The 47,510-nt window shown below is 55.7% G+C and carries 42 protein-coding genes and 1 riboswitch (1 of these 43 running past the window's edge); of the genes, 21 read left to right on the plus strand and 21 right to left on the minus strand.

Features of this window, described 5'->3' with window-relative positions; all coding sequences use genetic code 11:
- From cpxP to AAIR21_RS19830, 6 genes are all read left to right on the plus strand, one after another.
- Positions 1-294: the 3' portion of a cell-envelope stress modulator CpxP gene (gene cpxP, locus AAIR21_RS19805; protein WP_020883960.1), read on the plus strand. 213 nt of this gene lie to the left of the window's left edge; 294 of the gene's 507 nt are visible here — the last part of the coding sequence; its start codon lies beyond the left edge, outside the window; it ends in the stop codon at positions 292-294.
- A gap of 153 nt (positions 295-447) precedes the next feature.
- Positions 448-1,341 carry a CDF family cation-efflux transporter FieF gene (gene fieF, locus AAIR21_RS19810; RefSeq protein ID WP_020883958.1) on the plus strand — a complete coding sequence of 298 codons (894 nt, stop codon included), beginning with the start codon at positions 448-450 and terminating at the stop codon, positions 1,339-1,341.
- A gap of 173 nt (positions 1,342-1,514) precedes the next feature.
- Complete coding sequence (gene pfkA / locus AAIR21_RS19815) at positions 1,515-2,477, plus strand: 6-phosphofructokinase (RefSeq protein WP_014172210.1); 963 nt, start codon at positions 1,515-1,517, stop codon at positions 2,475-2,477.
- 209 nt (positions 2,478-2,686) lie between these two features.
- Complete coding sequence (locus AAIR21_RS19820; protein ID WP_032680073.1) at positions 2,687-3,676, plus strand: sulfate ABC transporter substrate-binding protein; 990 nt, start codon at positions 2,687-2,689, stop codon at positions 3,674-3,676.
- A 109-nt stretch (positions 3,677-3,785) separates the two neighbouring features.
- Positions 3,786-4,529 (plus strand): CDP-diacylglycerol diphosphatase, encoded by a 744-nt coding sequence (locus AAIR21_RS19825; protein ID WP_040018288.1) that lies wholly within the window; start codon positions 3,786-3,788, stop codon positions 4,527-4,529.
- 73 nt (positions 4,530-4,602) lie between these two features.
- Positions 4,603-5,907, plus strand: coding sequence for an SLC13 family permease (locus AAIR21_RS19830; protein ID WP_183516921.1), 1,305 nt, complete (start codon positions 4,603-4,605; stop codon positions 5,905-5,907).
- A 33-nt stretch (positions 5,908-5,940) separates the two neighbouring features.
- Here AAIR21_RS19830 and tpiA read toward each other — a convergent pair whose 3' ends face one another.
- Both tpiA and AAIR21_RS19840 read right to left on the minus strand, forming a co-directional pair.
- Positions 5,941-6,708: a triose-phosphate isomerase gene (tpiA, locus tag AAIR21_RS19835; protein ID WP_014172206.1), complete on the minus strand. Its 768-nt coding sequence runs from the start codon at positions 6,706-6,708 to the stop codon at positions 5,941-5,943.
- Positions 6,709-6,819: 111 nt separating this feature from the next.
- Positions 6,820-7,416 carry a DUF1454 family protein gene (locus AAIR21_RS19840; RefSeq protein ID WP_032680074.1) on the minus strand — a complete coding sequence of 199 codons (597 nt, stop codon included), beginning with the start codon at positions 7,414-7,416 and terminating at the stop codon, positions 6,820-6,822.
- A 112-nt stretch (positions 7,417-7,528) separates the two neighbouring features.
- On the opposite strand from AAIR21_RS19840, the gene AAIR21_RS19845 reads away from it, so the two are divergent.
- Entirely contained in the window at positions 7,529-7,948 is a 420-nt protein-coding gene (locus tag AAIR21_RS19845) for a DUF805 domain-containing protein (protein ID WP_025202755.1), read from the plus strand.
- On the opposite strand, the gene fpr is transcribed toward AAIR21_RS19845, so the two are convergent.
- From fpr to AAIR21_RS19865, 4 genes are all read right to left on the minus strand, one after another.
- Positions 7,949-8,695 carry a ferredoxin--NADP(+) reductase gene (fpr, locus tag AAIR21_RS19850; protein WP_014172203.1) on the minus strand — a complete coding sequence of 249 codons (747 nt, stop codon included), beginning with the start codon at positions 8,693-8,695 and terminating at the stop codon, positions 7,949-7,951.
- Between the two features lie 96 nt (positions 8,696-8,791).
- Entirely contained in the window at positions 8,792-9,802 is a 1,011-nt protein-coding gene (glpX, locus tag AAIR21_RS19855; protein ID WP_020883952.1) for a class II fructose-bisphosphatase, read from the minus strand.
- A 102-nt stretch (positions 9,803-9,904) separates the two neighbouring features.
- A complete protein-coding gene (glpK, locus tag AAIR21_RS19860; protein WP_014172201.1) occupies positions 9,905-11,413 on the minus strand; it encodes a glycerol kinase GlpK in 1,509 nt (502 codons plus the stop codon).
- A 21-nt stretch (positions 11,414-11,434) separates the two neighbouring features.
- Positions 11,435-12,280, minus strand: a complete 846-nt coding sequence (locus AAIR21_RS19865; protein WP_014885705.1) for an MIP/aquaporin family protein — start codon at positions 12,278-12,280, stop codon at positions 11,435-11,437.
- 398 nt (positions 12,281-12,678) lie between these two features.
- Between AAIR21_RS19865 and zapB the strand changes: the two genes are divergently transcribed.
- On the plus strand, positions 12,679-12,918 hold the full coding sequence (gene zapB / locus AAIR21_RS19870) for a septal ring assembly protein ZapB (protein WP_008501806.1): 240 nt from the start codon (positions 12,679-12,681) through the stop codon (positions 12,916-12,918).
- Between the two features lie 59 nt (positions 12,919-12,977).
- Here the strand turns inward: zapB and rraA are convergent, their stop codons facing one another.
- From rraA to priA, 7 genes are all read right to left on the minus strand, one after another.
- The gene (gene rraA / locus AAIR21_RS19875; RefSeq protein ID WP_014172197.1) at positions 12,978-13,463 is read right to left on the minus strand and encodes a ribonuclease E activity regulator RraA; all 486 of its coding nucleotides are present in this window, start codon (positions 13,461-13,463) and stop codon (positions 12,978-12,980) included.
- Positions 13,464-13,555: 92 nt separating this feature from the next.
- On the minus strand, positions 13,556-14,476 hold the full coding sequence (gene menA, locus AAIR21_RS19880; protein ID WP_014172196.1) for a 1,4-dihydroxy-2-naphthoate polyprenyltransferase: 921 nt from the start codon (positions 14,474-14,476) through the stop codon (positions 13,556-13,558).
- Between the two features lie 68 nt (positions 14,477-14,544).
- On the minus strand, positions 14,545-15,876 hold the full coding sequence (gene hslU, locus AAIR21_RS19885; protein ID WP_014172195.1) for an HslU--HslV peptidase ATPase subunit: 1,332 nt from the start codon (positions 15,874-15,876) through the stop codon (positions 14,545-14,547).
- 9 nt (positions 15,877-15,885) lie between these two features.
- Complete coding sequence (hslV, locus tag AAIR21_RS19890; protein WP_014172194.1) at positions 15,886-16,416, minus strand: ATP-dependent protease subunit HslV; 531 nt, start codon at positions 16,414-16,416, stop codon at positions 15,886-15,888.
- 94 nt (positions 16,417-16,510) lie between these two features.
- Positions 16,511-17,512, minus strand: a complete 1,002-nt coding sequence (gene ftsN / locus AAIR21_RS19895) for a cell division protein FtsN (RefSeq protein ID WP_014172193.1) — start codon at positions 17,510-17,512, stop codon at positions 16,511-16,513.
- A gap of 93 nt (positions 17,513-17,605) precedes the next feature.
- Positions 17,606-18,631 carry a DNA-binding transcriptional regulator CytR gene (gene cytR / locus AAIR21_RS19900; RefSeq protein WP_020883949.1) on the minus strand — a complete coding sequence of 342 codons (1,026 nt, stop codon included), beginning with the start codon at positions 18,629-18,631 and terminating at the stop codon, positions 17,606-17,608.
- 119 nt (positions 18,632-18,750) lie between these two features.
- Positions 18,751-20,946 (minus strand): primosomal protein N', encoded by a 2,196-nt coding sequence (gene priA / locus AAIR21_RS19905; RefSeq protein WP_106503576.1) that lies wholly within the window; start codon positions 20,944-20,946, stop codon positions 18,751-18,753.
- 200 nt (positions 20,947-21,146) lie between these two features.
- On the opposite strand from priA, the gene rpmE reads away from it, so the two are divergent.
- A complete protein-coding gene (gene rpmE / locus AAIR21_RS19910; RefSeq protein ID WP_003862040.1) occupies positions 21,147-21,359 on the plus strand; it encodes a 50S ribosomal protein L31 in 213 nt (70 codons plus the stop codon).
- Between the two features lie 48 nt (positions 21,360-21,407).
- Here rpmE and metJ read toward each other — a convergent pair whose 3' ends face one another.
- Positions 21,408-21,725 (minus strand): met regulon transcriptional regulator MetJ, encoded by a 318-nt coding sequence (gene metJ / locus AAIR21_RS19915; protein WP_007369220.1) that lies wholly within the window; start codon positions 21,723-21,725, stop codon positions 21,408-21,410.
- Positions 21,726-22,001: 276 nt separating this feature from the next.
- Here metJ and metB point away from each other — a divergent pair, with 276 nt between their 5' ends.
- The 4 genes from metB to katG all read left to right on the plus strand — a co-directional run bounded on the left by metB (position 22,002) and on the right by katG (position 29,104).
- Positions 22,002-23,162: a cystathionine gamma-synthase gene (metB, locus tag AAIR21_RS19920; RefSeq protein WP_149377050.1), complete on the plus strand. Its 1,161-nt coding sequence runs from the start codon at positions 22,002-22,004 to the stop codon at positions 23,160-23,162.
- Between the two features lie 2 nt (positions 23,163-23,164).
- Entirely contained in the window at positions 23,165-25,597 is a 2,433-nt protein-coding gene (locus tag AAIR21_RS19925; protein WP_014172188.1) for a bifunctional aspartate kinase/homoserine dehydrogenase II, read from the plus strand.
- A gap of 226 nt (positions 25,598-25,823) precedes the next feature.
- A complete protein-coding gene (metF, locus tag AAIR21_RS19930) occupies positions 25,824-26,714 on the plus strand; it encodes a methylenetetrahydrofolate reductase (protein ID WP_014172187.1) in 891 nt (296 codons plus the stop codon).
- Between the two features lie 209 nt (positions 26,715-26,923).
- On the plus strand, positions 26,924-29,104 hold the full coding sequence (gene katG, locus AAIR21_RS19935) for a catalase/peroxidase HPI (RefSeq protein ID WP_025202761.1): 2,181 nt from the start codon (positions 26,924-26,926) through the stop codon (positions 29,102-29,104).
- A 49-nt stretch (positions 29,105-29,153) separates the two neighbouring features.
- Here the strand turns inward: katG and gldA are convergent, their stop codons facing one another.
- The 5 genes from gldA to argE form a co-directional block, all read right to left on the minus strand.
- A complete protein-coding gene (gene gldA / locus AAIR21_RS19940; RefSeq protein ID WP_032679239.1) occupies positions 29,154-30,257 on the minus strand; it encodes a bifunctional L-1,2-propanediol dehydrogenase/glycerol dehydrogenase in 1,104 nt (367 codons plus the stop codon).
- Positions 30,258-30,269: 12 nt separating this feature from the next.
- Positions 30,270-30,932, minus strand: a complete 663-nt coding sequence (gene fsa, locus AAIR21_RS19945; RefSeq protein WP_032679238.1) for a fructose-6-phosphate aldolase — start codon at positions 30,930-30,932, stop codon at positions 30,270-30,272.
- A gap of 128 nt (positions 30,933-31,060) precedes the next feature.
- Complete coding sequence (locus AAIR21_RS19950; RefSeq protein WP_113657029.1) at positions 31,061-31,825, minus strand: helix-turn-helix transcriptional regulator; 765 nt, start codon at positions 31,823-31,825, stop codon at positions 31,061-31,063.
- A 63-nt stretch (positions 31,826-31,888) separates the two neighbouring features.
- On the minus strand, positions 31,889-34,540 hold the full coding sequence (gene ppc, locus AAIR21_RS19955; RefSeq protein ID WP_014172182.1) for a phosphoenolpyruvate carboxylase: 2,652 nt from the start codon (positions 34,538-34,540) through the stop codon (positions 31,889-31,891).
- Between the two features lie 270 nt (positions 34,541-34,810).
- Complete coding sequence (gene argE / locus AAIR21_RS19960; RefSeq protein WP_020883942.1) at positions 34,811-35,962, minus strand: acetylornithine deacetylase; 1,152 nt, start codon at positions 35,960-35,962, stop codon at positions 34,811-34,813.
- Between the two features lie 88 nt (positions 35,963-36,050).
- Between argE and argC the strand changes: the two genes are divergently transcribed.
- From argC to oxyR, 4 genes are all read left to right on the plus strand, one after another.
- A complete protein-coding gene (gene argC, locus AAIR21_RS19965) occupies positions 36,051-37,055 on the plus strand; it encodes an N-acetyl-gamma-glutamyl-phosphate reductase (protein WP_047356146.1) in 1,005 nt (334 codons plus the stop codon).
- Positions 37,056-37,061: 6 nt separating this feature from the next.
- Positions 37,062-37,838, plus strand: a complete 777-nt coding sequence (gene argB / locus AAIR21_RS19970) for an acetylglutamate kinase (RefSeq protein ID WP_086462987.1) — start codon at positions 37,062-37,064, stop codon at positions 37,836-37,838.
- Between the two features lie 78 nt (positions 37,839-37,916).
- The gene (gene argH / locus AAIR21_RS19975; protein WP_183516922.1) at positions 37,917-39,290 is read left to right on the plus strand and encodes an argininosuccinate lyase; all 1,374 of its coding nucleotides are present in this window, start codon (positions 37,917-37,919) and stop codon (positions 39,288-39,290) included.
- A 324-nt stretch (positions 39,291-39,614) separates the two neighbouring features.
- Positions 39,615-40,532, plus strand: a complete 918-nt coding sequence (gene oxyR, locus AAIR21_RS19980; protein ID WP_014172176.1) for a DNA-binding transcriptional regulator OxyR — start codon at positions 39,615-39,617, stop codon at positions 40,530-40,532.
- On the opposite strand, the gene sthA is transcribed toward oxyR, so the two are convergent.
- Positions 40,515-41,915, minus strand: coding sequence for a Si-specific NAD(P)(+) transhydrogenase (sthA, locus tag AAIR21_RS19985; protein WP_014172175.1), 1,401 nt, complete (start codon positions 41,913-41,915; stop codon positions 40,515-40,517). The genes oxyR and sthA overlap by 18 nt on opposite strands.
- A 196-nt stretch (positions 41,916-42,111) precedes the next feature.
- On the opposite strand from sthA, the gene fabR reads away from it, so the two are divergent.
- Both fabR and AAIR21_RS19995 read left to right on the plus strand, forming a co-directional pair.
- On the plus strand, positions 42,112-42,750 hold the full coding sequence (gene fabR / locus AAIR21_RS19990; RefSeq protein WP_008501784.1) for an HTH-type transcriptional repressor FabR: 639 nt from the start codon (positions 42,112-42,114) through the stop codon (positions 42,748-42,750).
- Positions 42,751-42,759: 9 nt separating this feature from the next.
- Positions 42,760-43,119, plus strand: coding sequence for a YijD family membrane protein (locus AAIR21_RS19995; protein ID WP_020883939.1), 360 nt, complete (start codon positions 42,760-42,762; stop codon positions 43,117-43,119).
- A gap of 41 nt (positions 43,120-43,160) precedes the next feature.
- Here AAIR21_RS19995 and trmA read toward each other — a convergent pair whose 3' ends face one another.
- Positions 43,161-44,261 carry a tRNA (uridine(54)-C5)-methyltransferase TrmA gene (gene trmA / locus AAIR21_RS20000; protein ID WP_020883938.1) on the minus strand — a complete coding sequence of 367 codons (1,101 nt, stop codon included), beginning with the start codon at positions 44,259-44,261 and terminating at the stop codon, positions 43,161-43,163.
- Between the two features lie 104 nt (positions 44,262-44,365).
- Positions 44,366-44,541, plus strand: a riboswitch (cobalamin riboswitch).
- Positions 44,542-44,607: 66 nt separating this feature from the next.
- Here trmA and btuB point away from each other — a divergent pair.
- Together btuB and murI are read left to right on the plus strand one after the other, a co-directional pair.
- Positions 44,608-46,455 carry a TonB-dependent vitamin B12 receptor BtuB gene (btuB, locus tag AAIR21_RS20005; protein WP_047356144.1) on the plus strand — a complete coding sequence of 616 codons (1,848 nt, stop codon included), beginning with the start codon at positions 44,608-44,610 and terminating at the stop codon, positions 46,453-46,455.
- Positions 46,400-47,251, plus strand: coding sequence for a glutamate racemase (gene murI, locus AAIR21_RS20010; RefSeq protein WP_020883936.1), 852 nt, complete (start codon positions 46,400-46,402; stop codon positions 47,249-47,251). Before btuB ends, murI begins: the two co-directional genes overlap by 56 nt.
- The last annotated feature ends 259 nt before the right edge of the window (positions 47,252-47,510 follow it).

Here is a 47,510-nt window from a genome sequence, read left to right on the forward strand (position 1 = left end):
CCTGTTAATGTTAGCGAAATGGAGACAATGCACCGCCTTGTCACCGCAGAAAAATTTGACGAAAGCGCTGTACGCGCTCAGGCCGAAAAAATGGCACAGGAGCAGGTTGCCCGCCAGGTAGAGATGGCGAAGGTCCGCAACCAGATGTTCCACCTGCTAACGCCCGAGCAGCAAGCGGTTTTGAACACAAGACATCAGCAGCGAATGGACCAGTTGCGTGAGGTTGCACGGATGCAGCGAAGCTCAGAAACAACGTTTTTCAGTAGCAATAGCAGTACCCGTAGTAACCAGTAAACCCTGTTTTCCTTGCCATAGACACCATCCCTGTCTTCCCCCACATGATGTGGGGGTTTTTTTTGCCCTTCATTCTGCTTTGTTAACCGTTTATTCATCCTTTGACTCCCCATGCTTCCGTTATACTAGCGGCATGACATGACAGGAGCGTTTATGAATCAATCCTATGGAAGACTGGTAAGTCGGGCAGCGATTGCAGCGACCATCGTGGCTTCAAGCCTGTTAGTGATTAAAATTTTTGCGTGGTGGTATACCGGCTCAGTCAGTATTCTCGCGGCGTTGGTGGACTCGTTGATGGATATTGCCGCCTCGCTGACGAACCTGTTGGTTGTGCGTTACTCACTGCAACCGGCAGATGAAGAACACACGTTTGGGCACGGTAAAGCCGAGTCGCTGGCCGCGCTGGCGCAAAGCATGTTTATTTCCGGCTCCGCGCTGTTTCTGTTTTTAACCGGTATTCAGCATCTCGTCTCGCCGTCACCGATGAACGATCCCGGCGTGGGCGTGGTCGTGACGATTGTGGCACTTATATGCACACTTGTTCTGGTAACGTTCCAGCGCTGGGTTGTTCGCAAAACGCAAAGCCAGGCAGTACGGGCGGATATGCTTCATTATCAATCTGATGTTATGATGAATGGCGCTATTCTTATTGCGCTCGGTCTGGCCTGGTATGGCTGGCATCGGGCCGATGCGTTGTTTGCGTTAGGGATTGGCATCTATATTTTATATAGCGCCTTACGGATGGGGTATGAAGCGGTGCAATCGCTTCTGGACCGCGCCCTCCCGGACTCAGAACGTAATGAAATTTTTTCTATCGTGACCTCCTGGCCTGGTGTCAGAGGTGCACACGATCTTCGAACGCGGCAGTCAGGGCCGACCCGCTTTATTCAGATTCATATTGAAATGGAAGACAACCTGCCACTGGTTCAGGCTCACGTTATTGCTGAGCAGGTCGAGCAGGCGATTTTGCAGCGTTTTCCTGGTTCAGACGTCATTATTCACCAGGATCCCTGCTCGGTTGTACCCGGACATGTTGAGCTTTCGTAATTGGTTGTAAAAAAGTGAGCCAGGCCAGCATTTTGTGTATAAATTACCGCCATTTGGTCTGACCTGAATCAATTCAGCTGGAAGTGATTGATATACTATTTGCAGTATTCGTTGGTCGATAAATTCTTCCGGCAACAGATTTCAATTTTGCATTCCTAAGTTCAGAGGTAGTCATGATTAAGAAAATCGGTGTGTTGACAAGCGGCGGTGATGCGCCGGGCATGAACGCGGCAATTCGTGGGGTTGTCCGTTCAGCGCTGACGGAAGGCCTGGAAGTTTTTGGTATCTATGATGGTTATCTGGGCCTGTATGAAGATCGCATGGTTCAGCTCGACCGTTACAGCGTGTCCGACATGATCAACCGTGGCGGTACCTTCCTCGGTTCTGCGCGCTTCCCGGAATTCCGTGATGAACACGTCCGTGAAGTGGCTATTGAGAACATGAAAAAACGTGGCCTCGACGCACTGGTTGTTATTGGTGGTGACGGCTCGTACATGGGTGCAAAACGTCTGACTGAAATGGGCTTCCCGTGCATCGGTCTGCCGGGTACGATCGACAACGACATCAAAGGCACTGACTACACCATCGGTTATTTCACCGCACTGGGCACCGTTGTTGAAGCGATTGACCGCCTGCGCGACACCTCTTCTTCCCACCAGCGTATCTCCATCGTGGAAGTGATGGGCCGTTACTGTGGTGATCTGACGCTGGCTGCGGCCATCGCCGGCGGTTGTGAGTTCGTGGTGGTTCCGGAAGTGGAATTCAGCCGTGAAGATCTGGTGGCTGAAATCAAAGCGGGTATCGCAAAAGGCAAGAAACACGCCATCGTAGCCATCACCGAGCATATCTGTGACGTTGACGAGCTGGCGAAGTACATCGAAACCGAAACCAAACGTGAAACGCGCGCTACCGTTCTGGGCCACATCCAGCGTGGGGGTTCCCCGGGTCCATACGACCGCATCCTGGCATCACGTATGGGTGCATACGCCATTGAACTGCTGCTGCAGGGTCATGGCGGTCGTTGCGTGGGTATTCAGAACGAAAAACTGGTTCACCATGACATCATCGACGCCATTGAAAACATGAAGCGTCCGTTCAAGGGTGACTGGCTGGACTGCGCAAAAAAACTGTACTGAGCGGTGACTTTCCCCCGGTCGCGCTGAGTTAACCGGGTCTGCAGTCCACGCTCATAAAGACCGGGTAAGGCGATATCGCCGCCCGGTTTTTTTATGCCTGCTCGTTTTTTATTCCTCTACGTTATAGTCAATCTTTTTTTATTCTTTAATCATTGGTTGGCTTTCTGGCACGCTGCAAGCATCAAAACACTACACAAGAGATCCGGGCGATGAATAAATGGGGCGTGGGGTTAACATTATTGCTGGCATCGACCAGCGTTTTGGCTAAGGACATCCAGTTACTGAACGTGTCATACGACCCGACGCGTGAGCTGTACGAGCAGTACAACAAAGCCTTCGCGGCACACTGGAAACAGGAAACCGGCGACAACGTGGTGGTGCGTCAGTCTCATGGTGGCTCCGGTAAGCAGGCGACCTCAGTCATCAACGGGATTGAAGCCGACGTGGTTACCCTGGCGCTGGCCTATGACGTCGACGCCATCGCCGAGCGTGGGCGTATCGATAAAAACTGGATCAAACGCCTGCCAGACAACTCAGCGCCTTACACCTCGACCATTGTTTTCCTGGTGCGTAAGGGCAACCCAAAACAAATTCATGACTGGAACGATCTGGTTAAGCCGGGCGTTTCCATTATCACCCCGAACCCGAAAAGCTCGGGTGGCGCACGCTGGAACTACCTGGCGGCCTGGGGCTACGCGCTGCATCACAACAACGGTGACCAGGCGAAAGCCCAGGCGTTCGTGAAAGCGCTGTATAAAAACGTTGAGGTGCTGGACTCTGGCGCACGCGGTGCCACGAATACCTTCGTTGAGCGTGGGATTGGCGACGTGCTGATCGCATGGGAAAACGAAGCCCTGCTCGCCACCCACGAACTGGGTAAAGACAAGTTCGAGATCGTTACGCCAGGCGAATCTATCCTCGCCGAACCTACCGTTTCTGTGGTTGATAAAGTGGTTGAGAAGAAAGAGACCAAAGCGGTGGCGGAAGCGTACCTGAAGTATCTCTACTCGCCAGAAGGCCAGGAAATTGCGGCGAAAAACTACTATCGTCCACGCGATCCGGCGGTGGCGAAGAAATATGAAAGCGTCTTCCCGAAACTGAAGCTTTTCACCATTGATGAAGAGTTCGGCGGCTGGGCGAAAGCGCAGAAAGAGCACTTCTCTAACGGCGGAACTTTCGACCAGATCAGCAAGCGCTAAACGTTAGCAGGACAGACACGGTGACCCGGCGCGAGAAATCCGCCGGGTTTTTTATTTGGTCATCATTTTGCGTTACTCTTTCGCCACTATCGAAAACAGGGAACGCATTGTGAAAAAAATACTATTACTGATTCTGGTTGTCATCATTCTTGCCGCGGGTGGCTGGTACTGGATGAAAACGGGTAATCCGAATGCGTTGCGTCATATCGTTCTCGACCAGTGTCTGCCGAATCAACTCCAGCACCGTAACCCGGCCCCGTGCGCGCAGGTGAAGCCTGATGCGGGTTATGTGGTGTTTAAAGACCGCAACGGGCCGCTGCAGTATCTCCTGATGCCGACTTACCGTATCAAAGGAACCGAAAGCCCGCTGTTGACCGAACCGAATACGCCCAACTTCTTCTGGCTGGCCTGGCAGTCACGCAACTTTATGAGCATGAAGCGCGGGGCCGAGGTGCCGGACAGCGCAATTTCGCTCACCATTAACTCCCCGACAGGCCGTACGCAGAACCATTTTCATATCCATATCTCCTGCCTGCGCCCGGACGTGCGCGAGAAGCTTAATGCCGCGCAGGGGCAAATCAGTACCCAGTGGTTACCGTTCCCGGGCGGGCTGGAAGGGCATGAGTACCTCGCCCGTCGCGTGACGGAAAATGAGCTGGTACAGCGCAGTCCGTTTATGATGCTGGCTGAAGAGCTGCCGGAAGCGCGTGACCATATGGGGCGCTTCGCGCTGGCCATGGCGCAGCAGTCGGATGGATCGTTTGTCTTACTGGCGACCGAACGTAACTTGCTGACCCTGAATCGCGCGTCGGCTGAGGAATTGCAGGATCATCAATGCGATATCCTGAAGTGACCTCACCATAAATAGCGTTTACTCGTCCTGCCTGTCGCCGTAGACTTGCTGAAAAAAACGACAGGAGACAGGTATGTCGCTCTGGTTAACGCATCCTCTGTTTGTGCCCTCATTGATAGTCGGCGTCACCATCGTGCTGTGGGCGACATCGCTATTGCCGGAATTTATCACCGCGCTGCTGTTTTTCACGGCGGCGATGACCGCCAGAATCGCCCCGGCGGAGGTGATTTTTGGTGGTTTTGCCTCGTCTGCATTCTGGTTAGTGTTTAGCGGCTTCGTGCTGGGGGTGGCAATCCGTAAAACCGGTCTGGCGGACAGGGCCGCACGGGCGCTGTCGGCAAAACTCACGGATTCGTGGGTATTGATGGTGGCAAGCGTGGTGGGGCTGAGCTACGCGCTGGCGTTTGTGATGCCGTCGAATATGGGCCGTATCGCGCTGCTGATGCCGATTGTCGCCGCCATGGCCAAAAGGGCCGCCATCCCCGACGGTTCCCGCGCGTGGTATGGCCTGGCGCTGGCCGTCGGGTTCGGAACCTTCCAGCTCTCGGCGACCATCCTGCCTGCCAACGTGCCGAATCTGGTGATGAGTGGCGCCGCGGAGGGCTCGTACGGGATCCATCTGAACTATGTCCCGTATCTGCTGCTGCATACACCCGTCCTCGGGATCCTGAAAGGAGGCATTCTGATCGGCCTGATCTGCTGGTTGTTCCCCGGCAGCCCGAAACCGGCCACCGATCTTACGCCGTCTGAACCGATGGGGCGGGATGAAAAACGTCTCGCCTGGCTGCTGGCGGTGGTGCTGGGGATGTGGGTGACAGAGAGCTGGCACGGCGTTGGACCGGCGTGGACGGGCCTTGCGGCATCGGTCATCGTCATGCTGCCACGCATTGGATTTATCACCGGTGAAGAGTTTTCTGCGGGAGTGAACATGCGCACCTGCATTTACGTGGCGGGGATTCTCGGGCTGGCGATTGTAGTGACCCAAACGGGTATCGGTTCCGCGGTGGGGGAGGCATTATTGCGGATTATGCCGCTTGATGCCAACAGACCGTTCACCAGCTTCCTGGCGCTTACCGGTATTACCACGGCGCTCAACTTCATTATGACCGCGAACGGTGTACCGGCGTTGTACACCACGCTGGCACAGAGTTTTTCGGACGCCACCGGTTTCCCGCTGTTGTCGGTGATCATGATTCAGGTACTGGGGTATTCCACGCCGCTGCTGCCGTATCAGGCGTCGCCGATTGTGGTGGCAATGGGTTTAGGGAAGGTGCCTGCAAAGGCGGGGATATTGCTCTGTCTGGCGCTGGCGATTGCAACGTATCTGGTGCTGCTGCCGCTGGATTATCTGTGGTTTAGCGTGCTGGGGAAAGTGTAATTTCCCTCCCCGGTGGGGGAGGGAAGTCGGTTTTTACGCCTGTTTAGCCGCTTCTGCTGCTTTAACGATCACCGCGAAAGCGTCAGCTTTCAGGGATGCACCGCCAACCAGCGCGCCATCGATGTCTGGCTGGGTGAACAGCTCAGCAGCGTTGGATGCGTTAACGGAACCGCCGTACTGAATAATTACCTGCTCAGCCACTTTCGCGTCCGCTTTAGCAATGTGGTCACGGATAAATTTGTGAACCGCCTGTGCCTGCGCAGGGGTCGCTGATTTGCCGGTACCGATCGCCCAGACGGGTTCGTACGCGATAACCGCGCCTTCGAATGCGGCAGCACCCTGCGTTTTCAGCACGGCGTCGATCTGACGAGCACACACTTCTTCCGTTTTGCCTGCTTCGTTTTCGGCTTCGGTTTCACCGATGCACAGAACCGGGATCAGACCCTGCTCTTTCAGCACCGCGAATTTCTTCGCGATAAATTCGTCGGATTCTTTGTGGTAAGTGCGACGCTCAGAGTGGCCGATGATGATGTATTTCGCGCCGATATCTTTCAGCATTTCAGCAGAGGTTTCACCGGTGAATGCGCCTGACAGGTTAACGTCAACGTTCTGTGCGCCCAGAATGATGTGGCTGCCGTCAGCGGCATGTTTAGCCAGATCCAGGTACATATCCGGCGGAGCGATAGCAACCGCGCAGCCCGTCACGCCCGCCAGCTCTTTACGCAGGTTCGCAACCAGTTCGTTTACCATGTGGCGGCTGCCGTTCAGTTTCCAGTTACCCATCACTAAAGGATGTCGCATTTCAATTCTCCACGCTAAATTAGCGAATTAAGGAATATGGCCGCCCTGTCGGGCAGCATGGTCTGTGAATCAGTATAGAGATTTTCCCTCGAAAGGCTTTGCTTTTTGTCATTAATTCGCCCCGCCGAGTGTGTCTGATAGTGCCAGCTTAATCGGTTCAACAGCGAAGGTCAGTCCTTTTTCGCCGTTATCTGCCACCACATAGCGTATGGCCCCTTCGGTATCGGCGTAGTAACGCTTGTTTTTACCGGCGGTGAGAAGTTTTTGCAGCTTTTGCTGGCTTTGCTTTTTGGTCAGCGCGGGCGTAAAAGCCTGCAGTATCGCGCTCATGTACTCAAGCGCTTTTGCCTTAGCGGCTTTCTGCTCTGGCCCCTGAATCGGCAGCCAGGTTATCTGCATGCTTTTGATTTTTAGCGTGCCGCGCTCCAGCGCAGTGGAGGCATATAAATTCTCGTTAATCTTGCTCGCAGCCCGGGTCAGGGTTGGCGTATCCCGGGAGCTGTCAATGGCGCGGAATTCATCCAGCGGTAGCGTGGGGTTGGTTTTATTGAAGGTTTCACGAAACTGGCTGATTGACTGATCGAACGAGGGCGCACCTGCCAGCAGATAGGGGGCTGTCGTCGGGGCAGTGGTTTCGGCGGCGTGCAGGGGGACACCCGCGATGAGCATCACTAAACACAGGAAAAGAGAACGTGCCGAACTTTTCATCAACATTGCCCCTGGCCGTAAGTGTTCATGATTAAATCGATATCTGGTCGGCTTGTCAAAAGGTCACAACTCCAGGGTAAAATGCGCGCTATATGATAATAAGGAACCTTACATGACCATACAGCAGTGGTTGTTTTCATTCAAAGGGCGTATTGGACGCCGTGACTTCTGGATCTGGATGGCGACGTGGATCGTTGCCATGCTGCTTCTGTTTTTCGTTGCCTTCAACGCATGGCTCAGCACACAAACGGCGGCGTTTGCGCTGGTCTGTTTACTGTGGCCAACCGCGGCCGTGGTGGTGAAACGTCTGCACGATCGCGGCCGTTCCGGCGCGTGGGCTTTTCTGATTATTCTGGCGTGGATGCTGGTGGCCGGGAACTGGTCGATACTTCCGTCCATCCTTCCCTGGGTGGTGGGCAGACTGCTACCAACCATTATTTTTGTCATGATGGTGGTCGATCTGGGCGCGTTTATCGGCACCCAGAGCGAAAACAAATACGGCAAAGACACCCTTGAGGTGAAATACCGCTGATCACCAGTAGTGTTCGGCAGTCATATGGCCCGGCCGGCGGCGAAGATGTTTCGTCATCTGCCGGGTATCCTTCAGAAGCTGCTGCGTGTCGCGAACCATCTGCGGGTTGCCACACAGCATGACATGGCTGGTTTCAGCGCTCATCGGCAAGCCAATTGCGTCTTCCAGTGCACCACTCTCAATCAATGCCGGTACGCGGCCCGTCAGTGAACCTGCTGCGGTTTCGCGGCTGACCACGGTCTGAATTTTCAGTTTCCCGCCGTACTGCTTTTCCAGCGCCTGCATCTGCGGAAGATAGCTCAAGTCTGCGGCATAGCGCGCGGCGTGAACCAGCACGATGTTTTTAAAGCGCTCAAGGTCTTTGCCGTACTGCAAAATAGAGAGATAGGGGCCAATGGCCGTGCCGGTTGCCAGCATCCAGAGGGTGTCGCAGTCCGGGATTTCGTCCAGTACGAAGAAACCGGCCGCTTCACTCACAATTTGCACATCGTCACCGGGCTTAAGCGCGGCAAGGCGTGGGCTGAGTTTGCCGTCCGGGACGGTGACCAGATAGAACTCGAGATCCGGGTTATCGGGGGCGTTAACGTAGGAATAGGCGCGCTGCACGCGCTCGCCGTCAACATCCAGCCCCAGCTTCGCAAATTGCCCGGCCGTAAACGGGTGGACGGGAGCATGCAGGGTGAGACTAAATAGCGCATCGGTCCAGAACTGTATTTTTGTGACTTTACCTGTTACCCAGTCCGCCATGATCTTCTCCTGTGCTTTTTCTCTGTTCTATCTTCCGGACTTGTGGCGAAGATTTCCAGCCCATTTGGGCCGGAAAGCTCTATCGATCAAACGGTTTTACAGAATGTGCGCCTGCACGTCAGGGTCTTTACGATCCAGATAGTGAACAGACTGAATGCGGCGAATGGTGCGCGATTTACCGCGGATCAGCAGGGTTTCGGTGGTGGCCATATTGCCCTTACGGGTGATGCCATCCAGCAGGTCACCTTTGGTGATGCCGGTTGCGGAGAAGACAACGTTGTCGCTGCGCGCCATGTCATCCAGCGCAAGCACCTTGTTGGCTTCAATACCCATCGCTTCGCAGCGTGCCAGCTCTTTTTCCCCAATACGGCGATTCTCTTCGCTGTCGCCTTTGACTTCATGACGGGGCAACAGACGGGCCTGCATGTCGCCATCCAGAGCGCGGATCACCGCGGCGGAGACCACACCTTCCGGCGCGCCGCCGATGCCGTAAAGCACATCCACTTCGCTGTCTGGCATGCAGGTCAGGATAGATGCTGCCACGTCGCCATCCGGGATGGCAAAGACGCGAACGCCGAGCTGTTGCAACTGGGCAATGGTGGCATCGTGGCGCGGTTTCGCCAGAATGGTCACGGTGAGCGCGCTAAGCGGTTTTTCCAGCGCCCTGGCAACGTTACGCAGATTCTCTTCCAGCGGCAGGCTCAGGTCGATAGCCCCTTTGGCGCCGGGGCCGACAATCAGCTTTTCCATGTACATATCCGGCGCGTTGAGGAAACAGCCTTTGTCCCCTACCGCCAGCACGGCCAGCGCGTTGGCCTGGCCCATTGCCGTCATGCGGGTACCCTCAATCGGGTCAACCGCGATATCCACGGCATCACCTTTGCCGGTGCCCACTTTCTCACCGATATAGAGCATTGGCGCTTCGTCGATCTCGCCTTCGCCAATGACGATGGTGCCATCGATGTTGACCTGGTTAAGCACAATGCGCATGGCATGGACAGCCGCACCGTCTGCGGTATTTTTGTCGCCACGGCCGAGCCATTTATAGCCCGCCAGTGCGGCAGCTTCGGTGACGCGGGAAAACTCGATAGCCAGTTCACGTTTCATGAGGTACTCGTGCAATCAAAAGGAATTGCACGAAGTTTATCACAGAGTGGGGGTGGGTGCGGTCGGTCCCCTCTCCCCGGCGGGGAGAGGGGACGGGAGAAATTACTGCTCGTGCTCTTCCCACGCCAGGGCGCGTTTCACCGCTTTCTTCCAGCCGCTGTAGCGATAGTTACGCTCAGTGGTTTCGATGCCAGGGCGGAATTCGCGTTCGATAACCGCTTTTTCCTGCAGTTCATCCAGATTCTGCCAGAAGCCGACAGCCAGACCTGCAAGGTACGCCGCACCCAGCGCGGTGACTTCACGTACTTCCGGGCGCTCTACGCGGGTGCCCAGAATGTCGGACTGGAACTGCATCAGGAAGTTGTTGGCAACGGCGCCGCCGTCCACGCGCAGGGCGTGCAGACGAATGCCGGAGTCAGCCTGCATTGCTTCCAGTACGTCGCGCGTCTGATAAGCGATGGATTCCAGCGTAGCGCGGATAATGTGGTTCGAGTTTACCCCACGGGTCAGGCCGAAAATCGCGCCGCGTGCATACGGGTCCCAGTAGGGTGCGCCCAGACCGGTAAAGGCCGGAACCACATACACACCGTTGGTGTCCTTCACTTTGGTTGCGAAATACTCGGAGTCAAACGCATCGCTGATGAGTTTCATCTCGTCACGCAGCCACTGAATAGACGCACCTGCCATGAACACCGCACCTTCCAGCGCATAGTTCACTTCACCGCGTGGGCCGCAGGCGATGGTGGTCAGCAAGCCGTTTTCTGATTTCACCGCTTTCTCACCGGTGTTCATCAGCATAAAGCAGCCGGTACCGTAGGTGTTTTTCGCCATCCCTTCCTTAACGCACAGCTGGCCAAACAGCGCCGCCTGCTGGTCACCGGCAATACCGGCGATTGGAATACGCGTGCCGCCTTTGCCGCCGATATTGGTCTGACCGTAAACTTCAGAAGATTTGCGGACTTCTGGCAACATCGCGCGCGGGATATCCAGCGCGTCCAGCATCTTGTCATCCCACTCCAGGGTATTGATGTTGAACAGCATGGTGCGCGAGGCGTTGGTGTAATCAGTGACGTGGACACGCCCCTGGGTCATCTTCCAGATAAGCCAGGTGTCGACGGTACCAAACAGCAGCTCACCGCGTTTTGCACGTTCACGTGAACCCTCAACGTGGTCGAGGATCCATTTCACTTTGGTACCGGAGAAATACGGGTCAACGACCAGACCGGTTGCGCTACGCACATAGTCTTCCATACCGTCGCGCTTCAGCTGTTCGCAGATTTCTGACGTACGGCGGCACTGCCAGACGATGGCATTGTAAATGGGCTTACCGGTTTCGCGCTCCCAGACGATAGTGGTTTCACGCTGGTTGGTAATACCGATAGCGGCAATCTCGTCGGAACTGATATCGGCTTTCGCCAGCACTTCTACCAGCGTGGAGCTTTGTGAAGCCCAGATCTCCATAGGATCGTGTTCAACCCAGCCTGGACGAGGATAGATTTGCTCAAATTCGCGCTGTGACACGCTGACGATATTCGCGTCATGATCCATTACGACAGCGCGGGAGCTGGTAGTGCCCTGGTCGAGCGCAACGATATATTTTTTTTCGGTCATGGTATGTGTCCCGTAGTCAGATTACAGCGAAGCTTTTTGTTGTGCGGTAGAAGTCGTTTCCTTCTCCTCTTCCACACAGGTGTCGCACGGTAAATGGCGACCAATTAATTTGCGGTAGCTAAATGCACCCAGCGCAGCCCCGACAACCGGTGCAAACAGCGGTACCAGGAAGTAAGGGATATCTTTACCGCCGGTGAAGGCCACGTCGCCCCATCCTGCGATAAAGGCAAAAGCTTTAGGTCCGATATCACGCGCCGGGTTCATCGCAAACCCAGTCAGCGGGCCCATGGATGCGCCGATCACCGCAATCAGCAGGCCAATCAGCAGCGGTGCCAGCGGGCCGCGCGGAATGCCGTTTCCGTCGTCGGTCAGCGCCAGGATAACGCCCATCAGAATAGCGGTAATCACCATTTCAACTGCGAACGCCTGCACAAAATTGATATGCGGGTTGGGATAGGTTGAGAAAATGCCTGCCAGATCCAGACTTTCGACACTGCCACGCACCATATGATGAGTCTGTTCGAAGTCGATGAAAAGATTGTAATAAAGCCCGTAAACTAACGCCGCTGCGCAAAACGCGCCGGCAAACTGAGAAAGGATGAAGGGAACAACTTTGCGTCCGTCGAAGCACGCGAACAGCCACAGCGCGATGGTCACCGCCGGGTTAAGATGTGCGCCGGAAACCCCTGCGGTCAGGTAGATGGCCATCGCCACGCCCAGACCCCAGATAATACTGATTTCCCACTGACCGAAACTGGCACCCGCCACTTTCAGTGCAGCAACACAGCCCACTCCGAAGAATATCAACAACCCGGTACCAAGGAACTCGGCAATGCACTGGCCTTTTAAGGTTGATGTCTGACTCATAATCGGAATCCTGAAGAAATTGATGTTTATTGTTAGCATGACCGCCCGTGACAGCCACGATGCCCTGTAGACATAGTGTTAATTTATCGTTAACGAGCAAAAACGAGAAATATCGAAATCAAAATGTGTGGTCTGCGTCAATAAAATGAGCGTTTTCGCGCCATAAAGCGCATTTTTACACCAATAGCAAAATGTGAGCTGAATCATTTCATTAACGAATGAGTTAACAATTTAGGGGTATATGCCGCGAACGCACCAGGACGAGGCCGAAAAGTGTTGCAAACCACGATCTGCGCGGTCTGCCGCTGGACAGGGGCGACGGGGCTTCATACAATCGGCATATCTGTTGTGCGCGTTTACGTTAAAGCGTCGCCTTGCAATTCAGGAGAGGTAGGATCATGTCTTTAGAAGTGTTTGAGAAACTGGAATCGAAAGTACAGCAGGCGATTGACACCATCACGCTGCTGCAGATGGAAATTGAAGAGCTGAAAGAGAAGAACAACAGCCTGGCGCAGGAAGTTCAGAACGCCCAGCACAGCCGTGAAGAACTGGAGCGCGAAAACAACCAGCTGCGTGAACAGCAGAATGGCTGGCAGGATCGTCTGCAGGCGCTGCTGGGGCGTATGGAAGAAGTGTAATTTCTTTCGGGAAATGCAGAACAGGCCGGGTAAGGCGTCGCCGCCACCCGGCTTTTTTATTACTCGATATCCAGCGGATCTTCGGAAAGGATAATCCCGGTGTTATCGGCATAGAGATGGTCACCGGAGAAGAAGGTCACGCCGCCGAAATTGACGCGCACGTCGCTTTCGCCGATACCTTCACCTGCAGCACCCACCGGAATGGCCGCGATAGCCTGAATGCCAATGTCCAGGTCTTCGAGATCGTCCACCTGGCGCACTGAGCCATACACCACAATGCCTTCCCACTCGTTCTGTACGGCAAGACGGGCGAGCTCAGCATCAATGAGGGCACGACGTACGGAGCCCCCGCCATCAACCAGCAGAACGCGGCCACGGCCGTTCTGTTCGAGCAGATCATAGAGCAACCCGTTATCCTCGAAACATTTCACCGTGACGATTTGTCCGCCAAACGACGACCGCCCACCAAAGTTGGAGAACAGCGGTTCAACGACGTTGACATCTTCCTGGTAGATGTCACAAAGCTCGGAGGTATCGTATTTCATAGGTTTAACGCTCAGTTGCTGCGAATGTGTTCAGTATATCGTGCTAAATGCGTTGTTGGCAAAATCATCAATTGTTAATTGATATTTGTCAGTTAACCCAGCGTCTGACTTAAGACAATCCCGATGACGAACAACAGGTTAGTCAGCAGTGCCCCTTTTACCGTACGCTCCAGCATTGGCGGCATGGCCGCAGGGCTGAGTTCACGCATGACGAATCGCGCCTGCTTAATCAGCAGCGGTGCGGCGAGTACAAACAGCCAGCCCCATATGCTGTGCAGCGAGATAACGTTAAACAGCGCCAGGCACAGCAGAGCGCCCAGCAGCAGACACGCATGATAACGGCGTGCATTAACGGGCCCCAGACGCACGGCCAGCGTGTTTTTGCCGTTCTCACGGTCGCTGTCGATATCGCGCAGGTTGTTGATGTTAAGCACCGCCGTCGCCAGCATGCCGCAGGCGGTTGCCGGCAGGAACAGGGCCGGGATCAGGGTATGTGCCTGTAAGTACCCGCTCCCCATCACGCTCAGCCAGCCGAAGAACACCAGCACGGAGATATCACCCAGCCCAATATATCCGTAAGGGCGGGTACCGACGGTATAGGTAATGGCGGCAATAATGGCGAGCAGACCCAGTACCAGGAAGCCAATAAAATCGCTGGGGGTTTTAGACGCGACCGTTACCAGCGCCAGGCCGGAAAGACAAATCAGCGCCACGGTGATGATCAGCGCGCGCTTCATCTGCGCCTGGGTAATGACCCCTTTCTGCATACCGCGCAGTGGCCCGATACGGTCGGGTTTGTCGCTGCCTTTAACCGCATCGCCATAGTCGTTGGCGAGATTGGAGAGAATTTGCAGCAGACCGGCGGTAATCAGTGCCAGCCCGGCAACCAGCGGGTCGAAATAGCCTTGCCACCAGGCAAGCGCCGTACCGACGATAATGGCGGCAAAGGCCAGAGGAAGAGTTTTAGGGCGCAGACTTTCGAGCCACGCCTGAGTACGGCTGATGTCAGTCATAGTAATTTAGCCAATAAAAATGGGGGCATTAGCCCCCATTAAACGTGATGAGAATGCAGTAACCGCGATTATAGGATAAAACGGCTCAGATCTTCATCTGCCACTAACGCATCCAGGTGTTTACCCACATATTCTGCGTCAATGGTAATGCTTTGACCGTTCAGGTCGCTCGCATCATAAGAGATATCTTCCATCAGGCGCTCCAGCACGGTGTGCAGACGACGGGCACCGATGTTCTCGGTGGTTTCGTTGACCTGCCAGGCGGCCTGGGCGATGCGTTTGATACCGTCTTCAGTGAACTCGATGTTCACACCTTCGGTTGCCATCAGCGCTTTGTACTGTACGGTCACAGAGGCATTTGGCTCGGTCAGGATGCGTTCGAAATCTTCAGTGGTCAGCGCCTGCAGCTCCACGCGAATCGGCAGACGACCCTGCAGTTCCGGGATCAGGTCAGACGGTTTCGCCACCTGGAATGCGCCAGAGGCGATAAACAGGATGTGGTCCGTTTTGACCATACCGTGTTTGGTGGAGACGGTGCAGCCTTCAACCAGCGGCAGCAGGTCGCGCTGAACGCCTTCACGGGAGACATCCGGGCCTGAGGATTCGCCACGCTTACAGATTTTGTCGATTTCGTCGATAAACACGATACCGTGCTGCTCAACCGCGTCGATAGCATCCTGCTTTAGCTCTTCCGGGTTCACCAGTTTCGCCGCTTCTTCTTCGATCAGCAGCTTCATGGCGTCTTTGATTTTCAGCTTACGCGCTTTCTGCTTTTGGCCGCCCAGGTTCTGGAACATGGACTGCAGCTGGCTGGTCATCTCTTCCATGCCAGGCGGTGCCATGATCTCCACACCCATAGGAGCAGCAGCAAGATCGATCTCAATCTCTTTGTCGTCCAGCTCGCCTTCACGCAGTTTTTTGCGGAACGCCTGACGCGCCGCTGACGGCTCAGCCTGCTGTTCAGCCTGGCCCCAGTTGTTCTTCGCCGGTGGGATCAGGACGTCAAGAATGCGCTCTTCCGCCATCTCTTCGGCGCGGTAGCGGTTTTTCTCAATCGCCTGGACGCGCACCATTTTGATCGCCGAGTCGGTCAGATCGCGAATGATGGAGTCCACTTCTTTACCCACATAGCCCACTTCGGTGAACTTGGTGGCTTCGACTTTGATGAACGGGGCGTTAGCCAGTTTCGCCAGACGACGGGCGATTTCGGTTTTACCGACACCGGTCGGGCCGATCATCAGAATGTTTTTTGGCGTCACTTCATGGCGCAGCTCTTCTTCGAGCTGCATGCGGCGCCAGCGGTTACGCAGGGCAATAGCCACGGAACGCTTGGCGTTGTCCTGGCCGATAATATGCTTGTCCAGTTCGCTGACAATTTCGCGTGGGGTCATTTCAGACATGGGAGATCCTTACGCTTTAGACGGTAATTCTTCGATGGTGTGGTTGTGGTTGGTATAGATGCAGATATCACCTGCAATATCCAACGCCTTCACCGCGATATCGCGCGCGTTCATGTCGGTGTTTTCCAACAGCGCACGGGCTGCAGCCTGGGCGTACGGGCCACCAGAGCCAATAGCAATCAGGTCGTTTTCAGGCTGAATGACGTCACCGTTACCGGTGATGATAAGCGAAGCGGTTTCATCGGCCACCGCCAGCAGCGCTTCAAGTTTGCGCAGCATGCGATCGGTACGCCAGTCTTTCGCCAGCTCAACGGCGGCTTTCACCAGGTGACCCTGGTGCATTTCCAGTTTGCGTTCAAACAGTTCGAACAGCGTGAAGGCGTCAGCTGTGCCGCCTGCAAAACCGGCGATCACTTTGTCGTTGTATAAACGACGAACTTTCTTCACGTTGCCTTTCATTACGGTATTACCCAGCGTGGCCTGGCCATCACCGGCGATTACCACGTGGCCGTTACGGCGTACACTTACTATTGTTGTCACGAGCAGACCCCCTGGTTACAGAATCGGGAAACAGAAGCCCTGAGCCTGTGCTCAGGGCTGAATAGAATGATAGATGGGGGGGAATTTGGGGGTTTCAACCCCCGGTAGCGAGTCGAATGCAGTTTGTGTGTCCCGCCACTTTCAAACGGGAAATGGTTCCGTCGGCATTTTCTTTGCCTTTGACCGGGCCAATCACCACGCGATTCCAGCCGTTATTGGTGGTAATGCGTGAATCAAACCCTTCAAAAGCCAGCTGTGCGCGCACCGTTTCCGCCTGCTCAGCACCTTTGAATGAACCACATTGCACCATCCAGCGGCGTTCGTCTTTTTTCTCAGCAGTCTGTTTCGGCGCATCGGTCTCTTTGGTTACCGGTGCGGCCTGCTGCGTTTTCGGCTGCTGCGCAGTGGTATGCGCCGGCGTCTGCAGCAGATCCTGATACGGCTGAGCCGCCTGTTTCTGCGGCTGGGCCTTCGGCGGTTGCTGCACTGGCTGGGACTGCGCCGTTCGCGTTTGCTGCTGATACGGCTGTTCCGTCACCCGCGGCTGCGTTTTAGGCTGCTGCACTGGCTGGGTTTGCGCCCACTGCTGTTGTTGCTGCTGTTGCTGTTGGAGCTGCTGCTGCGCCTGACGACGCTGCAGCGTTTGCTGACGCTGTTCCGGCGTCTGCTCGTTCCACGGCACTTCGTTCAGCTGCGTAGGCTGCTGGCGCATATCGGCCTGCATTTGTGCCAGCAACTGACGCTGTTCATCCGTCAACTGGCTGGCATTTTGCACTTCGCCACCCGCTGAAGGTTCGGTCGGCGCACGTACGCCAGGCTGACGGCTTTCCAGCTCTTTGATATAGCGCCAGCGCTCTTCAGGCTTCGGCGGAAGGCCGTTTCCGGCAACCTTGCTGGCCTGAAGCGCCTCGGACTCTTCTTTTTTATGGTGCGTGATAAAGTACAGACCACCAATAAAGGCCACGACTACAGCCGCAGCAATAGCGACCATCGCTGGCGAGACAGCAGGCAGGTTACGTTGCTTTTTCCTTGAGCTACTCTTTTTGCGTCGCGAAGGTGCCGGCTGGCCGCGACGTACATAATCTCGTTGTGCCACTATCGTTTCGCTGTATTTATTCGTTCGTCAGCCCGCCATGTTACTTAAGCGGCGGGGCTTTGACCAGATAAGGGTGTCTGAAAGACATTTACTTTAAGTCAATGCCTGGGTAGAACCGCGCACAATCAATTCACAGTCCAGCAACCGCGAGCCGCTGTTAACTGTTTGACCATGCAGCTGATCCAGCAGAAGAAGCATCGCTTCACGCCCAATATCATAGCGCGGCTGCGCCACGGTCGAGAGTGGAGGATCGCAAAATTCTGACAGCGAAATATTATCGAATCCGATGATCGACAAATCTTTCGGTATGCGCAGGCCGCGGCGCTTCGCATACGATAATGCCCCCAGTGCCATCACATCGCTGTGACAGAACACCGCGGTCGGCGGCTCGGGCAGATCCAGCAGCTTCTCCAGCGCCTGTCCACCGGCTTCAAAGGTGAAATCCCCGCGAGCAATGTAGTGCGGATCGACGGTGACGCCGGTACGGCGCAGCGCCTGAACGTAGCCCTGCAGGCGGTAGTGGCACAATGGCATCTCTTCCGGCCCGGCAATGCAGCCAATACGCTTGTGCCCCAGCTCCTGAAGATAGTTGACGGCGTTGAACGCGGCGGTCAGGTTATCAATATGTACCGTCGGCAGCTCCAGCTCGGGTGCAAACTCGTTGGCCATCACCATCGGCGGTAAATTGCGCTGCTCTTCAATGCTGGCATCAAACGGCAGGCGAGACCCAAGCAGCAACATGCCATCGATCTGCTTGGTGATAATGAGGTCGATAAAGGTTTTTTCCTGCTGGTTCTGGTGAGCACAGTCGCCAATCAGCACCAGATAACCTTGCTCTGCCGCCGTCACTTCGATACCACGAATAATCTCGCTGAAGAAGGGATCGCAGATGTCCGGCACAATCACCAGGATGGTGCGCGACTCATTGCGTTTAACGTTTCGTCCCATCGCCTGCGGGAAATAGCCCACTTCCAGCGCAGCCTGCTCTACCCGGTTACGGGTCGCCTGGGAGACTTTATCCGGGTTCATTAATGCGCGGGACACGGTTGCCGTAGAGACTTGTGCTTTCTGGGCAACGTCTTTCATGGTCGCCGTGGCAACCTCTTTTCTGGACTTCAACGTCTTCTCCTCGCCTGAACACCGAACTTCTGACGCCACCATTTTTACAGATAGTTAATGGAATCGGTTACAGAATTTTCATAAAAAGTGTGAGGAGCGTTAAATTTTTCGATCCGTCTTCAGCCTTCGATAGGATCAACGTCCAGTACCCACTTCACTTTGCGCGCTTCCGGTAGGGTATTGATCAGCACCAGCGCGCCGCTGACGATATGTTGCAGGCGGATGCGCGAAGGGTGCTGGAGCAAAATCTGCCAGCGGAAACGTCCACCACGCTTTGGTGCCAGCGCCGGCACCGGCCCCAGTATCCACAGCGGGTTATCCACCAGCGGACTGGCCTGCAGGAGATTTCTCAGCTGCTGCAGGAAAAGCGGTGCCTGCTGGTTGTTGTGATCTTCTGCGCGAATGATGACGTGGCTGGTCCACGGCGGAAGCTGCATCGTCTGGCGTTCTGCCAGCGCCTGCTCCGCAAACGCGTCATAGCCTTTATGCAGCAGGGTTTGCAGTAACGGATGTTCAGGATGGTGGGTCTGTAAAACCACCTCACCCTGTTTGCCTGCGCGACCGGCACGTCCGGCAACCTGGGTATAAAGCTGGGCAAAACGTTCTGCAGAGCGGAAATCGGCCGAAAACAGCGCGCCGTCTACGTCCAGCAGGGCGACCAGCGTTACGTCCGGGAAGTGGTGCCCTTTGGCCAGCATCTGCGTGCCAATCAGAATGCGTGCGCCACCGCGATGCACTTCCGCCAGCTGCTGTTCCAGCGCCCCTTTGCGGCTGGTGGTGTCACGGTCGATGCGGGAAAGAGGAACGTCAGGGAAGAAAGGCTTAAGGGCCTCTTCCAGTTGCTCCGTCCCCAGGCCGACCGGCACGATATGCGTTGAGCCACATGACGGACACTGGCGTGGTACCGGCCGCTGGCTGTCGCAGTGGTGGCAGCGCAAATGGCGCTGGGCCTGATGGAACGTGTAGTAGTGGTCGCAGCGCGGGCATTCGGCAATCCAGCCGCAGTCGTGACACAACAGCGCCGGGGCAAACCCGCGGCGGTTAAGGAATAAAATGACCTGATTACCGGCCTGCAAATGCTGGCGCATCCGGGTGATAAGCGCAGGCGCTAACCCCGCCTGCACCTGCTGGCCTTTTAGATCCAGCACATGCTGAATAGCAGGGCGCGCGTTCCCTGCGCGCCGCGTCAGGCGCAGCATGTGGTATTTACGCTGGCGAACGTTATGCAGCGTTTCGAGGGCGGGCGTCGCGGAGCCAAGAATAATCGGGATTTGCTCGCTATGGGCGCGATAAACGGCCAGATCGCGGGCGTGATAGCGCCAGCCTTCCTGTTGCTTATAGGAGCTGTCATGCTCTTCATCGATGACGATAACGCCGAGGTTTTTAAACGGCGTAAACAGCGAGGAACGGGTGCCAATCACAATCGCCGCTTCGCCGTTTTTGGCTTTCAGCCAGGCGCTGAGGCGCTCGCTGTCGTTCAGGCCCGAGTGTAACACTTCAACCGGCGCATTAAACCGCTCGCGAAAACGGGCGATGGTTTGTGGCGTGAGGCCGATTTCCGGAACCATCACCAGCGCCTGTTTACCCTGCGCAAGCACGTTTTCCAGTACGCTGAGATACACTTCTGTTTTGCCGGAGCCGGTGACCCCTGCCAGTAGCCAGGCGGAGAAATGATCGGAGGCGCTGTGAATGGCTCCTACGGCGGTGGCCTGCTCGGTGTTGAGTCGCAGACGATCCCCTGAAACGGAGAAACTGTCCCGCCAGTCATAAAGGGCAGGCGCCTCGCTTGCCAGTTCGCTCAGCCCTTTTTTGCGCAGGGCCTGCAGCGCCGTTTCACTCACCTCAAGCTCGTCAACCTGATGTCGCCAGATTTTCCCCTGACGCAGGGCCGCCAGCGCCTGCTGCTGTTTCTGCGAGCGTTTCAGGCTATTGATATCGACCGCCTGACCCTCCTCAGTGGCAAACCAATACCAGAGGGGAGCGTGGCTGGCACTTTTACCCTGACGAAGCATAATAGGCAGGGCGTGGAACAGGACATCGCCGATGGGATGATGGTAGTAATCTGCCGCCCACAGCAGGAGCCGCCAGATGCTGGTGGAGAACACGGGCTCGCTGTCCAGTACCTCCGCGACGGCTTTCAGCTCATTGAGCGGCAATTCGCTCTTATCGCTCACCGACACCACAATCCCAATACGCTGCTGTTTGCCAAATGGCACGGTCACGCGACAGCCCGCTTTGGCGCTCATGCTGTCAGGCAGCAGATAGTCAAAGGTGCGGGGAAGCGGAACGGGCAGGGCAACGTGAGCGACGGGCATCGAATCTTCCTGACTTGAAAAGTGGCGCGTTAGTATACACATTAGTGAAAGCGGCGTGCGGATCAGTTTGCATACGTTGGTCAAATTCTGTATGATTCGCCGCCTTTGGTGTACTTTACGCCAAAGAACTTACATTCAACATCGCGTGGTGTCTGGCGTTAGGGCTGGAAGAGCGACGCGGCCTTAACTGAGGTTCTCCCATGAAAAAAGATATTCACCCGAAATACGAAATGATTACTGCAAACTGTTCTTGCGGTAACTCTATCCAGATCCGCTCTACCGTGGGTCACGATCTGAACCTGGACGTGTGCGGCAAATGCCACCCGTTCTACACTGGTAAGCAGCGTGATGTTGCAACCGGTGGCCGTGTTGACCGCTTCAACAAGCGTTTCAGCATCCCGGGCGCTAAGTAAGTTTCCCGAAAAAAAGGCACCGCAAGGTGCCTTTTTTGTATCCGCTTCTCAGTATTCCCACGTATCCGGGTCGATACCCAGTTCACGCATGATCACCTTCGCCTCTTCCGGAATTTCATCACTACGCTCTTTGCGCAGATCTTCATCGTTTGGCAACGGTTGACCGGTAAACGCATGCAGAAACGCTTCGCACAGCAGTTCGCTGTTGGTCGCGTGGCGCAGGTTGTTCACCTGACGACGCGTACGTTCATCGGTGAGGATCTTCAACACCTTCAGAGGAATGGAAACCGTAATTTTCTTTACTTGCTCACTCTTCTTACCGTGCTCAGCGTATGGGCTGATATATTCGCCGCTCCATTCAGCCATGAGATACCTTTAATCCTCTCAGTCATTAATCTAAAGGTGCAAAACCCGTCATCGCCAGTTTTGACCGTAATCCAGCGTAGTTTACCGTAGAGACGATACCGTGGCACGGATATTGCCGCTGCAGCGTGCACTAAAGCATATAATTTTAACGGCTATTTGCGCATTGCTCAATCTATACGCAAAGAAGTTTAGATGTCCAGATGTATTGACGTCCATACTTTCAGTGTTTACTCTGGTGCCTGACTTTTCACCTCTTTTAGCCAGGAAGCCTTCACCATGACGCGTAAACAGGCCACCATCGCAGTGCGTAGCGGATTAAATGATGACGAGCAGTACGGCTGTGTTGTCCCGCCAATTCATCTTTCCAGTACTTACAATTTTACCGGTTTTAATGAACCCCGTGCGCATGACTACTCCCGTCGCGGCAACCCGACGCGTGACGTGACCCAGCGCACGCTGGCGGAGCTGGAAGGCGGTGCAGGCGCCGTGTTAACCAACACCGGGATGTCTGCGATTCACCTGGTGACGACGGTATTTCTGAAGCCGGGTGACCTGCTGGTGGCACCGCATGACTGTTACGGTGGTAGCTATCGTCTGTTTGACAGCCTCGCAAAACGCGGGTGCTACCGCGTGCAGTTTGTCGATCAAAACGACGAACAGGCGCTGAAACAGGCGCTGGCAGAGAAACCGAAGCTGGTGCTGGTGGAAAGTCCAAGCAATCCATTGTTGCGCGTCGTCGATATTGCGAAAATTTGTCAGCGCGCAAGGGATGCGGGAGCGATAAGTGTAGTGGATAATACCTTCCTCAGTCCGGCCCTTCAGAACCCGCTTGCGCTGGGTGCCGATCTGGTATTGCATTCATGCACAAAATATCTGAACGGTCATTCTGATGTGGTAGCGGGCGTGGTGATTGCAAAAGATCCCGACGTTGTCACCGAACTGGCATGGTGGGCCAATAACATTGGCGTCACTGCGAGCGCTTTCGACAGCTACCTGTTGTTGCGCGGTATCCGCACGCTGTCGCCGCGCATGGAAGTGGCGCAGCGCAATGCTCAGGCGATTGTCGATTTCCTGAAGACCCAGCCGCTGGTGAAAAAGCTCTATCACCCGTCGCTGCCGGAAAACCAGGGGCACGAGATTGCCGCGCGTCAACAAAAGGGATTTGGCGCGATGTTAAGTTTTGAACTGGACGGTGACGAGCAAACGCTGCGTCGCTTCCTGAGCGGGCTGTCATTGTTTACGCTGGCGGAATCATTAGGTGGGGTTGAAAGCTTGATCTCCCACGCCGCGACCATGACGCACGCAGGTATGGCACCAGAAGCACGTGCCGCCGCCGGTATTTCTGAGACGCTGCTGCGTATCTCGACCGGTATTGAAGATTCTGAAGATTTAATTGCCGATCTGGAAAATGGCTTCCGGGTCGCAGCCAAGGGGTAATCATGAGTGTGATAGCGCAGGCAGGGGCGAAGGGTCGTCAACTGCACAAGTTTGGTGGTAGTAGTCTTGCTGATGTGAAGTGTTACCTGCGTGTCGCAGGGATCATGACAGAGTATTCGCAGCCGGGGGACATGATGGTTGTCTCCGCGGCTGGCAGCACCACCAACCAGTTGATTAGCTGGCTCAAACTGAGTCAGACCGATCGCCTCTCTGCGCATCAGGTGCAACAGTCCTTACGTCGTTACCAGAGTGAGCTGATTGCCGGCTTACTGCCTGCGGACATCGCGGACGGATTGATTAGCGCCTTTACGCATGACCTTGAGCGTCTGGCTGCCCTGCTGGACAGCGGTATTACCGACGCGGTGTATGCCGAGGTGGTCGGCCACGGTGAAGTGTGGTCTGCGCGCCTGATGGCGGCCGTGCTGCAACACCTGGGCGTGGATGCGGCCTGGCTTGACGCGCGTGACTTCCTGCGCGCCGAACGCGCCGCTCAGCCGCAGGTGGATGAAGGCTTGTCATATCCGCTGCTGCAACAGCTGCTGGTTCAGCATCCGGGCAAACGTATTGTGGTGACCGGCTTTATCAGCCGCAGCAGTGCCGGTGAAACCGTGCTGCTGGGACGTAACGGCTCTGACTACTCAGCGACGCAAATTGGTGCGCTGGCAGGCGTTTCCCGCGTCACCATCTGGAGCGACGTGGCCGGTGTCTACAGTGCTGACCCGCGTAAAGTGAAAGATGCCTGCCTGCTGCCGCTGCTGCGTCTGGACGAGGCCAGCGAGCTGGCACGCCTGGCGGCACCGGTTCTGCATGCGCGTACGCTACAGCCCGTTTCCGGGAGCGACATCGACCTGCAGCTGCGCTGTAGTTACACCCCGGATCAAGGCTCTACCCGTATCGAACGCGTCCTGGCGTCCGGTACGGGGGCGCGAATTGTGACCAGCCATGACGACATCTGCCTGATTGAGTTCCAGGTCCCGGCGGGCCAGGATTTCAAACTGGCACACAAAGACATCGACCTGATCCTCAAACGTGCCCAGGTGCGTCCGCTCGCCGTTGGCGTGCATAACGATCGCCAGCTGCTGCAGTTCTGCTACACCGCCGAAGTGGCGGACAGCGCCCTGAAAATTCTTGATGAAGCGGGCCTGCCGGGCGAGCTTCGCCTGCGTCAGGGTCTGGCGCTGGTGGCGATGGTGGGGGCGGGCGTTACCCGCAACCCGCTGCACTGCCACCGTTTCTGGCAGCAGTTGAAAGGCCAGCCGGTTGAATTCACCTGGCAGTCGGAAGAGGGCATCAGCCTGGTGGCCGTACTGCGTAAAGGACCCACCGAGAGTCTGATTCAGGGTCTGCATACCTCTCTGTTCCGTGCGGAGAAACGCATCGGACTGGTGCTGTTTGGTAAAGGAAACATCGGCTCACGCTGGCTGGAGCTGTTCGCGCGCGAGCAGGTGACCCTCTCAGCGCGTACCGGGTTTGAATTTATTCTCGCGGGCGTGGTGGACAGCCGCCGCAGCCTGCTGAACTACGAAGGGCTGGATGCCAGCCGGGCGCTGGCCTTCTTTAACGATGAAGCGGTTGAACAGGACGAAGAGTCGCTGTTCCTCTGGATGCGCGCGCACCCGTATGACGATCTGGTGGTGCTGGACGTGACCGCCAGTGAACAGCTTGCCGATCAGTATCTTGATTTCGCCAGCCACGGTTTCCATGTTATTAGCGCCAATAAGCTGGCGGGGGCGAGCAGCACGGACAAGTACCGTCAAATCCACGACGCGTTTGAAAAGACAGGCCGTCACTGGCTGTATAACGCTACGGTGGGCGCTGGCTTGCCGGTTAACCATACCGTGCGTGATTTGATTGAAAGCGGCGACAGCATTCTGGCGCTGAGTGGCATCTTCTCCGGCACGCTCTCCTGGCTGTTCCTGCAGTTTGATGGCACCGTGCCGTTCACTGACCTGGTGGATCAGGCATGGCAACAGGGCTTAACGGAACCTGACCCACGCGTTGACCTCTCCGGTAAAGACGTTATGCGTAAGCTGGTGATCCTGGCGCGCGAAGCCGGTTATGACATCGAACCTGATGCCGTCCGCGTTGAGTCGCTGGTGCCTGCTGGCTGTGAGGACGACTCTGTCGACCATTTCTTCGAGAACGGCGAAGAGCTGAACGAGCAGATGGTGCAACGTCTGGAAGCGGCAAACGAGATGGGGCTGGTGCTGCGCTACGTGGCGCGTTTCGAAGCGAACGGAAAAGCACGTGTGGGTGTCGAGGCGGTTCGTCCTGAACATCCGCTGGCGGCACTGCTGCCGTGCGATAATGTTTTCGCCATTGAAAGCCGCTGGTACCGTGATAACCCACTGGTGATCCGTGGCCCGGGTGCGGGGCGCGATGTGACCGCCGGGGCCATCCAGTCCGACATCAACCGTCTGGCTAAACTGCTGTAATCTTTCTTGTTCCCTCTCCCGGTGGGAGAGGGACAGGGTGAGGGCATCAGACCGCACTCACCCGCCATCATGAACTCCCTTCATCTTCCCTGAGCATTCCTCACCATTCCTGGCGATTATTTCTGTTGACGTCCCTCCGCTTTTCCGTCATTTTTACATCTGGACGTCTAAACGTATAGAAGTTCGAAACACAACACACAATGACACGCGATTGATGAGGTAAGGTATGAGCTTTTTTCACGCCAACCAGCGGGAAGCCCTGAATCAGAGCCTGGCCGAAGTAAATGGTCAGATTAACGTCTCTTTTGAATTTTTCCCGCCGCGCACCAGTGAAATGGAGCAAACCCTCTGGAGCTCTATCGATCGCCTGAGCAGCCTGAAACCGAAGTTTGTCTCCGTCACCTACGGTGCTAACTCCGGTGAGCGTGACCGTACGCACAGCATCATTAAAGGCATTAAGGACCGTACGGGTCTGGAAGCGGCTCCGCACCTGACCTGTATCGACGCGACGCGCGATGAGCTGCGTGCCATTGCCCAGGACTACTGGAACAACGGTATTCGCCATATCGTCGCCCTGCGTGGTGACCTGCCGCCGGGGAGCGGTAAACCGGACATGTACGCCACCGATCTGGTCGCGCTGCTGAAAGAGGTCGCAGACTTCGACATTTCCGTTGCTGCTTATCCTGAAGTTCACCCGGAAGCGAAAAGCGCCCAGGCGGATCTGCTTAACCTGAAGCGTAAAGTGGACGCCGGTGCGAACCGCGCCATTACCCAGTTCTTCTTTGATGTGGAAAGCTACCTGCGCTTTCGTGACCGCTGTGTGTCCGCGGGCATCGACGTCGAAATTATCCCGGGAATTTTGCCGGTCTCTAACTTCAAACAGGCGAAGAAATTTGCCGATATGACCAATGTGCGCATTCCACACTGGATGTCTAAAATGTACGAAGGGCTGGACGATGACCCGGAAACACGCAAGCTGGTGGGCGCAAACATCGCGATGGACATGGTGAAGATCTTGAGTCGTGAAGGAGTGAAGGATTTCCACTTCTATACGCTCAACCGCGCGGAAATGAGTTACGCCATTTGCCATACGCTGGGTGTTCGGCCTGGCGCATAACAAATAGAAGCCCTCTTCGGAGGGTTTTTTGATTTATAAGGGTTTTATTTCCCCGCCATATCAGCAATGCTGCCTTTGACGTACAGAACGCACATACTTTCAATGGGAAATTAAACGGAATTAACTATCGAATCTGTGGGTTATCTCAACTATACCTTATCAACAAGGGCGTATATCGTAACGGTAACACTGTAAAAGGGAGCATAGCGATGAGCACGTCAGACGACAGCAATAATGCGGCATCAATCGGCAAGTGCCCGTTCCATCAGGGCAGCGTCGATCACAGCGCGGGGGCAGGCACAGGCAGCCGCGACTGGTGGCCAAAACAACTCCGCGTCGATCTTCTTAATCAACATTCCAACCGTTCTAACCCTCTGGGTGAAGACTTTGACTACCGCAAAGAATTCAGCAAACTTGATTACTCAGCGCTCAAGGGCGATCTCAAAGCACTTCTGACCGACTCTCAGCCGTGGTGGCCAGCTGACTGGGGCAGCTATGCGGGCCTGTTTATCCGTATGGCCTGGCACGGCGCAGGTACCTATCGCTCCGTTGACGGTCGCGGTGGCGCAGGGCGCGGTCAACAGCGCTTTGCCCCCCTGAACTCCTGGCCAGATAACGTAAGTCTGGATAAAGCGCGCCGTCTCCTGTGGCCTATCAAGCAAAAATACGGTCAAAAAATTTCCTGGGCTGACCTCTTCATCCTTGCCGGTAACGTGGCGCTGGAGAACTCTGGCTTCCGTACCTTTGGTTTTGGGGCCGGGCGTGAAGATGTCTGGGAACCGGATATGGACGTGAACTGGGGTGATGAAAAAGCCTGGCTCACCCACCGTGACCCGGAAGCACTGGCGAAGCGCCCACTGGCAGCCACCGAAATGGGGCTGATTTACGTTAACCCGGAAGGGCCAAACGCCAGCGGTGAACCGCTGTCAGCGGCCGCGGCGATCCGTGCCACCTTTGGCAACATGGGGATGAACGACGAAGAGACCGTTGCGTTGATTGCAGGCGGTCATACCCTCGGTAAAACCCACGGTGCAGGTGAGGCGACCCATGTCGGCGCCGACCCGGAAGCCGCGCCAATTGAAGCGCAGGGTCTGGGCTGGACCAGTACGCACGGTACCGGCGTTGGCGCAGATGCGATCACCTCCGGGCTGGAAGTCATCTGGTCACAAACGCCGACCCAGTGGAGTAACTACTTCTTCGAGAACCTGTTCAAATACGAGTGGGTGCAGACCCGCAGCCCGGCGGGTGCGATTCAGTTCGAAGCCGTGGATGCACCAGACATTATGCCTGATCCGTTCGACCCGTCGAAAAAGCGCAAACCGACGATGCTGGTCACCGATCTGACGCTGCGTTTTGACCCCGAGTTCGAGAAAATCTCCCGCCGCTTCCTGAACGATCCGCAGGCCTTTAACGAAGCCTTTGCCCGCGCGTGGTTCAAGCTGACCCACCGTGATATGGGGCCAAAAGCGCGTTACATTGGTCCGGAAGTGCCGAAAGAAGATCTCATCTGGCAGGATCCACTGCCGCAGGCGGTGTTCAACCCGACCAAAGAGGACATCGAGAGTCTGAAAGCGGAAATCATTGCCTCGGGTCTGTCCGTGAGCGACCTGGTTTCCGTTGCCTGGGCGTCTGCATCGACCTTCCGCGGTGGCGATAAGCGTGGCGGCGCCAACGGTGCGCGTCTGGCACTGGCACCCCAGCGCGACTGGGAAGTTAACGCCGCAGCGGTTCGCGCGTTACCCGCCCTGGAAGCTATTCAGCGTACCACCAACAAAGCGTCACTGGCCGATATCATCGTGCTGGCAGGTGTGGTGGGTGTTGAACAGGCGGCGAAAGAGGCCGGCGTTTACGTCAATGTACCGTTCACGCCGGGCCGCGTTGATGCGCGCCAGGATCAGACGGATATCGAGATGTTTAACCTGCTCGAACCGATTGCCGATGGCTTCCGTAACTACCGTGCACAGGTTGATGCCTCCACTACCGAGTCTCTGTTGATTGATAAGGCCCAGCAGCTGACGCTCACTGCACCAGAACTGACGGTGCTGATTGGCGGTCTGCGCGTACTGGGGGCGAACTTCGATGGCAGTCAGAACGGCGTGTTCACCCATCGTGAAGGCGTGCTGAGCAATGATTTCTTCGTGAACCTGCTGGACATGAATACCCAGTGGAAAGCGACCGATGAATCAAACGAGCTGTTTGCCGGCAGCGATCGCGCCAGCGGTGAAGTGAAATACACCGCCACGCGTGCCGATCTGGTATTCGGTTCGAACGCCGTGCTGCGCGCGCTGGCCGAGGTTTACGCCAGCAGCGACGCCCATGAGAAATTCGTCCGCGACTTTGTTGCCGCTTGGGCGAAGGTGATGGATTTGGATCGGTTTGATCTGCAGTAAATACAATCCCCGCTTCGGCGGGGATTTTTTTATTATCCGGCCATACCGGTTACGCCCACTCCCGCAGGAACCGTTGCCCGTACTGATCGGCCACCAGCAGCGCCGCGTAAACCTGATCCGGTGACACCCCGCCTGGCATGTTGTGAATGGTTTCACCCTCTGCGCAGGCTGCCTCGGCAATCAGCCGCATTTTAAGCGGAATATCCTCTTTAATGTTCAGTTGTGCCAGCGTGATGGGCAAACCTACGCTGTGACACAGCGCCGCGACGGTTTCAATTTCCTCTACCGGGGCATTTTCCAGCACCAGTTGCGTCAGCGTCCCGAACGCCACTTTTTCACCGTGATAGAACGAATGTGCCTCCGGCACGGCGGTCATTCCGTTGTGAATGGCGTGTGCGGCCGCCAGTCCACCGCTTTCAAATCCAACGCCGCTCAGATAGGTATTGGCTTCAATGATGCGCTCCAGCGCCGGTGTGACTACGTGCTGCCCGGCTGCGAGCATCGCTTTCTCACCCTCTTCAATTAACGTGTTGTAGCACAACTCGGCGAGGGCTAGCGCAGCCTGGGTACATTTTCCGCCCGCCATGGTGATCGCGCCACTACGGGAACAGGCGCGCGCTTCAAACCAGGTGGCAAGGGCATCGCCTATCCCGGCGGCCAGCAGACGCGGCGGAGCGCCAGCCACCACCCGGGTGTCGACAATCACCATGTTCGGGTTATGCGGCAGCATCAGGTAGCGATCGAATTCACCGCTGTCGGTATAAATGACAGAAAGGGCGCTGCACGGGGCGTCGGTGGAGGCGATAGTCGGGGCGATGGCAACGGGCACGTCCATAAAATGCGCCAGCGCTTTGGCGGTATCCAGCGTTTTCCCGCCGCCGATACCGAGCACCGCCATACAGTCGGCGCCGTCGGCCCGTTTTTTCAGGCGATCGATTTCGTTTTGCGAACATTCGCCACCGAAGGGCGCGATTTCAGCATGAATTTCCGCTTTTTTGAAACTCTCAAGCAAGGTCTCTTGTGCAAAACCCAGCACAAACTTATCGCCCACAACCAACCAGCGTGTTGCCAGTGGTTTTAGATAGTCGCCGAGACGGGTGAGAACATCAGCGCCCTGGATATATTTCCCCGGCGATTGAATGATACGGTCCATAACAGATCTCCCTTAGAGATTGAGGTTACCAAACGCGTTTTTCCAGTCGTGCTCAAACTTCTCTATGGCTGACTCTACCGCCGGGGTGCCGAGCATTTGTTGCGCTACATCTAAAGGAAGCGTGATTGCTTCACATCCGGCGAGCAGGCAGTCCAGCGCCTGACGTGGTGTTTTGAAGCTGGCGGCCAGCACGCTGCTTTCTGGGGCGTGCCGTTCGAGCAGGGATTGCAGCTCCTGTACCATACGAATGCCGTCCCCGCCCTGAGCGTCGACGCGGTTAACATACGGTGCGACATATTTCGCTCCCGCCAGCGCGGCCAGTAAACCCTGGGCGGCGCTGTAAACGGCCGTGCCCAACGTGGTTATGCCCTCTTTTTTCAGCATTTTTATCGCTATAAGGCCCTGCGCGGTCACCGGGATTTTCACCACGATGTCAGGAATGGCGTTACTCAGGCGTTTGGCTTCTGCCACCATCCCTTCGGCTTCACGGCTCATGGTCTGGGCAAACAGCGTACCCTGTGGCCCGATGGCGTTTTGCAGACGCGGCAGTACGTTCCAGAGGGTTTCGCCGCTGGCGGCTACAATGCTCGGGTTGGTGGTGACGCCGGCAATCGGAAAAATGCGCGCCAGGCGCTCAACCTCTGCCACGTTGGCGGTATCCAGATACAGTTCCATTATTTTTCCTTAAGTCAGAAAGGTTAACTCAAGGATAAGGTGGGGCTGCTGGCCGGGGATACAGGTCAATTTTGCCAAATACTGGACAAATGTAATGTGCTTAGTGAAGTGAGAGGGCGATCACAATGCTAGTTTTTGGCAGTCAGCTGGCTGTGATACTGGCGGCGGTACTCGGAAGGGGAGCGTTCGGTATGTTTACGAAAGAGGCGGCAGAAGTAGTTGCTGTCTGTAAAGCCGCAGCGGGCGGCAATGTCTTTGATTTTTAGATCATAACCCTTGAGCAACTGGCGCGCGTGTTCCAGACGCGTTTGGGTCAGGTATCCATTGAACCCCACGTTCCCGGTCTTCTGAAACAGATGTGAAAGGTAGTTGGGTGAAATATAAAACGCCCGCGCCACGGAATCGCGGGTCAGCGGTGAGGCGTGATGTTCATCGAGATAGCGCCGGATGGCTTCAAACAAAGCACGACTGCGGCTGTCAGTATGAATGTCGCTGCCAAGAAGATCGCGACAGTGGCTGAGCATACTCAGTACCACCAGTCTGGCCGTTTCCTGTTCATCAGGCTGCATCTGCAGTTCGGCCAGCGTTTGCAGGAGAAACGCTCCGGTTCGGGGGCCGCGCCGGGCAACCTGCTGGTGCTGTATAAGCACGTTATCCCGATAAAGACGAAGCGACAGCTGCTGTTTACCGAAGCTGATGCTGAGCGCGTGTCCGGTATGAAGTAACCCCTCCGCAGAGGAAGAAAACCACGCTTCGCAGGCATTATCGAGGTTAATGACCAGGCAAGGCGATGTGCGGGAGTGTGGGTCGGGCGGGGCGACAAACCGTACGTCACGTAGCGCTACGGTGCCATTAATGAGGTCGGTCAGAAGGGTGCTGATGTCGTGGTGCATGGCGTGAATACCGGATATCGCCCGGCAGCATTAGCGCTGCCGGGCCTGTATGAAGCCAATGGATTAGCCTGTGTTACGCATACCTGCCGCAACGCCTGCAATCGTCACCATCAACGCCTGTTCGACGCGTGGATCCGGCTCTTTACCTTCCTCTTCCGCCAGACGTGAACGGTGCAGCAGCTCCGCCTGCAGGACGTTCAGGGGGTCGGTGTAGATGTTACGCAGCTGGATGGACTCGGCAATCCACGGCAGATCCGCCATCAGGTGCGAGTCGTTAGCAATATCCAGCACCACTTTGATGTCGTCTTCCAGCAGTTCGCGCAGCTCTTTACCCAGCGTCCACAGCTCAGGCTTCACCAGACGCTGATCGTAGTATTCCGCCAGCCACAGGTCTGCTTTCGAGAAGACCATCTCCAGCATACCCAGACGGGTGGAGAAGAACGGCCAGTCGCGGCACATGGTTTCCAGTTCGTTCTGTTTGCCATCTTCCACCACTTTCTGCAGCGCCGCGCCTGCGCCCAGCCAGGCGGGCAGCATCAGACGGTTCTGGGTCCAGGCGAAGATCCATGGGATGGCACGCAGAGACTCTACGCCACCGGTCGGGCGGCGCTTAGCCGGACGTGAACCCAGCGGCAGTTTACCCAGCTCCTGCTCAGGCGTGGCTGAACGGAAGTAAGGCACAAAATCTTTGTTTTCACGCACGTAGCCGCGGTACAGATCGCAGGAGATATCTGACAGCTCGTCCATGATATGGCACCAGGACTCTTTCGGCTCTGGCGGTGGCAGCAGGTTCGCTTCCAGAATCGCACTGGTGTAGAGCGACAGGCTGCTGATGGTCACTTCCGGCAGGCCGTACTTGAAGCGGATCATTTCGCCCTGTTCGGTCACGCGCAGGCCGCCTTTCAGGCTTCCCGGCGGTTGTGACAGCAGTGCCGCATGCGCTGGCGCACCACCACGGCCAATCGAGCCACCGCGTCCGTGGAACAGCGTCAGTTCGATGCCTGCTTTTTCACAGGTCTTGATCAACGCGTCCTGTGCCTGATACTGCGCCCAGGATGCCGCCATGACGCCCGCGTCTTTTGCGGAGTCGGAATAGCCAATCATCACCATCTGTTTGCCCTGAATAAAGCCGCGGTACCAGTCGATGTTCAGCAGCTGCGTCATGACGTCGTTGGCGTTGTTCAGGTCATCAAGGGTTTCAAACAGCGGTGCAACCGGAAGGGCATAGTCGATACCGGCTTCTTTGAGCAGAAGGTGAACGCCCAGCACGTCAGACGGCGTTTTCGCCATGGAGATCACATAGGCAGCCACCGATCCTTTCGGCGCATCAACGATCGCTTTACAGGTGTTGAGCACCTCGCGGGTTTCGTTGCTTGGCTCCCAGTTACGTGGCAGCAGGGGGCGCTTGGAGTTCAGTTCGCGGATCAGGAAGGCTTGTTTGTCCGCTTCAGACCAGCTTTCATAGTCGCCGATGCCGAGATAGCGGGTCAGTTCGCCCAGTGCTTCGGTATGACGGGTGCTTTCCTGACGGACGTCAATACGCACCAGCGGCACGCCGAAACACTTCACGCGACGCAGGGTGTCGAGCAATTCGCCATTCGCGATGATGCCCATTCCGCAGGCCTGCAGTGATTTATAGCAGGCATACAGCGGCTCCCAGAGCTGCTCGTTCTGGCTCAGCAGGCCTTCCGGCTTCGGCAGGCGCTGGCCTTTCAGACGCGCTTCCAGCCAGGCCTGCGTCGCCATCAGTTGGCCACGCAGTTTTTTCATCAGGAAACGATACGGCTCGCTGGCACCTTCTTCGCCGGCCAGCGCGCGCAGTTCCGGCGTGGCCTCTACCATCGACAGCTCGGAGATCAATACCTGAATATCTTTCAGGAACAGGTCGGTTGCTTTCCAGCGGCTCAACAGGAGCACGTGGCGGGTAATTTCCGCGGTGACGTTCGGGTTGCCGTCACGGTCGCCGCCCATCCAGGAGGTGAAGCGCACCGGCACAAAATCAACCGGCAGGCGGTAATCCAGATTCGCTTCCAGCTGCTCGTTCAGCTCACGCAGGTAGTTCGGCACCCCTTCCCACAGGCTATTTTCCACCACTGCAAAGCCCCATTTGGCTTCGTCGACCGGGCTTGGACGATGCTTACGAATTTCATCGGTGTGCCAGGACTGGGCAATCAGCTGGCGCAGACGGCGCATCAGCTGGTTGCGCTCGTAGTCAGCAATGTCTTTGTTATCCAGCTGCTTGAGGCAGTTGTTCACTTCCACCATTTTGTGGATCAGGGTGCGGCGAGTGATTTCGGTTGGGTGAGCGGTCAGAACCAGCTCCAGCGAAAGGGACTCCACCGCTTTTTTGATGATGTCTTCGTTGAGGTCTGGCTGGTCTTTCAGTTTACGAAGCGTACGGGCAATGACTTCCGGGTTGCTGGCAGCTTCGCCATTCGGCGAAATGCTGTGGTATTGCTCAGCGGTGTTTGCCAGGTTCAGAAACTGGCTGAAGGCGCGGGCAACGGGCAGCAGCTCATCGTTAGAAAGGTTCTGCAAGGTGGTGAGCAGCTCCTGACGACTGGCCTCGTTACCTGCACGGGAAGATTTTGACAGCTTGCGGATGGTTTCAACGCGGTCGAGGATGTTTTCCCCCAACGCATCTTTGATGGTATCTCCAAGCACTTTGCCGAGCATACTGACATTACTACGCAACGCGGAATATTGTTCGTTCATAAAAACCCAGTCACCCCATCATTTTTGTTTATGCCCAATCGAAAATCTTTTGGACAATATTTTGTCATCTCCCTTTATAAAGCCACGTAAAACCCCCGTCGTCAATTGCTGCGAAAACGGTTCAGCAAACGAATAAATGTGGGTAATTTACGAAATTTAATTCGCTTTGCGTCAGATAAGAGATGCTTATGGGAATGTGACGAAGATCGCGGGATTTGTTGCCCTTACCCTGACCCTCTCCCACCGGGAGAGGGAACCCTCAGGGGCATTTTAATGCCAGCAGAAGTGATGCACGACCTGGGTAATCAGTTCACGGGTCGGTTTGATAAAGCGCGTTTCCAGATATTCATCCGGCTGGTGAGCCTGGTTGATGGAACCCGGGCCAAGCACCAGCGTAGGACACAGGGTCTGAATAAACGGTGCTTCGGTGCAATAGTTCACCACGTCGGTTTTCTCGCCGAGCAGCTTTTCCACGACTTCAACCAGTTGATGATCCGGCGGACATTCGTAGCCAGGGATCGGCGGATGAAGCTCGGAGACCGTTAGGCGGCCCGGCCAGCGCTCGCTGACCGGCGCCAGCGCTTCGGTCAACAGGCCGTCGAGATCGCTCAGCGTCATGCCCGGCAGCGGACGGATATCCATATGCAGTTCGCAGCAGGCGCAGATACGGTTGGATGCATCGCCACCGTGCAGGCTGCCGAGGTTCAGCGTCGGGTAAGGCACGGTGAATGCGTCGTAGTGATAACGCTCTTTCAGCGAGTCGCGCAACTGCATGATGCGGCCGATGGCGTCGTGCATCAGTTCGATGGCGTTGACGCCGCGCGCCGGATCGCTGGAGTGGCCTGACTGGCCCAGCACGCGCACCGCCGTGGAGATATGGCCTTTGTGGGCGCGGATTGGCTGCAGTGACGTTGGTTCACCAATAATGGCGCAATCCGGGCGAATCGAGGTGTTTTCAGAGAAGTAGCGCGCCCCGGCCATGCTGGTCTCTTCATCGGCAGTGGCCAGAATGTAGAGCGGTTTCTTCAGCGTTGTCACGTCCACGTCACGCAGCGCATCGAGGATAAAAGCAAAAAAGCCTTTCATGTCGGCGGTGCCCAGACCGTAAAGCTTGTTGTCATGCTCGGTCAGGGTGAACGGATCGCGCGTCCAGCGGCCATCGTCAAAGGGAACGGTATCGGTATGACCGGCCAGCAGCAGGCCGCCGGCACCCTGTCCGGTACTGGCGAGCAGGTTAAATTTATGGCGTGTTCCGGGAACGGGCTGAACCTCAACGTTAAACCCAATATCGCTAAACCAACCTGCCAGCAGATTGATTAAAGACTCATTGCTCTGATCCAGCGCTTCTTCGGTCGCACTGATGGAGGGTGTGGCAATCAGGGCGCGGTAAATCTCGATAAATGGCGGTAAGTTCATTTTCATTGTTGACACACCTTAGGTCGTGATAGTATCAATATTCATGCAATAAATGTGAATAAAAATACATTAACGTTGAGCATAAAGGAACCCGATGTTGAATACGCTGATTGTAGGCGCTAGCGGTTATGCGGGCGCAGAGCTTGTAAGCTACGTGAATCGCCATCCTCATATGACCATAACCGCTTTGACCGTGTCAGCGCAAAGCAATGATGCAGGAAAGTTAATTTCCGATTTGCATCCGCAACTTAAAGGCATTGTTGATCTGCCGCTGCAGCCAATGTCTGACATCCGCGCGTTCACCGACGGCGTTGACGTGGTGTTTTTAGCTACCGCGCACGAAGTCAGCCACGACCTGGTTCCGCAATGTCTGGCGGCCGGCTGTGTGGTGTTCGACCTCTCCGGCGCCTTCCGTGTGAATGACGGCGCGTTCTACGAAAAATATTACGGTTTCACCCATCAACACCCTGAACTGCTGGAAAAAGCGGTATACGGCCTGGCGGAGTGGAGCACAGATAAACTGAAGGAAGCGGATCTGGTTGCCGTGCCGGGCTGTTATCCGACGGCAGCACAGCTTTCTCTGAAGCCGCTGATCGACGCAGACCTGCTGGATCTGAACCAGTGGCCGGTGATCAACGCCACCAGTGGTGTCAGCGGCGCGGGGCGTAAAGCCGCTATCGCTAACAGCTTCTGCGAAGTGAGCCTTCAGCCGTATGGCGTGTTCAATCACCGCCATCACCCTGAAATCACGACGCATCTGGGTGCGGATGTCATCTTCACGCCGCATCTGGGCAGCTTCCCGCGTGGGATCCTCGAAACCATCACCTGCCGACTGAAACCCGGCGTGACCCACGAACAGGTGAGCGCAGCCTTTACGCAGGCCTATGCGGACAAACCGCTGGTGCGTCTGTACGACAAAGGCGTGCCGGCGCTGAAAAACGTGGTTGGCCTGCCATTCTGCGACATCGGCTTTGCCGTGCAGGGTGAGCACCTGATTGTGGTGGCTGCGGAAGATAACTTACTTAAAGGCGCTGCCGCACAGGCAATGCAGTGTGCAAATATTCGTTTCGGTTTCCCGGAAACCCAGGCTCTTATTTAAGGTGTGATGATGAACCCATTAATTATCAAACTCGGTGGTGTACTGCTGGACAGCGAAGAAGCGCTGGAGCGTCTTTTTACCGCGCTGGTGAACTATCGCGAATCACACCAACGTCCGCTGGTGATTGTGCACGGCGGCGGCTGCGTGGTTGATGAGCTGATGAAAGGGCTCAACCTGCCGGTGAAAAAGAAAAATGGCCTGCGCGTCACGCCTGCTGACCAGATTGACATTATTACCGGTGCCCTGGCGGGGACGGCGAACAAAACGCTGCTGGCGTGGGCGAAGAAACACCATATCGCCTCTGTCGGTCTGTGTCTGGGCGATGGTGACAGCGTAAAAGTGACCCAGCTCGACGAAGAGCTCGGACACGTTGGACTGGCACAGCCTGGTTCGCCTAAGCTGATTAACATGCTGCTGGAAGGAGGATTCCTGCCGGTGGTGAGCTCTATCGGGGTGACCGAAGAGGGCGAGCTGATGAACGTCAATGCAGACCAGGCGGCAACGGCTCTGGCGGCTACGCTGGGCGCGGACCTGATTCTGCTCTCTGACGTAAGCGGTATTCTCGACGGTAAAGGCCAGCGTATTGCGGAAATGACCGCAGCGAAAGCCGAACAGCTTATCGAGCAGGGCATTATTACCGACGGCATGATCGTCAAAGTCAATGCGGCGCTGGATGCCGCGCGTACGCTCGGACGTCCGGTGGACATCGCCTCCTGGCGCCACGCGGAGCAACTCCCGGCGTTGTTTAACGGCACGCCGATTGGCACGCGTATTCTGGCGTAAGCAATTTACCGATTCTGCAGGCCCGGTCAGCGCAGCGCAGCCGGGCAATGAAATTCAAAGATATTAAGGAAGCATGTTATGGCACTTTGGGGTGGGCGTTTTACACAGGCAGCGGATCAACGGTTCAAACAGTTCAACGACTCTTTGCGCTTCGACTACCGCCTGGCCGAGCAGGATATCGTCGGCTCTGTGGCCTGGTCCAAAGCGCTGGTCACCGTGGGCGTCCTGACCGCAGACGAACAGCAGCAGCTGGAAGAGGCGCTGAATAACCTGCTGGAAGAGGTGCGTCTGGACCCGCAGCAGATCCTCGCCAGCGATGCGGAAGATATTCACAGCTGGGTGGAAGGGAAACTCATCGATAAAGTCGGCCAGCTGGGTAAAAAACTGCATACCGGGCGTAGCCGTAACGACCAGGTCGCGACTGATCTGAAATTGTGGTGTAAAGATACCGTTGGTGAACTGCTGGCAGCCAACCGTCTGCTGCAAGGCGCGCTGGTGGAAACCGCGCAGAACAACCAGGACGCGGTGATGCCGGGTTATACCCACCTGCAGCGCGCGCAGCCGGTAACCTTTGCCCACTGGTGTCTGGCCTACGTTGAGATGCTGGCGCGTGATGAAAGCCGTCTGCAGGATACCCTGAAGCGTCTGGACGTGAGCCCGCTGGGCAGCGGTGCGCTGGCAGGGACGGCCTATGAAATCGACCGTGATCAGCTGGCAGGCTGGCTGGGCTTTGCTTCAGCCACCCGTAACAGCCTGGACAGCGTCTCTGACCGTGATCACGTGCTGGAGCTGCTTTCCAATGCGTCTATCGGCATGGTGCATCTGTCGCGCTTTGCCGAAGACCTGATTTTCTTCAACTCCGGTGAAGCCGGGTTTGTTGAGCTGTCTGACCGCGTGACGTCAGGCTCCTCCCTGATGCCACAGAAGAAAAACCCGGATGCGCTGGAGCTTATCCGCGGTAAGTGTGGCCGTGTGCAGGGCGCGCTGACCGGCATGATGATGACCCTGAAAGGGCTGCCTCTGGCGTATAACAAAGATATGCAGGAAGACAAAGAAGGGCTGTTCGACGCGCTCGATACCTGGCTGGACTGCCTGCATATGGGCGCGCTGGTGCTGGATGGCATTCAGGTGAAACGCCCGCGTTGTCAGGAAGCGGCGCAGCAGGGCTATGCAAACTCGACCGAGCTTGCCGATTACCTGGTGGCGAAAGGCGTGCCGTTCCGTGAAGCGCACCACATTGTCGGTGAAGCGGTGGTTGAAGCCATTCGTCAGGGTAAGGCACTGGAAGCGTTGCCGCTGACCGACCTGCAGAAATTCAGTGCGGTTATCGGTGATGATGTGTATCCGATTCTGGCGTTGCAGTCTTGTCTGGATAAGCGTGCAGCGAAAGGCGGCGTGTCACCGAAGCAGGTCGCGCAGGCGATTGCGGATGCGAAAAACCGGCTGGTTTGATGAGTGCGGGCTGGTGCCCTCACCCCGCCCTCTCCCACGGGGAGAGGGAGTAAACACTAAAAATGGCAACTTCGGTTGCCATTTTGCTTTTATCCCCGGCCTTTTTACGCAAAAAAATGCGGACCACGGGGTCCGCAAAAGTTCACGTTGGCTTTAGTTGTTCGAGTTTTGAGAGAAACTCGCTGACGGTGCGGGGACGTCAAGGGTCAAACACGTGCCGCCTCGTCTATGTGGTGTATTATTCAACAGAATGCTTGATAGGGATAATCGTTCGTTGCTATGCTATCTATCGCCATGAACTATCGTGGCGACGGAGGATGAATAATGAATATTCGTGATCTTGAATACCTGGTAGCGCTAGCCGAGCACCGCCATTTTCGCCGCGCGGCAGATTCCTGCCACGTCAGCCAGCCTACCCTGAGCGGCCAGATCCGCAAGCTGGAAGACGAGCTGGGCGTGATGCTGCTGGAGCGCACCAGTCGTAAGGTACTGTTCACCCAGGCAGGTCTGCTGCTGGTGGATCAGGCGCGCACCGTGCTGCGCGAGGTCAAAGTGCTCAAGGAAATGGCAAGCCAGCAAGGGGAGGCGATGTCCGGCCCGTTGCATATTGGCCTGATCCCAACCGTTGGCCCGTACCTGTTGCCGCACATCATTCCAATGCTGCATCAGACGTTCCCGAAACTCGAAATGTATCTGCATGAAGCGCAAACCCATCAGCTGCTTGCGCAGTTAGACAGCGGCAAGCTCGACTGTGCCATTCTGGCGCTGGTCAAAGAGAGCGAAGCTTTTATTGAAGTGCCGCTGTTTGATGAGCCCATGATGCTGGCGATCTATGAAGATCACCCGTGGGCGAACCGCGATCGCGTGCCGATGGCCGATCTGGCCGGTGAAAAACTGCTGATGCTGGAAGATGGTCACTGCCTGCGCGATCAGGCGATGGGCTTCTGCTTCGAAGCGGGTGCTGACGAGGATACCCATTTCCGCGCAACCAGCCTTGAAACGCTGCGTAATATGGTGGCGGCGGGCAGTGGGATCACATTGCTGCCGGCACTGGCCGTGCCGCGCGAACGTAAACGTGACGGCGTGGTTTATCTGCCATGCATTAAACCAGAGCCACGTCGTACCATTGGTCTGGTTTATCGTCCGGGTTCACCGCTGCGCAGCCGCTATGAGCAGCTGGCAGAGGCCATCCGTGGTTCGATGGATGGCCATTTTGACAATGCGTTAAAACAGGCGGTTTAAACCGTTCAGTGCCGCGACCCGATAGGCTTCCGCCATGGTCGGGTAGTTGAAGGTGGTGTTAACGAAGTACTCGATGGTGTTACCACCACCTTTTTGCTCCATGATCGCCTGGCCGATATGAATAATCTCTGCCGCGCGTTCACCAAAGCAGTGAATACCGAGGATCTCTTTCGTCTCGCGATGGAACAGGATCTTCAGCGTACCCACGCTCATTCCCACGATTTGCGCCCTCGCCAGATGTTTAAACTGTGCGCGACCCACCTCGTAAGGCACCTTCATTGACGTCAGCTGCTGCTCGGTTTTCCCGACGGAGCTGATTTCCGGGATAGTATAAATACCTGTCGGAATATCTTCGATCAGATGTGCCGTCGCTTCGCCTTTCACCAGCGCCTGCGCCGCGATGCGTCCCTGATCGTATGCTGCAGAAGCCAGGCTTGGATAACCGATAACATCACCGACGGCATACACATGCGGCAGGGCTGTCTGGTACATGCTGTTCACCTTCAGCTGACCGCGGCTGTCGGTTTCGAGCCCGATATTTTCCAGAGCCAGAGAATCGGTATTACCGGTACGGCCGTTGGCGTACAGCAGGCAGTCTGCTTTCAGCTTCTTGCCCGATTTCAGATGCATGATCACACCGTCGTCGCAGCCTTCAATTTTCTCGTACTCTTCGTTGTGGCGAATCACCACGCCGCTGTTCCAGAAGTGGTAAGAGAGCGAGTCTGACATTTCCTGATCGAGGAAGGCCAGCAGGCGGTCGCGGGTGTTGATCAGATCAACTTTCACGTCCATACCCCGGAAGATCGACGCATATTCGCAGCCAATTACCCCTGCGCCATAGATAATCACATGACGGGGTTCGTGGTGCAGGCTCAGGATGGAATCGCTGTCGTAAATGCGCGGGTGGGAGAAGTCCACGTCTGCCGGATGGTACGGGCGTGAACCACAGGCGATGACAAATTTTTCCGCCGTGATGGTTTCGACCGACCCGTCGTGGCATTCGAGTGCCAGGGTGTGTTCATCAACAAAGTGCGCATTGCCCTGCAAAATTTCACAGTGGTTACGCTCATAAAACCCCTGGCGCATCCGCGTCTGCTGGTTAATAACGGTATCCGCATGATTCAGGATGTCAGCAAAGGAGGAACGAAGAAGTCGGGAGTGGTCGCTGTAAAGAGGGTTCTGGTTAAATTCAATAATGCGGCTAACGGCATGGCGGAGGGCTTTGGAAGGGATGGTGCCCCAATGGGTGCAACCACCGCCAACGTTATGGTAGCGCTCTATCACCGCTACTCTGGCTCCCTGTTTCACCAGTCCCATAGCAGCGCCTTCGCCGCCGGGGCCGGAACCTATCACAATTGCGTCGTAATCGTAGGAATGTGGCATGGTAAGGCTTACCTGTTCTTATACATAAAAGCAACAGAATCATAACATCATTGCCCGAGTAACCCAATTATCGTTGTGCTTTTTTCCGGCAGTGGAGCACAAACCGTACGTAAACAATCATTCACAAAGCCAGGCAAACAGATTAATTTTATTCTCTGGTATAGTGCCATCAGGCCTTTGGAAGGATTCAACTATCGTGATGGGCGTAAGAGCACAACAAAAAGAGAAAACCCGGCGTTCGCTGGTGGAAGCCGCATTCAGTCAACTGAGTGCCGAGCGTAGTTTTGCCAGTTTAAGCCTGCGTGAAGTTGCGCGCGAGGCCGGGATTGCGCCAACGTCCTTCTATCGTCATTTCCGTGATGTGGATGAACTGGGTCTGACCATGGTCGACGAGAGCGGGCTGATGCTGCGTCAGCTTATGCGCCAGGCGCGGCAGCGTATCGCTAAAGGGGGGAGCGTGATCCGCACCTCTGTGTCGACCTTTATGGAATTTATTGGCAATAACCCCAACGCGTTTCGCCTGCTGTTGCGGGAACGTTCCGGAACATCAGCCGCGTTCCGTGCCGCTGTGGCGCGTGAAATTCAGCATTTTATCGCGGAACTTGCCGACTATCTTGAACTCGAAAACCATATGCCGCGTGCGTTCACTGAAGCACAGGCTGAGGCGATGGTGACGATTGTTTTCAGCGCGGGTGCCGAAGCGCTGGATGTCAGCATCGAACAACGCAAGCAGCTCGAAGAGCGACTGGTATTACAGCTCAGGATGATCTCCAAAGGCGCGTACTACTGGTATCGCCGTGAACAAGAGAAACTGGCACATCAAACCGAAGAGTGAAGGTGAGTAATGAAACAGTCAGGTCAGGATAAGGGTACGCTGTTGCTGGCATTGATCGCTGGCTTATCAATTAATGGCACGTTTGCGGCTGTGTTCAGCTCGATCGTTCCATTTTCTATTTTCCCGCTTATTGCGCTGGTGCTGACGGTGTACTGTCTGCATCAGCGTTACCTGAACCGCACCATGCCGGTCGGGTTGCCTGGGTTGGCCGCGGCCTGCTTTATTCTTGGCGTGTTGCTGTATAGCACTGTGGTGCGTGCAGAGTATCCGGATATCGGTTCTAACTTCCTGCCGGCGGTACTTTCTGTGGCACTGGTGTTCTGGATTGGCTCGCGCATGCGTAGCCGCAAGCACGAGCTGCCGGAGTAAGAGAGTGGGGTTGCAGGCAGGTTGACCTGCCTGCCATCACGTTACTTCGCGGTAAGAAGTACGCCGCACTCCATATGGTGCGTATACGGGAACTGATCGAAGAGAGCCAGACGTTCAATATTGTGCGTCTGGCTTAATGTTTCGAGATTCTTGCACAGCGTTTCCGGGTTACAGGAAATGTACAAAATACGCGGGTACGCCTGCACCATCTTCTCGGTTTCGCTGTCCAGGCCACTGCGCGGCGGATCGACAAAAATCGTCTCACACTGGTAACTCTTCAGATCGATCCCCTCCAGGCGATTAAACTGGCGTACACCATTCATGGCCTGCGTGAACTCTTCTGCAGACATACGAATGATCTGCACATTGTCGATGTGATTGGCGGCAATGTTGTACTGTGCAGCGGCAACGGACGGCTTGGCAATCTCCGTCGCCAGGACGCGCTCAAAGTTACGCGCCAGCGCCAGGGAGAAGTTGCCGTTCCCGCAGTACAGCTCTAGCAGATCGCCCTTTGACCCTTCGGTCGCCTTCAGCGCCCAGTCCAGCATCTGTACGTTCATTGCCGCGTTTGGCTGGGTAAAGCTGTTCTCAACCTGGCGGTACACCATCTCTTTTCCCGCCACCGACAGACGTTCGTCGATGAAATCCTGATCCAGCATGATTTTGGTTTTTGTCGCACGACCAATCAGGTGAACGTTGATGTTCTGCGCGCGCAGGGCATCGCGCAGCGCTTCTGCCTGCTCGCGCCATTCGTCATTCAGCGCTTTGTGATACAGCAGAGAGACAATCGCCTGGTTGCTTTGTGTGGTCAGATAATCAATCTGGAACAGCTTGTGGCGCAGCACAGGATTGTTGCGTACGCCGTCGATCATCAGCGTCATGAGCTGGTTGATGAGTTCACTCGCCGCCGGGAAGCTGTCGACCCGAATGCGGGACTTTGTCTGCTGATCGAAAATGATGTGGTACAGGTCGTCACCGTCGTGCCAGATGCGGAACTCCGCACGCATGCGGTAGTGGCTAACGGGCGAGCGGAACACCTCAGGAACGGGCGCGTTGAAAGGCGTCATCATACTTTGCAGGCGGACAACTTTCTCTGCCAGCTGTGCGTCGTACTGTTCTGTTGGGAGGTGTTCGGGGGTCATGATGCGTCCTGAGTGATAAAGAATTACGCGGGGATTGTAGGGATTGTGCAGTGGATGTCCAGATTTAATGGCCAATAGCTATCTGGACATCTATACGTGTCTAATTGTAGCATTCTGTTTCCGGTCTCCTGAGAGTGAAAAGGGAATCCAGTGAAAATCTGGAGCTGACGCGCAGCGGTAAAGACTGGCGGGATGAGAATTGTAGACACTGTGAAAATGGGAAGTCTTCATCCGCAAAACGCCACCTAGCCCGAAGACCTGCCGGGATCACGTCGCATTTGGTTTCGTCATCGCGTGCTATAGATGAAGCCTGCGGCATCCTTCTTATATTGTGGATGCTTTAACAATGATTAAAAAAGTATCGCTGTTGACGGCGTTGTCCGTCACGGCATTTTCGGGCTGGGCGCAGGATAGCGACGACTCGTTGGTGGTGACAGCAAACCGTTTTGAGCAACCTGTTAATACCGTTCTTGCACCAACGTCTGTGGTGACGCGCGAGGATATTGATCGCTGGCAGGCAAACACCGTCATTGACGTTATGCGTCGCTTGCCTGGCGTGGACACTGCCCAAAACGGCGGAATGGGGCAACTTTCCTCTCTTTTTATTCGGGGAACTAATTCCAGTCATGTTCTTATTCTTGTCGACGGGATCCGTCTTAACCAGGCTGGGGTAACGGGGTCGTCCGATCTCAGTCAGTTCCCGATCGCCCTGGTGCAGCGCATTGAATATATTCGCGGGCCACGCTCTGCAGTCTATGGTTCTGATGCGATTGGTGGCGTAGTGAACATTATTACTACCCGCGCGAAGGACGGCACGACGTTGAATGCGGGCGTAGGCTCGCATGGCTACCAAAATTACGGTGGTAGCACCCAGCAAACCCTGGGTGACAGCACGCGCGTGACGCTGGCGGGTGATTATACCTATACCAAAGGCTTTGACGTGGTCGCGGATGGCAACAACGGTGGTCTGGCCCAGACCGATCGTGACGGCTTTATGAATAAAACCCTCTACGGTGCGCTGGAGCATGCTTTCTCTGATCAGTGGAGCGGGTTCGTTCGCGGCTATGGCTACAGCAACCGTACCGCCTATGACGGCTATTACAGTTCATTTACGCCTGATGTTTTGGTTGATACTCGCCAGCTCTATAGCCAGACCTGGGACGCTGGGCTGCGCTTTAATAATGACATCGTCCATTCACAACTTCTCACCAGCTACAGCCACAGCAAAGATTATAACTACGACCCGCATCTGGGACGTTATGATTCCAATGCCACGCTGGATGAGATCAAACAGTACAACGTGCAGTGGACCAACTCCGTTGAGGTGGGCCATGGCAATATTGGCGCAGGTGTCGACTGGCAGAAGCAGAGCACCGAACCAGGAACAAGCTATGTCACAAACGGCTATGACCTGCGTAACACCGGCGTCTACCTGACTGCACTGCAGCAGTTTGGCGACTTTACCCTGGAAGGGGCAGCGCGTAGCGACGATAACTCTCAGTTTGGTCGACATGGCACCTGGCAGAGCAGTGCGGGCTGGGAGTTCATTGAAGGTTATCGATTCATTGCCTCGTATGGCACTGCCTATAAAGCACCCAACCTCGGGCAGTTGTATGGTTTCTATGGCAACGACCATCTTGATCCTGAGGAGAGTAAACAGTGGGAAGGCGCGTTCGAAGGCCTGACGGCTGGCGTGAACTGGCGCGTATCGGCCTATCGCAATGACGTTGATAACCTGATCGACTTTAATAACAACCTTCAGGAATACTACAACGTAGGCAAGGCGCGTATTAAAGGGGTTGAAGCCACAGCGTCCTTTGATACAGGTCCACTAACTCATACGGTCGGTTACGATTACGTGGATGCACGCAATGCGGCAACAAACCAGCTATTGGATCGCCGGGCTAAGCAGCAGGTGAAGTATCAGCTTGATACGCAGGTCTATGAATTCGACTGGAGCCTGACTTACCACTACCTGGGAACACGTTACGACACTGACTTTGGTACCTACCCGTCTGAAAAGGTGAAAATGGGCGGCGTAAGCCTGTGGGATGTCGCAGTTTCATATCCTGTCACCTCTCACCTTACAGTTCGTGGTAAAATAGCCAACCTGTTCGACAAAGATTACGAGACAGTTTATGGCTACCAAACTGCAGGACGGGAATACACCTTGTCTGGCAGCTACACCTTCTAATCCGCGTCCCACCGTGCTGGTATTTGATTCCGGTGTCGGTGGGCTTTCGGTCTATGATGAGATCCGACATCTTCTGCCGGATCTCCATTACATTTACGCCTTTGATAACGTCGCGTTCCCGTATGGGGAAAAGAGTGAAGACTTTATTGTTGAGCGTGTGGTTGAAATCGTCACCGCGGTACAAAAGCGTTATCCCCTCTCGCTGGCGGTCATCGCCTGTAACACGGCCAGTACAGTATCGCTTCCTGCATTGCGCGAAAAATTCCAGTTCCCGGTTGTAGGCGTTGTTCCTGCAATAAAGCCTGCCGCACGTCTGACGGCAAATGGCATTGTTGGTTTACTGGCAACGCGAGGCACGGTGAAGCGTCCTTATACGCGCGAGTTAATCGACCGCTTTGCCAACGAATGCCAGATTGCGATGCTCGGTTCGGCGGAACTGGTCGAGATCGCCGAAGCGAAGCTGCACGGAAAGGCAGTGCCGCTTGAAGAGTTGCGCCGTATTCTCCGCCCGTGGCTGCGGATGCCGGAGCCACCGGACACCGTTGTGCTGGGGTGTACCCATTTCCCTCTATTACAGGAAGAGTTATTAGAAGTTCTGCCTGAGGGCACGCGGCTGGTGGATTCGGGGGCGGCTATAGCCCGACGTACGGCCTGGTTGCTGGAACATGAAGCCCCGGATGCAAAATCTGCCGATGCAAACATCGCTTTTTGTATGGCCATCACCAACGAGACCGAGCAACTTTTGCCCGTTTTACGCCGTTATGGCTTTGAAACGCTCGAAAAACTGGCGCTGTAGCACGATTTTGAGCAAAAAAGAGACGGTTGAACGTTTTTTTTAAAAGAGGGGTTGTCAACGTCTGAGAACTCCCTATAATGCGCCTCCACTGACACGGAACAACGGCTTACAAGCCGCCGGGTTAGCGGGGTTCAGAGATGAACACCAACAGAGAAAAGCAAAAATAAATGCTTGACTCTGAATGAGGAAAACGTAATATACGTGACCTCGCGACGGTGAGCTGTAAGCCGCGTCGCAACTGCTCTTTAACAATTTATCA

The organism is Enterobacter sp. PTB (assembly GCF_051130085.1).
Lineage (GTDB): Bacteria > Pseudomonadota > Gammaproteobacteria > Enterobacterales > Enterobacteriaceae > Enterobacter > Enterobacter ludwigii.

What these genes read in the sequence shown, in the direction of transcription:
- AAIR21_RS19995 (WP_020883939.1), top strand. Translation starts at nt 42,760, where the DNA reads ATGAAACAGTCAGGTCAGGATAAGGGTACGCTGTTGCTGGCATTGATC.
- AAIR21_RS19845 (WP_025202755.1), top strand. Translation starts at nt 7,529, where the DNA reads ATGACCATACAGCAGTGGTTGTTTTCATTCAAAGGGCGTATTGGACGC.
- murI (WP_020883936.1), top strand. Translation starts at nt 46,400, where the DNA reads ATGGCTACCAAACTGCAGGACGGGAATACACCTTGTCTGGCAGCTACA.
- rpmE (WP_003862040.1), top strand. Translation starts at nt 21,147, where the DNA reads ATGAAAAAAGATATTCACCCGAAATACGAAATGATTACTGCAAACTGT.
- argC (WP_047356146.1), top strand. Translation starts at nt 36,051, where the DNA reads ATGTTGAATACGCTGATTGTAGGCGCTAGCGGTTATGCGGGCGCAGAG.
- AAIR21_RS19950 (WP_113657029.1), bottom strand. Translation starts at nt 31,825, where the DNA reads ATGCACCACGACATCAGCACCCTTCTGACCGACCTCATTAATGGCACC.
- glpX (WP_020883952.1), bottom strand. Translation starts at nt 9,802, where the DNA reads ATGAAACGTGAACTGGCTATCGAGTTTTCCCGCGTCACCGAAGCTGCC.
- AAIR21_RS19840 (WP_032680074.1), bottom strand. Translation starts at nt 7,416, where the DNA reads ATGAAAAGTTCGGCACGTTCTCTTTTCCTGTGTTTAGTGATGCTCATC.
- metF (WP_014172187.1), top strand. Translation starts at nt 25,824, where the DNA reads ATGAGCTTTTTTCACGCCAACCAGCGGGAAGCCCTGAATCAGAGCCTG.
- sthA (WP_014172175.1), bottom strand. Translation starts at nt 41,915, where the DNA reads ATGCCACATTCCTACGATTACGACGCAATTGTGATAGGTTCCGGCCCC.
- argH (WP_183516922.1), top strand. Translation starts at nt 37,917, where the DNA reads ATGGCACTTTGGGGTGGGCGTTTTACACAGGCAGCGGATCAACGGTTC.
- metB (WP_149377050.1), top strand. Translation starts at nt 22,002, where the DNA reads ATGACGCGTAAACAGGCCACCATCGCAGTGCGTAGCGGATTAAATGAT.
- AAIR21_RS19865 (WP_014885705.1), bottom strand. Translation starts at nt 12,280, where the DNA reads ATGAGTCAGACATCAACCTTAAAAGGCCAGTGCATTGCCGAGTTCCTT.
- rraA (WP_014172197.1), bottom strand. Translation starts at nt 13,463, where the DNA reads ATGAAATACGATACCTCCGAGCTTTGTGACATCTACCAGGAAGATGTC.
- fpr (WP_014172203.1), bottom strand. Translation starts at nt 8,695, where the DNA reads ATGGCGGACTGGGTAACAGGTAAAGTCACAAAAATACAGTTCTGGACC.
- trmA (WP_020883938.1), bottom strand. Translation starts at nt 44,261, where the DNA reads ATGACCCCCGAACACCTCCCAACAGAACAGTACGACGCACAGCTGGCA.
- hslU (WP_014172195.1), bottom strand. Translation starts at nt 15,876, where the DNA reads ATGTCTGAAATGACCCCACGCGAAATTGTCAGCGAACTGGACAAGCAT.
- glpK (WP_014172201.1), bottom strand. Translation starts at nt 11,413, where the DNA reads ATGACCGAAAAAAAATATATCGTTGCGCTCGACCAGGGCACTACCAGC.
- pfkA (WP_014172210.1), top strand. Translation starts at nt 1,515, where the DNA reads ATGATTAAGAAAATCGGTGTGTTGACAAGCGGCGGTGATGCGCCGGGC.
- priA (WP_106503576.1), bottom strand. Translation starts at nt 20,946, where the DNA reads ATGCCCGTCGCTCACGTTGCCCTGCCCGTTCCGCTTCCCCGCACCTTT.
- metJ (WP_007369220.1), bottom strand. Translation starts at nt 21,725, where the DNA reads ATGGCTGAATGGAGCGGCGAATATATCAGCCCATACGCTGAGCACGGT.
- katG (WP_025202761.1), top strand. Translation starts at nt 26,924, where the DNA reads ATGAGCACGTCAGACGACAGCAATAATGCGGCATCAATCGGCAAGTGC.
- btuB (WP_047356144.1), top strand. Translation starts at nt 44,608, where the DNA reads ATGATTAAAAAAGTATCGCTGTTGACGGCGTTGTCCGTCACGGCATTT.
- argE (WP_020883942.1), bottom strand. Translation starts at nt 35,962, where the DNA reads ATGAAAATGAACTTACCGCCATTTATCGAGATTTACCGCGCCCTGATT.
- ppc (WP_014172182.1), bottom strand. Translation starts at nt 34,540, where the DNA reads ATGAACGAACAATATTCCGCGTTGCGTAGTAATGTCAGTATGCTCGGC.
- AAIR21_RS19925 (WP_014172188.1), top strand. Translation starts at nt 23,165, where the DNA reads ATGAGTGTGATAGCGCAGGCAGGGGCGAAGGGTCGTCAACTGCACAAG.
- AAIR21_RS19830 (WP_183516921.1), top strand. Translation starts at nt 4,603, where the DNA reads ATGTCGCTCTGGTTAACGCATCCTCTGTTTGTGCCCTCATTGATAGTC.
- AAIR21_RS19820 (WP_032680073.1), top strand. Translation starts at nt 2,687, where the DNA reads ATGAATAAATGGGGCGTGGGGTTAACATTATTGCTGGCATCGACCAGC.
- oxyR (WP_014172176.1), top strand. Translation starts at nt 39,615, where the DNA reads ATGAATATTCGTGATCTTGAATACCTGGTAGCGCTAGCCGAGCACCGC.
- tpiA (WP_014172206.1), bottom strand. Translation starts at nt 6,708, where the DNA reads ATGCGACATCCTTTAGTGATGGGTAACTGGAAACTGAACGGCAGCCGC.
- fieF (WP_020883958.1), top strand. Translation starts at nt 448, where the DNA reads ATGAATCAATCCTATGGAAGACTGGTAAGTCGGGCAGCGATTGCAGCG.
- fsa (WP_032679238.1), bottom strand. Translation starts at nt 30,932, where the DNA reads ATGGAACTGTATCTGGATACCGCCAACGTGGCAGAGGTTGAGCGCCTG.
- gldA (WP_032679239.1), bottom strand. Translation starts at nt 30,257, where the DNA reads ATGGACCGTATCATTCAATCGCCGGGGAAATATATCCAGGGCGCTGAT.
- menA (WP_014172196.1), bottom strand. Translation starts at nt 14,476, where the DNA reads ATGACTGACATCAGCCGTACTCAGGCGTGGCTCGAAAGTCTGCGCCCT.
- zapB (WP_008501806.1), top strand. Translation starts at nt 12,679, where the DNA reads ATGTCTTTAGAAGTGTTTGAGAAACTGGAATCGAAAGTACAGCAGGCG.
- argB (WP_086462987.1), top strand. Translation starts at nt 37,062, where the DNA reads ATGATGAACCCATTAATTATCAAACTCGGTGGTGTACTGCTGGACAGC.